Annotated in this window: 55 protein-coding genes and 2 tRNA genes (1 of these 57 running past the window's edge); 32 read left to right on the top strand and 25 right to left on the bottom strand. The window is 43.5% G+C overall.

The annotated features are described in order from the left end of the window. The 4 genes in view from pgaA to pgaD are tightly spaced (each overlapping or abutting the next) and all read left to right on the top strand, a layout consistent with a single transcriptional unit that may run on beyond the window. On the top strand, positions 1–197 hold the 3' portion of the coding sequence (gene pgaA / locus B9T34_RS07285) for a poly-beta-1,6 N-acetyl-D-glucosamine export porin PgaA (RefSeq protein ID WP_086212505.1). The gene continues 2,260 nt to the left of window position 1, outside the view; only the last 197 of its 2,457 coding nucleotides appear in the window; the start codon falls outside the window, past its left edge; it ends in the stop codon at positions 195–197. Further along, entirely contained in the window at positions 197–2,062 is a 1,866-nt protein-coding gene (gene pgaB / locus B9T34_RS07280; protein WP_086212504.1) for a poly-beta-1,6-N-acetyl-D-glucosamine N-deacetylase PgaB, read from the top strand. The genes pgaA and pgaB (B9T34_RS07280) overlap by 1 nt, the downstream gene beginning before the upstream one ends. Then, entirely contained in the window at positions 2,062–3,339 is a 1,278-nt protein-coding gene (pgaC, locus tag B9T34_RS07275; protein ID WP_086212503.1) for a poly-beta-1,6-N-acetyl-D-glucosamine synthase, read from the top strand. The genes pgaB (B9T34_RS07280) and pgaC overlap by 1 nt, the downstream gene beginning before the upstream one ends. Beyond that, entirely contained in the window at positions 3,326–3,865 is a 540-nt protein-coding gene (gene pgaD, locus B9T34_RS07270) for a poly-beta-1,6-N-acetyl-D-glucosamine biosynthesis protein PgaD (RefSeq protein ID WP_086212502.1), read from the top strand. Before pgaC ends, pgaD begins: the two co-directional genes overlap by 14 nt. Before the next feature lie 34 nt (positions 3,866–3,899). On the opposite strand, the gene pgaB (B9T34_RS07265) is transcribed toward pgaD, so the two are convergent. From pgaB (B9T34_RS07265) to B9T34_RS07250, 4 genes are all read right to left on the bottom strand, one after another. Further along, positions 3,900–5,126, bottom strand: a complete 1,227-nt coding sequence (pgaB, locus tag B9T34_RS07265; protein ID WP_171265149.1) for a poly-beta-1,6-N-acetyl-D-glucosamine N-deacetylase PgaB — start codon at positions 5,124–5,126, stop codon at positions 3,900–3,902. Positions 5,127–5,357: 231 nt separating this feature from the next. Then, positions 5,358–7,064 carry a flotillin family protein gene (locus tag B9T34_RS07260; RefSeq protein WP_086212501.1) on the bottom strand — a complete coding sequence of 569 codons (1,707 nt, stop codon included), beginning with the start codon at positions 7,062–7,064 and terminating at the stop codon, positions 5,358–5,360. A 125-nt stretch (positions 7,065–7,189) separates the two neighbouring features. Further along, positions 7,190–7,828 carry a YqiJ family protein gene (locus B9T34_RS07255; RefSeq protein ID WP_086212500.1) on the bottom strand — a complete coding sequence of 213 codons (639 nt, stop codon included), beginning with the start codon at positions 7,826–7,828 and terminating at the stop codon, positions 7,190–7,192. A 400-nt stretch (positions 7,829–8,228) separates the two neighbouring features. Beyond that, positions 8,229–8,771, bottom strand: coding sequence for a hypothetical protein (locus B9T34_RS07250; protein ID WP_086212499.1), 543 nt, complete (start codon positions 8,769–8,771; stop codon positions 8,229–8,231). Positions 8,772–9,091: 320 nt separating this feature from the next. Between B9T34_RS07250 and cysD the strand changes: the two genes are divergently transcribed. Both cysD and cysN read left to right on the top strand, forming a co-directional pair. After that, positions 9,092–10,006, top strand: coding sequence for a sulfate adenylyltransferase subunit CysD (gene cysD / locus B9T34_RS07245; RefSeq protein ID WP_086212498.1), 915 nt, complete (start codon positions 9,092–9,094; stop codon positions 10,004–10,006). A 153-nt stretch (positions 10,007–10,159) separates the two neighbouring features. Continuing rightward, positions 10,160–11,773 (top strand): sulfate adenylyltransferase subunit CysN, encoded by a 1,614-nt coding sequence (gene cysN / locus B9T34_RS07240; RefSeq protein WP_086212497.1) that lies wholly within the window; start codon positions 10,160–10,162, stop codon positions 11,771–11,773. Positions 11,774–11,824: 51 nt separating this feature from the next. Here the strand turns inward: cysN and B9T34_RS07235 are convergent, their stop codons facing one another. Next, positions 11,825–12,703 carry a 5'-methylthioadenosine/S-adenosylhomocysteine nucleosidase gene (locus B9T34_RS07235; protein ID WP_086212496.1) on the bottom strand — a complete coding sequence of 293 codons (879 nt, stop codon included), beginning with the start codon at positions 12,701–12,703 and terminating at the stop codon, positions 11,825–11,827. A 264-nt stretch (positions 12,704–12,967) separates the two neighbouring features. Between B9T34_RS07235 and B9T34_RS07230 the strand changes: the two genes are divergently transcribed. The 6 genes from B9T34_RS07230 (at position 12,968) to B9T34_RS07205 (ending at position 16,884) form a co-directional block, all read left to right on the top strand. After that, the gene (locus B9T34_RS07230) at positions 12,968–13,477 is read left to right on the top strand and encodes a PadR family transcriptional regulator (protein WP_086212495.1); all 510 of its coding nucleotides are present in this window, start codon (positions 12,968–12,970) and stop codon (positions 13,475–13,477) included. Positions 13,478–13,486: 9 nt separating this feature from the next. After that, positions 13,487–13,807: a DUF3861 domain-containing protein gene (locus B9T34_RS07225; protein ID WP_086212494.1), complete on the top strand. Its 321-nt coding sequence runs from the start codon at positions 13,487–13,489 to the stop codon at positions 13,805–13,807. A gap of 12 nt (positions 13,808–13,819) precedes the next feature. Continuing rightward, entirely contained in the window at positions 13,820–14,089 is a 270-nt protein-coding gene (locus tag B9T34_RS07220) for a DUF2798 domain-containing protein (protein WP_086212493.1), read from the top strand. 199 nt (positions 14,090–14,288) lie between these two features. Beyond that, positions 14,289–15,296 carry an NAD(P)H-quinone oxidoreductase gene (locus B9T34_RS07215; RefSeq protein ID WP_086212492.1) on the top strand — a complete coding sequence of 336 codons (1,008 nt, stop codon included), beginning with the start codon at positions 14,289–14,291 and terminating at the stop codon, positions 15,294–15,296. Between the two features lie 245 nt (positions 15,297–15,541). Further along, on the top strand, positions 15,542–15,739 hold the full coding sequence (locus B9T34_RS07210; RefSeq protein WP_086212491.1) for a hypothetical protein: 198 nt from the start codon (positions 15,542–15,544) through the stop codon (positions 15,737–15,739). Between the two features lie 242 nt (positions 15,740–15,981). Continuing rightward, on the top strand, positions 15,982–16,884 hold the full coding sequence (locus B9T34_RS07205) for a helix-turn-helix transcriptional regulator (RefSeq protein WP_086212490.1): 903 nt from the start codon (positions 15,982–15,984) through the stop codon (positions 16,882–16,884). 158 nt (positions 16,885–17,042) lie between these two features. Here B9T34_RS07205 and B9T34_RS07200 read toward each other — a convergent pair. Together B9T34_RS07200 and B9T34_RS07195 are read right to left on the bottom strand one after the other, a co-directional pair. Continuing rightward, positions 17,043–17,128 (bottom strand) — tRNA-Leu (locus tag B9T34_RS07200). Between the two features lie 13 nt (positions 17,129–17,141). After that, positions 17,142–17,215: transfer RNA gene (locus tag B9T34_RS07195), tRNA-Cys, on the bottom strand. Between the two features lie 152 nt (positions 17,216–17,367). On the opposite strand from B9T34_RS07195, the gene folD reads away from it, so the two are divergent. Together folD and B9T34_RS07185 are read left to right on the top strand one after the other, a co-directional pair. Then, positions 17,368–18,216 carry a bifunctional methylenetetrahydrofolate dehydrogenase/methenyltetrahydrofolate cyclohydrolase FolD gene (folD, locus tag B9T34_RS07190; RefSeq protein WP_086212489.1) on the top strand — a complete coding sequence of 283 codons (849 nt, stop codon included), beginning with the start codon at positions 17,368–17,370 and terminating at the stop codon, positions 18,214–18,216. 133 nt (positions 18,217–18,349) lie between these two features. After that, positions 18,350–19,018, top strand: a complete 669-nt coding sequence (locus B9T34_RS07185; RefSeq protein ID WP_086212488.1) for a class I SAM-dependent methyltransferase — start codon at positions 18,350–18,352, stop codon at positions 19,016–19,018. A gap of 106 nt (positions 19,019–19,124) precedes the next feature. Here the strand turns inward: B9T34_RS07185 and B9T34_RS07180 are convergent, their stop codons facing one another. The 3 genes from B9T34_RS07180 to B9T34_RS07170 form a co-directional block, all read right to left on the bottom strand. Beyond that, positions 19,125–19,550 carry a hypothetical protein gene (locus B9T34_RS07180; protein ID WP_416202705.1) on the bottom strand — a complete coding sequence of 142 codons (426 nt, stop codon included), beginning with the start codon at positions 19,548–19,550 and terminating at the stop codon, positions 19,125–19,127. 173 nt (positions 19,551–19,723) lie between these two features. Further along, positions 19,724–21,055: an MFS transporter gene (locus tag B9T34_RS07175; RefSeq protein WP_171265159.1), complete on the bottom strand. Its 1,332-nt coding sequence runs from the start codon at positions 21,053–21,055 to the stop codon at positions 19,724–19,726. 240 nt (positions 21,056–21,295) lie between these two features. Then, entirely contained in the window at positions 21,296–22,615 is a 1,320-nt protein-coding gene (locus B9T34_RS07170) for an MFS transporter (protein WP_086212486.1), read from the bottom strand. Positions 22,616–22,879: 264 nt separating this feature from the next. Between B9T34_RS07170 and glpD the strand changes: the two genes are divergently transcribed. Beyond that, positions 22,880–24,418: a glycerol-3-phosphate dehydrogenase gene (glpD, locus tag B9T34_RS07165; protein WP_086212767.1), complete on the top strand. Its 1,539-nt coding sequence runs from the start codon at positions 22,880–22,882 to the stop codon at positions 24,416–24,418. 67 nt (positions 24,419–24,485) lie between these two features. On the opposite strand, the gene B9T34_RS07160 is transcribed toward glpD, so the two are convergent. Both B9T34_RS07160 and B9T34_RS07155 read right to left on the bottom strand, forming a co-directional pair. Then, positions 24,486–24,866, bottom strand: a complete 381-nt coding sequence (locus B9T34_RS07160; protein WP_086212485.1) for a hypothetical protein — start codon at positions 24,864–24,866, stop codon at positions 24,486–24,488. A 139-nt stretch (positions 24,867–25,005) separates the two neighbouring features. Next, positions 25,006–26,835: a phosphoenolpyruvate carboxykinase (GTP) gene (locus B9T34_RS07155; protein ID WP_086212484.1), complete on the bottom strand. Its 1,830-nt coding sequence runs from the start codon at positions 26,833–26,835 to the stop codon at positions 25,006–25,008. A 412-nt stretch (positions 26,836–27,247) separates the two neighbouring features. On the opposite strand from B9T34_RS07155, the gene B9T34_RS07150 reads away from it, so the two are divergent. The 5 genes from B9T34_RS07150 (at position 27,248) to B9T34_RS07130 (ending at position 32,438) form a co-directional block, all read left to right on the top strand. Further along, on the top strand, positions 27,248–28,186 hold the full coding sequence (locus B9T34_RS07150; protein ID WP_086212483.1) for a diacylglycerol/lipid kinase family protein: 939 nt from the start codon (positions 27,248–27,250) through the stop codon (positions 28,184–28,186). Next, a complete protein-coding gene (locus tag B9T34_RS07145) occupies positions 28,167–28,937 on the top strand; it encodes a metallophosphoesterase family protein (RefSeq protein ID WP_086212482.1) in 771 nt (256 codons plus the stop codon). Before B9T34_RS07150 ends, B9T34_RS07145 begins: the two co-directional genes overlap by 20 nt. 194 nt (positions 28,938–29,131) lie before the next feature. Further along, positions 29,132–29,422, top strand: a complete 291-nt coding sequence (locus B9T34_RS07140) for a co-chaperone GroES (protein ID WP_005008328.1) — start codon at positions 29,132–29,134, stop codon at positions 29,420–29,422. A gap of 79 nt (positions 29,423–29,501) precedes the next feature. Continuing rightward, positions 29,502–31,136 carry a chaperonin GroEL gene (gene groL, locus B9T34_RS07135; RefSeq protein WP_086212481.1) on the top strand — a complete coding sequence of 545 codons (1,635 nt, stop codon included), beginning with the start codon at positions 29,502–29,504 and terminating at the stop codon, positions 31,134–31,136. A 144-nt stretch (positions 31,137–31,280) separates the two neighbouring features. Continuing rightward, on the top strand, positions 31,281–32,438 hold the full coding sequence (locus tag B9T34_RS07130; RefSeq protein WP_086212480.1) for a helix-turn-helix transcriptional regulator: 1,158 nt from the start codon (positions 31,281–31,283) through the stop codon (positions 32,436–32,438). Positions 32,439–32,534: 96 nt separating this feature from the next. Here the strand turns inward: B9T34_RS07130 and B9T34_RS07125 are convergent, their stop codons facing one another. Both B9T34_RS07125 and B9T34_RS07120 read right to left on the bottom strand, forming a co-directional pair. Then, on the bottom strand, positions 32,535–33,764 hold the full coding sequence (locus B9T34_RS07125; protein ID WP_086212479.1) for a hypothetical protein: 1,230 nt from the start codon (positions 33,762–33,764) through the stop codon (positions 32,535–32,537). Positions 33,765–33,956: 192 nt separating this feature from the next. Continuing rightward, positions 33,957–34,448, bottom strand: a complete 492-nt coding sequence (locus B9T34_RS07120) for a copper resistance protein NlpE (protein ID WP_086212478.1) — start codon at positions 34,446–34,448, stop codon at positions 33,957–33,959. A gap of 251 nt (positions 34,449–34,699) precedes the next feature. Here B9T34_RS07120 and B9T34_RS07115 point away from each other — a divergent pair, with 251 nt between their 5' ends. Beyond that, positions 34,700–35,299, top strand: a complete 600-nt coding sequence (locus tag B9T34_RS07115) for a 1-acyl-sn-glycerol-3-phosphate acyltransferase (protein WP_086212477.1) — start codon at positions 34,700–34,702, stop codon at positions 35,297–35,299. Positions 35,300–35,361: 62 nt separating this feature from the next. On the opposite strand, the gene B9T34_RS19210 is transcribed toward B9T34_RS07115, so the two are convergent. Next, positions 35,362–35,565, bottom strand: a complete 204-nt coding sequence (locus tag B9T34_RS19210) for a hypothetical protein (RefSeq protein ID WP_416202704.1) — start codon at positions 35,563–35,565, stop codon at positions 35,362–35,364. 289 nt (positions 35,566–35,854) lie between these two features. Next, positions 35,855–36,595: a sulfite exporter TauE/SafE family protein gene (locus B9T34_RS07105; protein ID WP_086212475.1), complete on the bottom strand. Its 741-nt coding sequence runs from the start codon at positions 36,593–36,595 to the stop codon at positions 35,855–35,857. Positions 36,596–36,921: 326 nt separating this feature from the next. Here B9T34_RS07105 and B9T34_RS07100 point away from each other — a divergent pair, with 326 nt between their 5' ends. After that, positions 36,922–37,170 carry a membrane lipoprotein lipid attachment site-containing protein gene (locus tag B9T34_RS07100; RefSeq protein ID WP_086212474.1) on the top strand — a complete coding sequence of 83 codons (249 nt, stop codon included), beginning with the start codon at positions 36,922–36,924 and terminating at the stop codon, positions 37,168–37,170. Between the two features lie 131 nt (positions 37,171–37,301). Here the strand turns inward: B9T34_RS07100 and rsmD are convergent, their stop codons facing one another. Both rsmD and mrdA read right to left on the bottom strand, forming a co-directional pair. Continuing rightward, positions 37,302–37,856 (bottom strand): 16S rRNA (guanine(966)-N(2))-methyltransferase RsmD, encoded by a 555-nt coding sequence (rsmD, locus tag B9T34_RS07095; protein ID WP_086212473.1) that lies wholly within the window; start codon positions 37,854–37,856, stop codon positions 37,302–37,304. A gap of 6 nt (positions 37,857–37,862) precedes the next feature. Further along, positions 37,863–39,950 (bottom strand): penicillin-binding protein 2, encoded by a 2,088-nt coding sequence (gene mrdA / locus B9T34_RS07090; RefSeq protein ID WP_086212472.1) that lies wholly within the window; start codon positions 39,948–39,950, stop codon positions 37,863–37,865. Between the two features lie 242 nt (positions 39,951–40,192). Here mrdA and B9T34_RS07085 point away from each other — a divergent pair, with 242 nt between their 5' ends. The 4 genes from B9T34_RS07085 (at position 40,193) to B9T34_RS07070 (ending at position 43,138) form a co-directional block, all read left to right on the top strand. Beyond that, on the top strand, positions 40,193–40,711 hold the full coding sequence (locus B9T34_RS07085; RefSeq protein ID WP_086212766.1) for a hypothetical protein: 519 nt from the start codon (positions 40,193–40,195) through the stop codon (positions 40,709–40,711). Between the two features lie 64 nt (positions 40,712–40,775). Beyond that, on the top strand, positions 40,776–42,092 hold the full coding sequence (locus tag B9T34_RS07080; RefSeq protein WP_086212471.1) for a hypothetical protein: 1,317 nt from the start codon (positions 40,776–40,778) through the stop codon (positions 42,090–42,092). A gap of 75 nt (positions 42,093–42,167) precedes the next feature. Then, complete coding sequence (gene adk / locus B9T34_RS07075; protein ID WP_086212470.1) at positions 42,168–42,827, top strand: adenylate kinase; 660 nt, start codon at positions 42,168–42,170, stop codon at positions 42,825–42,827. A gap of 83 nt (positions 42,828–42,910) precedes the next feature. After that, positions 42,911–43,138, top strand: coding sequence for a hypothetical protein (locus tag B9T34_RS07070; protein WP_086212469.1), 228 nt, complete (start codon positions 42,911–42,913; stop codon positions 43,136–43,138). A 70-nt stretch (positions 43,139–43,208) separates the two neighbouring features. Here the strand turns inward: B9T34_RS07070 and nth are convergent, their stop codons facing one another. Both nth and B9T34_RS07060 read right to left on the bottom strand, forming a co-directional pair. Continuing rightward, the gene (gene nth, locus B9T34_RS07065) at positions 43,209–43,898 is read right to left on the bottom strand and encodes an endonuclease III (RefSeq protein ID WP_086212468.1); all 690 of its coding nucleotides are present in this window, start codon (positions 43,896–43,898) and stop codon (positions 43,209–43,211) included. Between the two features lies 1 nt (position 43,899). After that, positions 43,900–44,754 carry an RnfABCDGE type electron transport complex subunit B gene (locus B9T34_RS07060; RefSeq protein ID WP_086212467.1) on the bottom strand — a complete coding sequence of 285 codons (855 nt, stop codon included), beginning with the start codon at positions 44,752–44,754 and terminating at the stop codon, positions 43,900–43,902. 280 nt (positions 44,755–45,034) lie between these two features. Here B9T34_RS07060 and gdhA point away from each other — a divergent pair, with 280 nt between their 5' ends. Then, the gene (gene gdhA / locus B9T34_RS07055) at positions 45,035–46,378 is read left to right on the top strand and encodes an NADP-specific glutamate dehydrogenase (protein WP_086212466.1); all 1,344 of its coding nucleotides are present in this window, start codon (positions 45,035–45,037) and stop codon (positions 46,376–46,378) included. Between the two features lie 106 nt (positions 46,379–46,484). On the opposite strand, the gene B9T34_RS07050 is transcribed toward gdhA, so the two are convergent. From B9T34_RS07050 to rlmH, 3 genes are all read right to left on the bottom strand, one after another. Further along, positions 46,485–47,261: an META and DUF4377 domain-containing protein gene (locus B9T34_RS07050; RefSeq protein WP_086212465.1), complete on the bottom strand. Its 777-nt coding sequence runs from the start codon at positions 47,259–47,261 to the stop codon at positions 46,485–46,487. 152 nt (positions 47,262–47,413) lie between these two features. Beyond that, positions 47,414–48,190, bottom strand: coding sequence for a dioxygenase (locus B9T34_RS07045; protein ID WP_086212464.1), 777 nt, complete (start codon positions 48,188–48,190; stop codon positions 47,414–47,416). Positions 48,191–48,303: 113 nt separating this feature from the next. Further along, positions 48,304–48,786: a 23S rRNA (pseudouridine(1915)-N(3))-methyltransferase RlmH gene (rlmH, locus tag B9T34_RS07040; protein WP_086212463.1), complete on the bottom strand. Its 483-nt coding sequence runs from the start codon at positions 48,784–48,786 to the stop codon at positions 48,304–48,306. A gap of 149 nt (positions 48,787–48,935) precedes the next feature. Between rlmH and B9T34_RS07035 the strand changes: the two genes are divergently transcribed. Further along, positions 48,936–49,892 carry a M28 family peptidase gene (locus tag B9T34_RS07035; protein WP_086212462.1) on the top strand — a complete coding sequence of 319 codons (957 nt, stop codon included), beginning with the start codon at positions 48,936–48,938 and terminating at the stop codon, positions 49,890–49,892. Positions 49,893–50,406: 514 nt separating this feature from the next. On the opposite strand, the gene lon is transcribed toward B9T34_RS07035, so the two are convergent. Both lon and B9T34_RS07025 read right to left on the bottom strand, forming a co-directional pair. Then, the gene (lon, locus tag B9T34_RS07030) at positions 50,407–52,833 is read right to left on the bottom strand and encodes an endopeptidase La (RefSeq protein WP_086212461.1); all 2,427 of its coding nucleotides are present in this window, start codon (positions 52,831–52,833) and stop codon (positions 50,407–50,409) included. Positions 52,834–52,971: 138 nt separating this feature from the next. Then, positions 52,972–53,568: a 5-formyltetrahydrofolate cyclo-ligase gene (locus tag B9T34_RS07025; protein ID WP_086212460.1), complete on the bottom strand. Its 597-nt coding sequence runs from the start codon at positions 53,566–53,568 to the stop codon at positions 52,972–52,974. A 409-nt stretch (positions 53,569–53,977) separates the two neighbouring features. Here B9T34_RS07025 and B9T34_RS07020 point away from each other — a divergent pair, with 409 nt between their 5' ends. From B9T34_RS07020 to B9T34_RS18715, 4 genes are all read left to right on the top strand, one after another. Further along, positions 53,978–55,189 (top strand): YncE family protein, encoded by a 1,212-nt coding sequence (locus B9T34_RS07020; RefSeq protein WP_139841256.1) that lies wholly within the window; start codon positions 53,978–53,980, stop codon positions 55,187–55,189. A 236-nt stretch (positions 55,190–55,425) separates the two neighbouring features. Then, the gene (locus B9T34_RS07015) at positions 55,426–55,713 is read left to right on the top strand and encodes a hypothetical protein (protein ID WP_086212459.1); all 288 of its coding nucleotides are present in this window, start codon (positions 55,426–55,428) and stop codon (positions 55,711–55,713) included. Positions 55,714–55,938: 225 nt separating this feature from the next. Next, positions 55,939–56,295, top strand: coding sequence for a DUF1304 domain-containing protein (locus tag B9T34_RS07010; protein ID WP_086212458.1), 357 nt, complete (start codon positions 55,939–55,941; stop codon positions 56,293–56,295). Between the two features lie 701 nt (positions 56,296–56,996). Then, positions 56,997–57,671 (top strand): BapA/Bap/LapF family prefix-like domain-containing protein (locus tag B9T34_RS18715; protein WP_139841254.1); only part of this gene is annotated, 675 nt, incomplete at its 3' end.

Genomic DNA, 57,671 nt, shown 5'->3' with positions numbered 1-57,671 from the left:
ATTTTGCCGCCACCGTAGGCACGTTTGGTCAAAAAGGCTATTCAAACAAGCCAATTTACAATTTGTATTATCAGCATGATTGGCAGTTGTCACGTACTTGGAAGCTGAACTACGGCATAGGCTGGGGTTCGCATCCTTATGATGGCGAAGATGAAAATAGAAGCTATGCAGTTGTTGGCTTTGAGGGGCGCTTCTAATGAAACTACAATGGAAATCAGCATCGCTATATTCAGGCGCTGCTTTAGGATGCCTTTTTGCATTCAGTTCTGCGGTTCAGGCAAATGATGCCTCGATTCAATCTCAGGTTCAGCCTTTGCCGCTGACAGCAAGCCAAACGGCGCAAAATCAGTTTGTGACTTTAACGTTTCATGATGTGCGTGATGATGTCGAAAAACGCGGTGACCGCGATGTATATGCCATCAGCACACAAAATTTAGGTCAATTCTTTGCATGGATGAAGCGTGAAGGCTGGCAGCCGATCCGCTTGCAGGATGTGATGCAGGCACGTTTAAAAAAACAGCAGCTGCCAGAAAAAGCCGTCATGCTGACTTTTGATGACGGGGCGCTCAGCAGTTATAGCAAAGTTTTTCCTTTGCTCAAGGCTTTTCAATACCCAGCCGTATTTGCGATTCCAACCAGCTGGATAAACGGCAATACCAAAGATGCTTATGAAGCCTATGGTGTGGGCAATTTAATGAATTGGGCTCAAATGCGAGAAATGCAAAAGTCTGGCTTAGCAGAATTTGTATCGCATTCAGACAATTTGCATCACGGGATTTTGTCTAATCCGCAGCAGAATATGGAACCTGCCGCGATTAGCCGTGAATATTTCCCTGCACAGCAGCGCTATGAAAATGACAGCGAGTTTGAACAGCGTATTGTAGCGGATTTAAAAAAATCCAAGCAGGAGCTGGATCATCAGCTGGGCATCAACAGCTTAGCAATCTTTTGGCCTTATGGTGCAGTTACGCCTGAAATTGAAGAGTATGCGCGTAAAGCAGGACTGCCGATGTCTTTTAGTTTAGGCAATGTGGTGAGCTTGGCTGACTCTGCGCAGACCTATCAGCGCGCGCTGATTATGGATAATCCAACTCCTGAACAAATTCATCAGAATATGGATGATTTTATTCATGAAGCGCGTGCGCCCTATAAGCAGCGTAAAAGCTTTATCGGTTTTGACTTGGCCGAGCTGCAAGCTCAAACAGCGCAAGCGTCTGATGTGAAATTAGGCCAGCTCTTGGATCAGGTCAGTTCACTCAAGAGCAATACCTTATTGCTGCAAACCACAGTAGACCGCGATGGCGATGGAAAAATAGATGCATTATTTTTCCCAAATTCAAAATTGCCGATGCAGCAGGATTTACTGAACCGAACTGTGTGGCAAGCCCGAACCCGTATTGCGAATCGCGTCTATGCCGAACTGCCAATGAGTTTGGAGTTAGAGCAGGGTATTAGTCTTGCTGATTTGACTGCCGATCTTTTAAAGAATAACAGTTCATTGGAAGGCTTGGTCTTCAATGCGGGCACGCATTTAGATTGTGCGTTGAGTCAATCGGTCTGGTCTGCGGCTTGTACTGCACAAGTAAAGCAAGTAATGGCTATCAAAGAGCGCAGCAAAGTGCAGGCAAATTACTATTCCAACATCAGTAATGACTCGCAAACTGCATTAAAGATGCAATTGAAAGGCAAACAGTTTGAAGGTCTAAAGCCGCTGCTTGAGCGGGCATTAACCGCCTCAGACTTTTTATATTTAGAGCTGAATTCAGGGCAGCATCCAGAGACCTTTAACGGTTTAGTACAGGCGCTGCAGCATTTGAGCGCTGAGCAGAAACAGCGCTTGATTGTCAGTCTGGATATCAATCCCAATATGAGCAGTAAGGATTGGAAGCGCTACCAGCAAGATTATCAAACGCTTCGCGCAGCTTCAATTCAAAAAATCGGCATCAATAATTATCAGTTGGCGGATGGCGAACGGGTTCATCAGCACCTGTATTCGAGCTTAAGTTTGAATGGCAGTCCATTGACCTATAGAGATCCTTATCCGCAGGGAGGGAAGCCCTAATGCAGCCATGGAGCCTAGATTTCAGTTTTAATGATTTATTTTTTGCCTTTGCTTTTTTATATCCGCTGTTCATGGCTTGGATTTGGATTGCAGGGGGAATTTGGTTTTATTTAAAGCGTGAATGGAAACAGCCTGAACTGCCCGTACCCAGTGGTATTGGATGCAGCATTATTGTGCCTTGCTTTAATGAAGAAGCGCAGGTACATGAAACCATTCGCTATGCCATGCAAAGCCAATATCCAAACTTTGAAGTGATTGCGGTAAATGATGGCAGTAAAGACCGCACCACAGAAATTTTAGATGAATTGGCCCTGCAGTATCCTAAGCTGCGCGTGGTGCATTTGGCGGAAAATCAGGGCAAGGCTTATGCGCTGCGTGCAGGCGCTATGGTCAGCAGATTTGAATATTTGGTGTGTATTGATGGTGATGCTTTACTGCATCCGCATTCGGTATTGTGGATGATGCATCATCTGACCCGTTTTCCGCGTGTAGGAGCAGTGACCGGCAACCCTCGAATTGTGAACCGTTCCAGTGTGCTGGGCAAAATTCAGGTCGGTGAGTTCTCATCCATTATTGGCCTGATTAAACGCGCTCAGCGGACGTACGGCCGAATTTTTACGGTATCAGGCGCAATCGCGGGCTTTCGTAAAACAGCACTGCACCGTATTGGCTATTGGCGTGATGACATGATTACCGAAGACATTGATGTGTCTTGGCGCCTGCAGTTTGACCATTGGGATCTGCACTATGTGCCGCAAGCGCTGTGCTATATCTACATGCCTGAAACCTTTGTTGGTTTATGGAAACAGCGGCTGCGCTGGGCGCAAGGCGGCATTGAGGTGCTGTTTGCCTATCTGCCTAAACTGTTTAAATGGCGCCTAAGACGCATGTGGCCAATTGCCTTTGAATCAGTGATCAGTGTGCTGTGGGCCTATGTGATGTTTAGTATTTTTGCCTTGTATTTCTATGGCCTGTTTTTCTCTTTGCCAGGCGAGTGGGCGATTCAATCCTTGCTGCCCCAGTGGTATGGCGTGATCTTGGGTATGACTTGTCTGGTTCAATTTTTTGTCAGCCTATGGATTGACCGTGCCTATGATCGGAAACGCATGCTGCGCAATTATTTTTGGGTCATTTGGTATCCACTGTTCTTTTGGATATTGGCGATGCTGACCACGGTTTTTGCGCTGCCAAAGACTCTGTTCAAAACACAAAAACGCGCGCGCTGGGTCAGTCCAGACCGAGGGTTTAGAGGGGAGGAGAGCAATGAATCTAAATAACCATGATCTTGAAAAGTTATCTCAGCAGGATGATTTTAAAATTATTCAGGATGTTTCACAGTTAGAGCTGCCTGAATATATCGACCAGCCAGAATATGTGCGCCGTAAAGCGGCAGGCTATGGTTTGATGGCGCTAGGCTGGACGCTGTGGATGTGGCTGTTTATGCCTTTGCTGACTCTGATCTTTTGGTGGTTTGAAGTCACTGTGTTTTATACGCAGGTGGTGGAGCAGACGCAGCCTTTAACCAGTATTTCAGTGCTGAAACTGATGGCGTGTATTGGTATTTTTATCAGCATTCTCTTTGTCTGGGCCAGTTATAATTGGGTGCGTTTTCATGGTGAAGACCGCCGTAAAGCGCCTAACAGTGTCACTGCAGATGATTTAGCACAAAGCTTTCAGCTGCAGTCCGCAGATATTGTAAAGCTGCGTCAAGCTAAAAATATCACCCTGCATTATTCAGATGAAGGCCAGCTGCAGGATTATCAGCTAAATGCTCAGCCGCAGCTTAGTGCAAAAATAGGCTAGCCCTAAACACGGCAGACATTTGCACATGCTGGTTTTATTCCGCTTGTGCAAATGCTGTTTTAAGTTGCTGAGCACTGGGGTGATTTTGCACAAAATCATCGGGATAATAGCCGATATGCCGTACACCATGCTGCTTTAACAGCGAGATGGTATCCTGTAGTTCTGCATCAGAAATTTGTGTCTGATGATGCCAATCGGTCACCTGAAGTTCGAAAATAGTACGGCTCAAATCGGGGTCGTATTTTTTTGCCTGAGCAATCAGCTTTAAATAAAACTCGCGGTGATTTTCGGCTTTTTCCATATAGGGCATAGCCATAATGGCATTATAGTCATAATGCTTATATGTGCTGGCATTGGACTGACTAAACCATTTTTCACTTGCAGGATTCAACACCGCTTCTGCATACATGTTGCGCGCAAAACGTAACTGCGGCTGCTGCTGTTTTAAAATGCTACTCACACTTTGTGCCGCTTGATCTAGATAGGCGGTTTTATGCTGCGACAATGCCAGCTGCTGTGCGTGGTTGGGCTGCGCAATCATCTTTTGCGCTGGAAACCCCCAAGCCTCATAGACTGTCATGGCCTTTGGGTTGCTGTCTTCAAAATCACTCAGGGTAATATCATCATGATACAAAATCCCTTCCAGCCGATGCTGCTGAATCAAATCTAAAAAAATTTCGGTGCTGTATTGCAGATTTGTACGGTCAAACGGCGAGATACGGACATAGCCTTTTTTCTTGGCCTTTGTCTGTACATAAGGAATATTGTATTTGCTTGGAAACTCCCATGCTAAGAGCGGCATCCATGCATAAATATTGGTCACCGCAGTGTGCTTGCGTATGTCCTGCAGTACGCGAGCAAAGATATTCTCCCGCACTGGAATGTGCCGATTTTTAAAATACACCTGATCTGCGGAGCCATTGCCGTCTGGATCGGCAAAAGCTTGTAAAAAAACCGTATTAGGGGCAATGGTCTGAATGCGCTGTATGAGTGCTTGAATATTGCGTTCTTGCTGTTTTTTATCCCGATCAAAAACATAATCTAAATCTATATGCATAATGCGCATATCTTGCTGCTGTGTTTTGACTTGAGGAGCTTTTGATGCGAATGCTGGAGGTGTCTTTGAGTATTGCTCTTTGATGCGTTGCATCGGATGGCTGCGTAGATTCACTGTTTCTGCATGAGTGTAATAAGCGCTGAAACAGCCCATAAAGGCCATGAAGCTTAGAACTGTGCGCTGTTTTTGAAAGGTTGTCTTCATTGTTGGATTTGGCATAAGAGCGTTGGCATTAAATATTTATAAGATGGGCTTGTTTTAAAGTTGAATGGCATGAATTGCTGTGAGTTATAGTGATGCATACACCGCATGAAAAGTAGTATGTTTTGGTGAGCAATGTAGTGTGCTGTGTATAGCGTGCCAACTGTCGCTAAAATGAAAAAAAACCGCAGTTTATCCGCTGCGGTTTTTTTTCAATAAAGTCTGCTTTAAAACTTAGTTGCTCTTAGGTTTCAAACTTTGCGTCAGGCCATTAATGTCTCCGCCTTGGATGCCCAGCTCGCTCATGAGGCTATCAATGAGCGGCGCTTGTGAGCGGTAGCGCAGGGCGCTATTCACCACTTGATCTGACAAAGCCACTTGCCCATGCTCGCTATTGCCATCACCTGCAGTTTGAACGCCGACACCGCCTAAGCCATTCACTTGCAGAATTTTGATGTCATCAATATTCTCCATTGGCTTCACGCTTTCACGGATAATTTCAGGCAGATACTTCAGCATGGCCAAACGGATTTGCATTTCAATCTGCTCAGAAGACAATACATTATTGGCTTCATTCATAGCACGGGTACCTTCGGCATCGACCTGATACTGTTTTTCCATCGCTTGCGCTAACAGAATTTTGGCATCTGCTTCACCTTTGGCTTTTAGACGCGCCTGTTCAGCCGAAGCTTCCGCTGCAATACGGATCGCATCTGCTTCATCAGCCGCAGCCTGTTTGCCAGCTTCTGCCGCTACAGTAATGGCAATGGCATCTTTTTCTGCCGCTTGTTTTGCCGCAACCAGTTCAACCGCTTTTTGACGCTCTGCACGCTGTGTTTCACGCACGGTAATCACTTCTTCTTCAGCTTTTACGGCTTCCGCACGGGCGCGGTCAGCAGAAGCTTTGGCTTCTGATTCTTCACGTGATTTTTCTGCAATGGCAATGGCGCGAATCTGCTCGGCCAACTCAATAGTTTTCTTCTGTTCTACTTGCGCTTGTTCAATAATTTGCGACTTTTGAATATTTTGATTTTCAACATCGCGGGCAGCGGTAATGCGCTTTAAATCCACTTCACGATCTGCGGCAATGCGGGCTTCTTCCGCTTCACGTTTTTTGCCTGCTTCCTGAGCCGCAATTTCTGCCAATTGTTCAGCGCGTCGAATGGCAATTTCCCGTTCCTGCTGCAATTTGGCATATTCTTCTTCGCGCACAATTTGCATGCGCGCTTGTTCAGCTTCTAAATTTTTGGTTCTGATAGCAAGGTCTGCATCTTGTTCTATTTCATTACGCTTACGGCGGCGGTCTTCAATCGTTTCGGTCAGTTTGGTTAAACCCTCGGCATCGAAAGCGTTTTGCGGGTTAAAATATTTAAAGCCCGTTTGGTCTAAACCTGTTAAAGAGACTGTTTCCAATTCCAAACCGTTTTTATGCAAATCTTCAGAGACCACTTGCTGTACTTTCTGCACAAAATCGACACGCTTTTCGTGCAGTTCTTCCATTGCCATTTCGGCAGCAACCGCGCGCAGTGAGTCGACAAATTTGCCTTCGACCAAATTTTTCAATTCATTGGGCGACATGGTTTTTTGACCTAAAGTCTGCGCTGCAGTGGCAATCGATTCCGCCAGCGGCTTAACCCGTACATAAAACTCTGCCATAACGTCTACACGCATTCGGTCGCGGGTAATCAGCGCTTGATCATCAGCGCGGCGCACTTCTAAGCGCAGTGTATTCATGTTGACTGGAATGATTTCATGCAGTACGGGCAATACAATTGCGCCGCCGCCTAAAATTACTTTTTCACCGCCAAAACCTGTGCGCACAAAAGAAATTTCTTTACTTGAGCGGCGGTAGAGGCGAGCCAGAATAAAACCGATAAAAACGATTGCTGCAAAGATGACGCCTGCTGTGAGCAGAATGCCGCTGGGGATAAAGTCGAGCATGTTGTTGATTCTCTATAATTGTCTTTTAGAATTCAAAATGAAAACTGTTTATAAGTAGTTTCGGCTTGGAGCCGAAGTTTTAAATTTTCCTAAGCGCTACAGATTGAAAAAGGCGAATAAGCCAATCAGGACAGATTGGCCTGAAAGCCAATTTTGGTTTTTTGCGTTAAAACTACAGACTGGCCTTGTTCAAAAGTCTCGTCCTGCTCAGGTTCGACCATGACATAATGCATTTGCCCATGCTGATCATAGACTTTGGCTTGTGCTGGAGAGTTAATTTTGGCATGGCCTAAAATAATGATTGCTGTGCGGCCAATCAGCTCATCACTGAAAATAGCGGTGGTTTCATCTTGCGGTAATATTTTGGAGATAAATTGCGTACTAACGCGAACCAGCGGCATGCATAAAAACAGGCAGGCAGGGGAAATTAGCCAAGGGTTAAAGGTCATTAGGGTGTAATGCAGCATAATGCCCTGAATAATGAGCCCAGTCAGGCTATAGACGGTGAGGAAAATAATCAGCCACACAAATAATGGCACACGGCCCCAATACATCCAGTCTAAAACTTTTGAAAAGACAGAAGGATCGGCATCTGTCGGGCTGTCGAGCTGGTAATTGCTGTCATTTGACAAAAATTGCTCCATCACGTTTGACGAATTGCCGCCAATCAATACAAGAGCCATTTCAAAAATGCCAAAAAGAAACATCAGGCACAGGCTGACGCTGAAAACAATATTGGAAGGGTGTGTGATTAATTCCCACATTATATTTATCTCAATCTTTTGCTTATAAATAATACGAAAAATAAAAAATCTGGCTAAAATTTTTACATCTAAACAATAGCATTTAACTGAAATTATGTGTACTAAAAATAGCAGAAACCAGCCAATAAAATGCTGAGAAATTTAACAAATGGTATGTAATATTGTTATTTATTTAGTAATTTTAATGATTAAGGTGACGGGGTGCTCGTCGCTGGAATGCTGATACGTGAATTGTTTCAATGTGTAATTTTAATGTGAAATGTTAGAAACTTCAATTTTTAAGGACGCAAACCGCTAATTTTTTAAATCAACCCAAATCACGTGAAAAATTATGTTATACCAAAAGATATAAACAATTATTTTCATTTTCAATTGTTTATATCTTTAAGTTTGATAAAAATCAAAGCAGCGCAGTTTGTATGCGGACTTTCATATTCAGTGCCTCTTGCACGATATAAGATTTCATCCATTGCACCTGCTGACCCATCGGGTTGGTTTTCAGCGCGCTGTTTAAAAAGCTGAGAGCAGGCTGGCTGAACAGCTGCTGTTCAATGGCGTCTTCCAGCTGCCGTGCATTGCAGGCCAAAGGCATGCTGACCGTATAAAAACCTTTGGGGTAATTATAAAAAGCATAGAGCAGGTTAAATGCGCGCTGATCGACTTTTAAATTGCCCGCGCCAATCTCATAGCCGCGGTCTTGATTGCTGTGCGTCACACCCAGCATAAACTGCCATTGATCATCCAAAAGTCTAAGGCCAAACTGCAGGCCAATTTGGTCTGCGGTCAGTTCATGCTGCGCAAAAATATTCAAAGGTGAGCCATCTTCATTGGCTGCTTCCTGCAGGGTCAGCATATGCTGCTGATGCTGGTACAAGTAGCCTGCGAGCTGTGCTTGCTCTAAACGCGCTTTTAAGGAAAGAATATTAAAGTGGCTGTATGGCATAAGGGGAGACTGCAATAAAAACTGCTGGCACTTTAAGATGGTTTTTTGCTGCAGAGTAGGGCCTGTTTAGAGGATTTATCTATGATCTTATTGCTATCTGTTTTAAACTTTTGAGGATAAGCAGTGGCATAATCAGCTGATTGATTTCTGACTTTTTATTGATTAATTAATTTCAATAAGCTTTATCAGAAAACCTCTATATGACGAATTTGTATATCTATATATTAAAACAAGCAAAAGACCCTGTGACTAAATCTCTATAATGAATATAAATTTTCAAAAGTGTCATAAGTACACGTTTTTCTAAGCTGGTGTTGTCCATGTCGTTAAATGAGGAAAGACTTACTCATCTTAAACAGCTAGAAGCTGAGAGTATTCATATTATCCGTGAAGTTGCTGCTGAGTTTGAAAACCCAGTCATGCTGTATTCAATCGGTAAAGATTCTGCAGTGATGCTGCATCTCGCTTTAAAAGCATTCTATCCTGCCAAACTGCCATTCCCGCTGCTGCATGTAGATACGGGCTGGAAGTTCAAAGACATGATTACCTTCCGTGACAACATGGCCAAAGAACACGGCTTTGATTTGATCGTGCATCAAAATAAAGAAGGGAAAGACGCAAACGTCAATCCATTCGATTACGGCAGTTCAAAATATACTGACATCATGAAAACTCAAGGCTTAAAACAAGCTTTGGACAAATATCAGTTTGATGCTGCTTTTGGCGGTGCGCGCCGTGACGAAGAAAAATCACGTGCGAAAGAACGTGTTTACTCTTTCCGTGACAGCAAGCACCGTTGGGACCCTAAAAACCAGCGTCCTGAACTTTGGAATCTTTACAACGGTAAAGTGAACAAAGGCGAGAGCATCCGTGTGTTCCCATTGTCTAACTGGACTGAGCTGGACATCTGGCAATACATTTACCTCGAAAATATTAAATTGGTTCCTTTGTACTTGGCGGCAGAACGCCCAGTAGTAGAACGCAGCGGCACACTCATTATGGTTGATGATGAGCGTATGCGTTTGAACGAAGGTGAAGTTCCACAAATGAAATCGGTACGTTTCCGTACATTAGGCTGTTACCCGTTAACAGGTGCGGTTGAATCAACTGCGACTACTTTGCCGGAAATTATCCAAGAAATGCTTTTAGCGACCAGCTCAGAGCGTCAAGGCCGTATGATCGACCATGACGAAGCGGGTTCGATGGAAAAGAAAAAGCAGGAAGGTTATTTCTAAGAATCTCGAAATCTCCCCCGAATCTCCCCAAACCCCTATTTTTCAAAGAGGGGCTTAAAAAGCGGAGCCAAGTCTCCCTTTCTTAAAGGGAGATTTAGAGGGATTAAAAAGATTCTGAAACCGATTTCAAAAGAATATGTGGAGTTTTGAGCAATGTCTCATCAATCAGATTTAATTAGCCAAGACATCTTGGCATATTTAAAACAGCACGAAAATAAAGACCTTCTACGTTTCCTGACTTGCGGTAATGTAGACGACGGTAAATCGACTTTAATCGGCCGTTTGCTTTACGATTCAAAATTGATTTATGAAGATCAATTGCAAGCGGTAACGCGTGACTCTAAAAAAGTGGGTACAACGGGTGATGCGCCTGACTTAGCGTTACTTGTAGATGGTTTGCAAGCAGAGCGTGAACAGGGTATTACCATTGATGTGGCTTACCGTTATTTCTCTACAGAAAAACGTAAGTTCATTATTGCCGACACCCCAGGGCACGAACAGTACACACGTAACATGGCTACTGGTGCGTCTACTGCGGATCTTGCGATTATTTTGATTGATGCGCGTTATGGCGTACAAACGCAAACTCGCCGTCACTCATTTATTGCCAGCCTTTTGGGTATTCGCAACATTGTTGTTGCGATTAACAAAATGGACTTGGTTGAATTCTCTGAAGCGCGCTTCAATGAAATTCAAGCGGAATACAACGAGTTTGTAAACCAATTGGGCGACCGTAAGCCTGCCAACATTATCTTCACGCCTATTTCTGCGTTGAATGGTGATAACGTGGTAAATCCATCTCCAAATACACCATGGTACAAAGGTCAAACTTTGATGGCGACTTTGGAAACTGTGGAAATTACACGTGATACCAGCAAGCACGAATTCCGTTTCCCAGTACAGTATGTCAACCGTCCGAACCTCGATTTCCGTGGCTTCTGCGGTACGATTGCTTTGGGTGAAGTAAAAGTTGGCGATGAAATCGTTGCTTTACCATCTGGCAAGAAATCGACTGTTAAAGAAATTGTGACTTTTGACGGCAACTTGGATAATGCTATTGCTGGTCAAGCGGTAACGCTTACGTTAAACGATGAAATTGATATTTCACGCGGAAACGTATTGGTGAAAGCAGGCGAACAGCCTTTAATTTCACGTTCTGCACGTGCATCAGTAGTGTGGATGGCGGATCAGCCGCTGGTTGTGGGCAAACTTTATAATGTGAAGTTCGGTACACAAACCATTCCTGCAAAAGTTGCGAAAATTAATTTCCGTACCAATGTAAATACATTGGAAAAAATGGAAGTTGAACAGCTGGACTTGAATGCAATTGCAGATGTAACGATTGAGTTTGATGCGCCAGTTGTATTTGACCGTTATCACGACAGCCGTTACACAGGTTCGTTCATCTTCATTGACCGTCTAAACAATGTGACTGTTGGTGCGGGTATGGTTGAAGCTGCAGTGGAATATACTGCGCACAGCGAACCTGTAACTGCTGAAGCACGTGCTGCTCGTTTAGGTCAAAAACCTGCTGCGGTTACTGTAACTGTGAAAGCGCTTGAAAATGCGCAAGCGATTGAAAGCTTGCTGATTCAGCAAGGTGTAGTTGCTATTGCTAAAGCTGGTTTAGATGCTGCTCAAGTAGGCTTGCTTCGTGAAACTGGTGTAGTTGTGGTGACTGACCTTGCAGAAGGTACAGACGTAAGCTACACAGAAGAAACAGCTGAAGATTTGGCTGAGAAGATTGTGACTTTGGTTCGTCTGTAATAGATTGAGCTGATTTTAAAAACCCGCCTAATGGCGGGTTTTTTTTAAACTCTACAGCGCGGCTTTCTTCTCTTTCATATATTCCACGGCTACATCTAGCACAAACTCTTGGCAAGCTTCACCTGTACCAGGGTCATAAGCGCCATTATTGGTAATGTTATTAGACAAAATACGAATGCCTAAGAAGGGCACATTAAACTGATAAGCCACTTGCGCCACAGATGCAGCTTCCATTTCCTCTACAGACGTACCATAAGTATTGTGGAAAAAAGCAATACGGTCTAACTCATTAATCCATACATCCGCAGAACCTATTGTGCCTTCCACCACTTGCCCCTTGCTATAACGAACTTTAGCTTTTGCTGCTGCAATTAATAATTCACTGTCGCCCTCAAACTTACGAATCGTAATAGGCTCTGGGTCAGACTCATCATCAGGTAAGACATCAAAAGCTTCTTTCCATTGCAAACTGTCAGAGCCTTGACCAGCCGCTAAACGCGGTGTACGGAACGCGCCAATATTGGTTGCGTATTTGCCTAAAACAATGTCATAGACATTTAAAGCAGGGTCGTGACCGCCCGATGTGCCTTGGTTAATAATGGCAATCGGCTTATAGCGCTCAATCGCAATAGCGGTTGCGGCAGAGGAGTTGGTCATCCCCATGCGGGTTTTGGAAATAATCACGGGATAGCCTTGATACGTGCCTTTCCAATACTTCCAGCCGCCAATGGTTTCTACCGTCACACCATTGAGCTTCGCTGCCATATTTTCAGACTCAATCGGCAGTGCACCTTGAATAATAATCGGCTGCAGCGTCTTTTCTGCAACCTGTTCGGTTTGTGCAGATGAATTGTCACTGGAGTTGTTGCAACCCGAGAGTACAACTGCGCTGCCAATACACACTGCGTAAAATAATTTTTTTAATTGCATGATTTATCCGTTTTTGTTTGTTTGAATCATCATGTGCATAGGCAAGTAATATGCCAAGCTGTGGATAAGGCCGTCAGACAGTTAAAACATGGCTTAATGCACTGCCCCACAATTAAAAGGGCGAAGGAATAGCTGTGTGTGAGTGCGTAAAAATACAGCAAATTAAAAATGCTGCAGTTTGGTGCAAAAAGATAAACGGCACTGGAAATCGTTAAAGAAACCATATAAGATATATCTTAATTAATATTAAGGTATATCTTTACTATGCCAAATATAGACTTGATTGCAGATATTGAAAGCAGTGTAAAGCCGCGTAAACGCTTATTTGAAGCAGGGCATATGAAGCTTTTGGTGCTGCATCTGATCTCCCAAGCGCCCAAATTCAGCTATGACATTATTAAAGATGTCGGCGCTGTTGTGGGTGGCGGTTATACACCTAGCGCAGGCACGATCTACCCAACGCTGAACTATTTGGAAGAGCAGCAATATATTCAAGCTGTGCTGACAGATGATGAACGTAAACAATACAGCGTGACGGCTGCGGGGCAAGCACATCTGCACGCAGAGCAAGAAACGCTAAAAAAGATTCTGTGCCGTTTTGATACCCGCAAGCAAATTCATAACAATGAACAATACGTTGACATTAAGAGGGCGATGGAAAACTTAAAAGCATCGCTGCGTCTTAAAATTCAGCACAGCGAACTGAGCCCAGAACAAATTAGAGACATTGCAGACAAAATTGATCAGGCTGCCGTCGAAATTGGCCGTTTATAGGAGCAGAGTATGAAACAGCATCAATATGAAGTGACTGTAAAACACATTGCCGATGCGCAGGGCAATCCTTCCGCCTATAGTGAAACATTGCAATTTAATGCTTATAACCATGATGATCTGTTTAAGGTTTTAGAGCATCTGCGTCAGGCGAATTTGCTGGACGATGAAAAAACCAAAGCCTTTGCTGTAGGCCTGAAATTGTTTGGTGAGACACTGCTGGAAAATAAAGACATAGCATTATTTAAAGAATTTCTGCCGCAGTTTGCTCAGTTTATGAAAACACTGAAACAGACTGTAAAAACGCAAAATAGCGCAACAGAGACAGATTAATTAAGGTTATTTATGAACAATCTCCCAAAATTCCACCCCAAACATATGACTTGGCTGATGCCTTTAATTTTGTCTGGCATTATGAGCGGATCAATTTCCTGCTTTAACATGCTGATGAATAAAGGTTTAGTTGAGGGTTTTGTCGGCATTTGGCTGCATGCATGGGGCATGTCTTGGCTAGTGGCATTTCCTTTAATTTTAATCATGCTGCCGCTGGTGCGTAAGCTGCTGATGAAGTTTGTGCAAATGCCGCCTCAAAATACTGATGGCGCGGCCAAATAATTACAGTTACTGTTCTTGAGCGAATGAACTGCATCCATAAATAGAACCGCGATACGCTAAAGATGGCGCACATTCACCGCATGATCATGCAGCGAAATACATGCCTCCTCATACATAAGTCCAGTGTTCTTCATTCACTGCAAAATCTATGTTCAAATAAGCACAGACACGTAAAATTTCAATCAATCAGGAAGAAACCATGTCAGATCTAAGCCTACAAAAAACCATGCAGCAGGTCATTATTACAGAGCCGGGCGGTGTAGATAAGCTGGCCTATGAAAGTGTAGCCGTGCCGCAGCCGAAAGCCGATGAAGTGCTGGTGAAAGTGCATGCTTTCGGCATTAACCGTCCAGACATTTTACAGCGTCAAGGTTTATACCCAATGCCGAAAGGGGTTACGACAGTTCCAGGTTTAGAAGTTGCGGGTGAGGTAGTTGCGGTCGGCAGCGATGTGACCTTATTTAAAGCTGGTGATCATGTTTGCGGCCTGACCAATGGCGGCGGCTATGCCGAGTATTGCGTTGTGCCTGAAAGTCAAACCATTCAAATTCCTGCAGGGGTGAGCTATACGCAAGCAGCAGCCATTCCTGAAACCTTCTTTACCGTTTGGGCCAATGTCTTTCAAATGGCGCATGCCAAAGCAGGGGAAACGGTATTGGTGCATGGCGGCGCGAGCGGTATTGGCACTACAGCGCTGATGCTGTGCAAGTCTTTAGGATTGAAAAGTTTTGCGACAGTCGGTTCTGATGAAAAAGTGGCAGCAATTTCAAATCTCACTACAGCCATTAATTACAAAACCCAGGACTTTGAGCAAGTCATTAATGACGCTTCCGATAATGGCGGGGTGGATGTAGTACTGGATATGGTGGGTGCGCCGTATTTGGATAAAAACTTGAATTTGCTGCGCCGTGATGGCCGTTTGGTTTACATTGCATTTTTAGGCGGCGCAAAAGCCAAAGAAGTCAAGCTTGGCCAGATTATGATGAAGCGCCTGACTATTACGGGTTCAACCATGCGAGCCCGCAATACTGCAGAAAAAGCTGAAATTGCCAAAGGGTTGCAGGAGCATGTTGCTCCGTTGTGGGCCAAGGGTGAATGCTTGCCAATGATTTACAAGACGTTCAAATTTAACCAAATTCAGGATGCGCATGCATGTATGGACACTGGTGAGCATATTGGGAAAGTGGTTGTTCAAGTGCTCGAATAACTAGAAAATTAAAGTTAAAAAGCCAGTATTTGAACTGGCTTTTCTTTTGTTTGTAAAATGTGATGTAATTCATATTTATGTTAATAATAATGAAAATATTGTATTAATTATTTAAAATAATGCGTATTGCTCGACACAACCTGTCAAAAGTATTGTGTAAATTACATTAAGATTTAAAAACCGACTAGTTTAATAGGTTTTAAATAAAAAAATTGAAATGAATTAGGGTTAATTAGGGTGGTGTTATGAAAATATTGTCGACAGCGTATACGCAAGCGCATGCCATACGTGCATTGCAGCATTTGAGTAAAGCCGTGATTTGTAACCGTATTGTACCTTCAGAATTTCATAAAATGTATAATGCGCTTATGCATTTAGAGCGTTACAAAGAGCGTTTAAATGGAATTAAGCCTGCCGCTGAATATAGAATTAAAAAATGCTGAATAATTATAAGACAGATTAGTCTATGGTGCTGTAGACCGATTAGTCTATGGTGTTATAGACCGATTAGTCTATAGTGCTATAGACAGCCTTTACTAATACTGTAATAATATTTTTATTAAATATTTAAAAATATGTATTTATATAATGTTTTTAATTGTTTGTTTTAATTAAACAAAGCAAATGGTTTGATGAGTTGTTCTAAATATAGACGAGTTGTTGCTGTGGTTTAGTGAGGGGATTTATGGGGCGAACGGCTTCTACACATGAGCGCCTTGCTGAGCGTTTAGCAAATATATTAACTAAATTGAACGCAGGCCATTCGTTAGGAGTTTTAGAGTTAGCGCAAGAATTCCACGTCAGTACGCGCACTATTGAGCGTGACTTTGATCGGCTCAATTCTTATTTACCGCTCATTCAAGATGAAGCCACAAAAAAATATTCAGTCGATGCCGTTTATCTCGGCCGTTTTAAGCTGCAGGACATCCAAAATTTTGCTCACATTTCCGGTATTGGCCAGCTCTATCCCTCTTTGGAAATGTCATTTTTAAGCGCTTTGCTCGACGAGCGTTCCAGCCAAATCTTTTCTGCTAAAGGCTACCATTTTGAAAATGCGCGTCAATTTTCAGAACATTTCCAAGTGTTTTCAGACGTCATTCATCAGCACAAAAAAATCAGTTTTGTTTATAACAATGTGACTCGCATTGTCGAGCCATACAGATTGATCCATTTTCAAGGAAATTGGTATTTAGTTGCTGTTCAGCGTTCTGAATTGCGTGCATTTAGATTATCAAAAATCGAGCATGTACAGCCGATGCAGGAAAGCTTTTGCCATAACCCGCAAGTGCTTGCGCAGCTGGAAGAGGAAGAGGGGATTTGGTTTGGCGGTGAAAAGCAGGATGTGCTTTTTTCGGTGCATCCAGACGTGGCACATCATTTTAAAGAGCGTAAATTGTTGCCAGAACAGTATATTGAACAAGAGGAAGCCAGTGGTGCTTTAACCATTCGCTGTAAAATTCGCCATGAGAAACAGCTGCTGCCATTGGTGCGCTACTGGATTCCGCATATAAAAATTGTTCAGCCTGCGTATTTGCAAAAAAAATTAGAACAAGACTTGCAGCACTATTTACTCCCAGCAAGCATTTAATGGCTTAGGCATAAAGATAAGAACAATTGATGTGATTTTATGAAGAGCGCGTATAGCTCTTTTTTTTTGTACGCTGGAAATGCTGTGCTAAAAATTAGACATAAAAAAACCAGCTTATCGCTGGGTTCTTTATTGCACCATTTTAAGAAGTATTAAAATGGTGCCCGAGGCCAGACTCGAACTGGCACGCTTTGTGGGCGGGGGATTTTAAATCCCCTGTGTCTACCGATTTCACCACTCGGGCATTTTTAACAAGATGGAGGCGGAGGTCGGAATCGAACCGGCGTACACGGAGTTGCAGTCCGCTGCATGACCACTCTGCCACCCCGCCACGTCTTGTTGATGCGTATATTATCAAGCTCTGAAAAAAAAACAATAGTGGATTCATTCGTATGCGCATAAAAACAGCATATAGCGGAAAATATTTAAAATAATCATGTATTATGTGCAAAATTGATTCATATCAACACTTGGAGATGTGCCGTGGCATTAGTTTTAGATGGTCGTGCATTGGCAAAGCAAATTGAAGCTGATTTGTTAACTCGCGTAGAAGCGTTAAAAGCAAAATCAGGACGTACCCCAATTCTTGCGACTATTTTGGTCGGTGATGATGGTGCATCTGCAACTTATGTGCGTATGAAAGGCAACGCTTGCCGCCGTGTTGGTATGGATTCTATGAAAGTTGAGCTTTCTGCAGAAACCACAACTGAACAATTGCTGGCTGAAATTGAGAAATTGAACGCCAATCCAGATGTGCACGGTATTTTGTTACAGCATCCAGTGCCTGCGCAAATTGATGAGCGTGCTTGTTTTGATGCGATTTCTTTAGCCAAAGACGTAGATGGTGTGACTTGCCTTGGCTATGGCCGTATGGCGATGGGTGAAGCGGCTTATGGTTCTGCAACTCCTGCAGGCATCATGACAATTCTGAAAGAAAACAACATCGAAATTGCGGGTAAACACGCAGTGGTTGTTGGCCGTTCAGCTATTTTGGGTAAACCAATGGCGGCTATGCTGCTTGAAGCCAATGCAACAGTAACCATTTGCCACTCACGTACGCAAGATTTAGCAAGCTTTGTAAAACAAGCAGACATTATTGTGGGTGCGGTTGGTAAAGCTGAATTGATTCAAAAAGATTGGATCAAGCAAGGTGCTGTTGTTGTTGATGCAGGCTTCCACCCGCGTGATGGCGGCGGTGTAGGCGACATTCAATTGGTGGGTATTGAAGAAGTAGCTTCTGCTTATACGCCAGTTCCAGGCGGTGTAGGCCCAATGACCATTACGACTTTGATTCGTCAAACAGTTGAAGCTGCTGAAAAAGCGCTAGGTTAAAAAATCCTCCCTAACCCTCCTTTTTCAAAGGAGGGAAAACTAACCATTAATTTTTAGATGGAAGTTCCCCTCTTTTTAAGGAGGGGTTAGGGGAGATTCATTAAAGATTCAAATAGCAATTAAAAGAAATCCAATGAGCTGTACTTTTCAATTCCCTAAAGCGCCTGAACATCTTCTCAAAGCCCTGCATGATGTGATTCCACACTGTGAATTGCATGCACAGCAGTTGCCTGATACGCCTATCTCTTTGTGGCTGATTCCACCCGTATTTCCAACCGATAAATTGGATGATGAAGTCATTCGCCGAATTTGGAACGATACGCCGTATTGGATCTTCTGCTGGGCGTCGGGCTTAGCAATGGCGCAGTGGCTGCTGGCAGAGCCGCACCACGTAAAAGATAAAGTGGTGCTGGATTTCGGCGCAGGTTCTGGTGTCGTAGCGATTGCGGCAAAAATGGCAGGCGCCAAACGGGTGATTTGCTGTGACATCGATCAAGTCAGTTTAGATGCTTGCCGTGCCAATGCGGAATTGAATGATGTCGAACTAGAGTATTTGGATGATCTGTACAAGGCTGAACAAGTAGATATTTTACTGGCGGCAGATGTGCTGTATGACCAATGCAACCGATTCTTTTTGGATGAGTTTTTAAAGTTTGCGCCAGAAGTTTGGGTGGCAGACAGCCGTGTGAAAAATTTCAGCCATCCCAAGTATGAAAAGCTGGATGAACGCAGCGCAACAACATGGCCAGATTTAGATGAATCTCCAGAGTTTCGCAATGTGAGTTTTTATAAAACATTATAAAAATTGAAAAAAAAATAAGACGCTTTGAGCGTCTTATTTTTTTGCATAAAATTTGCCTATTTAGAACTTTGTTCTATGTTAAGCATGTTTATGCGGAGCAGATGGGTTAAGAGCAGGTGTATCGAACCACACGTAATGTTGCTGGGCGGGCATCCAGCGCCTGCTGCGCGCCTAAATTATCTGAATTGCGTAAATCTGGAGTATTCGATAAGCCAAAGCTGGTGCGGCTATTGCCGATTTGACGGCCAAATTGTTCACTTTGTGAAGATGCTGGGTTGGCAATTTCATTGATGCTTAAAATAGTCAGCTTAAATGTTTTGTTGACGTCTAGTACTTTTTGGCATGCGCGCTGTAATTTATTTTCATCCAGTTGCTGATTTTGACGTCCAGCCAAGGTATAGGCCAATGTTGCAGAATTTGCAGACTGGTTTTCAATTTGATAGCCCGATTGACCGTTATAAGCGCGAGGCGCGCTTTGACAAGCTGTGAGAGTGACGGCTGCAAGACTTAAAGCCAAAAATTTATATGTGATTTTCATGCGCATCTGCCTATGTTGTTATATGAAGAGTATGCCATAAGCATATATTTTTCTCGATGCTAAATTTGATGGAAATATCTACAAATTACGGATCAATTTCCTATCAAAAAAGCCTTCTGCTGAATTTCAGAAGAAGGCTTTAATGTGTTTAATTGAATGCAAAAGCATTAATCATCGGTAATCATGCTGTGCTTTTTAGTATCACGCATAAAGACGTAAGTAATCAGTGACAAGCCAATCATGAAAGTAATGTAGTAGAAGAAGTAATTTTCATGACCTGCATTTTTAAAGCTGAGCGCAACCAGTTCTGCAGTACCGCCAAAAACAGTATTGGCAATGGCATAAGGCAGGGCAACACCTAAAGCGCGGATATGCGGCGGGAACAGTTCTGCTTTGACTACGGCGTTAATTGCGGTATAGCCTGTCACAATGACCATGGCGCTCATGCACAGGAAGAATGCTGTCATTGCATCTGTCGTGCCGCCAAGCGCATTAAAGATCGGCACTGTAAACAGTACACCCAGTACACCAAAGGCAATCATAATCGGCTTGCGGCCAACCTTATCAGACAGCGCGCCGACCGCAGGCTGGATCAGCATGAAGATGAAAATTGCCGCTGTGGTAATTTCAGTTGCAGTGGTTTTTTCAAAGCCTGAAGTATTGACCAGATATTTTTGCAAATACGTGGTGAAAGTGTTGAATGCCAATGTACCGCCGGCAGTCAGCATAATCACTGTAAATGCTTGTTTGGGATATTGGGTAAACAATGCCAAAGCGCCAGATTTTGGACCGCCATTTTTGGCTTGTTCTTGCGCTTGCTTAGATGATTGAGTTTCCACCAAGCCGCGGCGAATCCAGAACACCACAACGGCCAGCAATGCGCCAATAAAGAAGGGAATACGCCAGCCCCATTCGCTTAATGCAGTTTCGTCTAAGTTGCGCTGTAAAATGATCAGGACGCAAAGCGCAAGCAATTGACCTGAGATGAGGGTGACATATTGGAAGCTGGAAAAGAAGCCGCGATGGTTTTTACCTGCCATTTCTGTCAAGTAGGTCGCGCTAGAACCGTATTCACCGCCCACACTTAAACCTTGAATCAAACGGGCAAGCAGTAAAATTGCAGGGGCAAGCATGCCTACAGAATCATAAGTCGGTGCGCAGGCAATCATCAGTGAGCCGACACACATCAGGGATACTGAAACGGTTAAGCCTGCTTTACGGCCTTTACGGTCGGCGTATATGCCCATAACCCATGCGCCAATCGGGCGCATTAAGAAGCCCAGTGCAAATACAGCAGCCGCTTGCAGCAGCTTTACAGTGCTGTCGCCTTCTGGGAAGAATTGCGGGGCAAAATACAAGGTGAACGCGGCATAAACATACCAGTCATACCATTCGACAAGGTTGCCTGCAGAGCCGCCTAGGATGGATTTGACACGAGTTTTTCTATCAAGCTGCTCAGGCGCGGCTTGAGTGGGAGTATTTGACACATCATTCTCCATGGAATGAATGAGGCAAAACATATCCATTTAAGTTCTGGAAGAAAACTTAAATACATATATTTTGTCGAAATGGGAATTTAAAAGGTATTTATTTTATTTATACTCTTCTTAGGTAAGAAAATCATGAGACTTTAGTCTTAAAGCTGTTTTGATTTTAATCAACTGTTTGGTTTTTATTGTTGGAATCATCACATAATAAAAAGCCTCTCCAGTGAGAGGCTTTTAGGTTGTTGCTGTGGTTTAATGTTCTTGGATTTTTGAGTGATGCTTGGTGTCTTTCATAAAAATATAGACCAATAGTGAGATGAAAATCATGATGGTCACATAGACAAAGAACCATGACTCATGGCCTGCCTCTTTAAAACTCAAGGCAAAAAACTCTGCGGTTCCGCCAAAAATAGTATTGGCCAGCGCATAAGGCAGGGCCACACCCAAAGCTCGGATATGCGCAGGGAACATTTCAGCTTTTACCACCGCATTGATAGATGTATAGCCTGTCACGATAATTAATCCAGCCAAACACAGCCAGAACGCAGTCCAGTAGTTTTGCGTTTGCGCTAAGGCATCGAACAGCACATAAGTAAACAGGACGCCAAGTACACCAAAGGCAATCATAATTGGTTTACGGCCTATTCTGTCGGACAATGCGCCGGCAGCGGGCTGTAAGCACATGAAAATAAACAAGGCCAAGGTAGTGATTTGCGTGGCTGCGGGTTTGCTGAAGCCAGAGGTATTGACTAAGAATTTTTGCAGATAAGTGGTGTAAGTATAGAATGCTAAAGTACCGCCTGCAGTTAAGAATAATACGGTAAACGCTTCTTTGGGGTAGTGTTTGAATAGTGCAAACAAGCCGGATTCAGGCTTTGATTTATCTTTCTGCGCATTTTTAAAGGACTGGGTTTCCATCAGGCCGCGCCGAATATAGAAAACTACAATGGCTAAACATGCGCCAATAAAGAAGGGAATACGCCAGCCCCACTCATGCAGCTGTTCTTCGGTCAGTACAACTTGCAGAATGAGCAAGACACACAAAGCGGTCAATTGCCCTGCAATAAGCGTGACATACTGAAAGCTGGAAAAGAACCCGCGCCGGTCGCGTTCAGCCATCTCGCTTAAATATGTGGCGCTGGCGCCATATTCACCGCCCACACTCAGGCCTTGAATCAATCGGGCAACCACCAAAATGAGCGGGGCAAAAACACCAATCTGATCATGGGTAGGGGAAACAGCAATCATTAATGAGCCAATGCACATTAAGGTGACAGACAGCGTCAGTCCTGACTTGCGGCCTTTTCGGTCCGAGTAGACGCCCATAATCCAAGCGCCAATCGGCCGCATTAAAAAACCAACCGCAAAGATGGCCGCCGCCTGCAGCAGCTGTGCAGTTTGACTGCCTTTGGGGAAAAATGCGTGGGCAAAATATAGGGTAAATGCAGCGTATACATACCAGTCGTACCATTCGACTAAATTGCCTGCAGAACCGCCAAGAATGGATTTAACCCGTGTTTTTGTGTCTAAGTTCGATTGAACTACCGTTTCTTCAGTCATTGTGAAATCCATTTTTTATTCTGTTTCTTTATCTTATGCCTTCAGTTTGAATGAAATGTAAACAAAATAAACATTTTGTATGTTAAATGTACTATGTGTATTTGCTGTCATGCAGATAGGTTGAAATAAGGAAAAAATCAAATTTGGATGCTGCAGTTAACAGAATTTATAGTTTGATTGCTGGGTTTTTGCTATGTTTAAGCAAAGACGATAAAAGGGTGCTCTAAGGCAAATGATGAGTTAACAATAATAAAGTGCAGAGTGATGGAGGCGCATATGAATGATAATTACGAATACCTCTATGATATTGCAGTCATTGGCGGAGGCATTAATGGCGCGGGTATCGCGGCGGATGCTGCAGGACGCGGGCTATCGGTATTTTTATGTGAGAAAGATGATCTGGCGTCGCATACATCTTCCGCCAGTTCAAAATTGATCCATGGCGGTTTGCGCTATTTGGAGCACAAAGAATTCCGCCTCGTGAGAGAGGCTTTAGCGGAGCGGGAAGTCCTGCTAAAAAAAGCGCCTCATATTATTCGTCCATTACGCTTTATTATGCCGCATCAGCCGCATTTGCGGCCTGCTTGGCTGATTCGCACAGGATTATTTTTCTACGATCATTTGGGTAAGCGGGAAACTTTGGCAGGATCAAATTCGGTTCAGTTTCCGCTTGCAAACAGTCCGCTTAAAGCAGAGATGACACGGGGTTTTGAATATTCAGACTGTGCTGTGGATGATGCGCGGCTGGTGGTGCTCAATGCGATGCAGGCGCAGGAGAAGGGAGCGAAAATTGTCACGCAAACCCGCTGTGTCGGGGCGCATAGGGTGTTTCAAGATACAGAAGATCAAAGCTGCTGGCGGGTGGAGCTGGAAAATGAGCAGGGCGCATATCAAATTTATGCGAAAGTATTGGTCAATGCTGCAGGCCCTTGGGTCGCGCAGTTTATTCAGCAGGATCTGCAGCTTAAAGCGCCTTATGGTGTCCGCTTGATTCAAGGCAGCCATATCATTGTGCCTAAACTGTATGACGGCGATAAAGCCTTTATTATGCAAAATGATGATCAGCGCATTGTTTTTGCTATTCCGTATCTCGATCTTTACACCTTGATTGGCACCACGGATCAGGAGTTTCATGGCGATCCTGATCAAGTGGATATTACAGAATTGGAAATGGCATATTTGCTGGATGTTTCCAATGATCATTTTAAAACCCAATTAACTGCTCAGGATGTGATTAGCACCTATTCAGGTGTGCGCCCATTGTGTGATGATGAGTCGGATAATCCTTCTGCGGTGACGCGCGATTACACGCTGGCATTGACGGATGAGCAGGAAAGTGCACCTTTGCTTTCTGTATTTGGCGGCAAGTTGACCACTTACCGAAAGTTGGCTGAGTCTGCTATGGCGCAGCTAAAAGCATTTTTTCCTGCAATGCAGAAACCGTGGACAGATAAGGCTTTATTGCCGGGCGCAGAAAATCTGACAACGGTGGAAGAATTGGCTGAGCAGATTCAGGAGAAGGTAAGCGGTATAGATCAGCCGCTGGCGCTGCGCTGGGCACATGCGTACGGTACGCGGGTTTGGTTATGGCTGCAGCAGGTTTCCTCAATTCACGAGCTGGGGCAGCATTTAGGCCATGACCTATATGCACAAGAAGTTGATTATTTGGTGGAGCGGGAGTGGGCTGTCAATGCGGAAGATATTTTGCGGCGCCGTACTAAACTGTATTTGCAATTTACAGAAGATGAAAAGGCAGAGTTGGAGAATTATCTTATTGCCTTGCATCAGCGCCGTGCACAAGGTGATGCGGCCTAGTTCGGGCAGCTGTTTATTATAAAAAAAGCCGCAGATGCGGCTTTTTTTAAAGCTGAAGCTGAAGATATTAGATTTCTACGCCGCCAATTTTTTTGCAGTCAACCGGTGTGTTCCATTTGACTGCAGTGCCCCAAACCACTGGACGGACAACACGCCAAGGCCAAAATCCAAAACGCTGGCTGGCATGGTAATTAATCACGACATTGCCGCCGACTTGATGCGCACGTTCAACAAAACGCGGATAAACTTCCACCACGCTGCCATAAGTGCCTTTAGCCGCTTTAATGTGCTTTTTGATTTGATATTGACTAGAATCTGGAATCCCTTCAATTACACAAACCTTTAATTTAGGTTGTGCAGTTACTTGATTAGCTTCTACTTGCTGATTGGCAGCTGCAATGCTTGTTGCGCCGAGTAATAGAATAGATGCGCCAAGAATTTTAAGCATTTGAATTCCCCCTTAAATTCAACGTTTTGGTTGTAAATTTCAACTTGCAAAAATTGCAAAGTTGAAAAAAAGACCGCATTGAGCGGTCTTTTTAATCTCCCTTAATCCCTCTTTTTTATAGAGGGAAATTAAAGGTCAATTAAGCAGATTGTACAGCAGCAATCAATTCTGCTTGACGCGCTTTTAACGCTTCAGGCATACGATCACCTAATTTTTCGAACAATTCAGTGTGGCTTTTAAGCTCTTTGATCCACTGGTCTTTGTCTTGTGAAGTCACAAGATCAAATTGTTCTTTAGTGAAGTCAGAACCCGTCCAGTTTAGCTGTTCGTAAGTAGGAACTAAGCCAATTGGCGTTTCAACAGCAGTTGCACGGCCTTCACAACGGTCAATGATCCACTCAAGAACACGCATGTTTTGACCGAAACCAGGCCATACGAAGTTGCCTTCAGCATCACGGCGGAACCAGTTCACGTTGTAGATACCAGGAAGCTTGTTGCCAGCCGCCGCAGCTTTAGCACCAACTTGCTCGCCCATTTCTAACCAATGCGTGAAGTAGTCAGCCATGTTATAGCCCGCGAAAGGAAGCATCGCGAATGGGTCACGACGAACAACACCTTGTTGGCCAACAGCAGCGGCAGTTGTTTCAGAGCCCATAGTCGCAGCTTTGTAGACACCGTCAACCCAGTCAAATGCTTCTGAAATTAGAGGAACTGTATCTGCACGACGACCACCGAAGATGAACGCAGAAATTGGAACGCCCGCTGGATTTTCCCAGTCAGCATCAATTGAAGGGCATTGACCTGCAGATACTGTGAAGCGAGCATTTGGATGCGCAGCTTTTTCTTCGCCAGTGTGAGGTTGGCCTTTCCAGTTGGTCAGGTTAGCAGGTACTTCTTTAGAAAGACCTTCCCACCAAACTTCACCGTTGTCAGTTACAGCAACGTTTGTATAGATCACATCTTTAGTCAATGTTGCCATACAGTTCGGGTTAGTCTTGGTATTTGTACCAGGCGCTACACCGAAGAAACCAGCTTCAGGGTTGATTGCGTATAAGCGACCGTCTTCACCTGGTTTGATCCAAGCAATATCGTCACCTACAGTTTCAATCTTCCAGCCTTCGTAGCCCGCTGGTGGAATCAACATTGCGAAGTTTGTTTTACCGCATGCAGAAGGGAATGCCGCTGCGATGTAGTGTTTTTCGCCTTGTGGGTTTGTCACACCAAGGATGAGCATGTGTTCTGCTAACCAACCTTGTTGACGCCCCATGTAAGAAGCAATACGTAAAGCTAGGCATTTTTTACCTAACAATGCGTTACCGCCGTAACCAGAACCGAATGACCAGATTTCACGCGTTTCAGGGTAGTGAACAATCCATTTGTCAGGGTTGCAAGGCCATGCAACGTCTTTTTGACCTGCTTCAAGCGGAGCGCCTACAGTGTGTACGCAAGGAACGTATTCACCGTCAGTACCCAATACGTCATAAACAGCTTTACCCATACGAGCCATTTTAGACATGCTTACTGCTACGTAAGGAGAGTCAGTTAATTCGATACCAATGTGCGCAATATGTGAACCTAAAGGACCCATAGAGAAAGGAACAACGTACAAAGTACGACCTTTCATGCAACCGTCAAACAAACCGTTTAAGCGAGCACGCATTTCAGCTGGAGCTTCCCAGTTGTTTGTCGCGCCAGCATCTTCTTTGTTCTCTGAACAAATATATGTACGACCTTCAACACGAGCAACGTCAGAAGGATCAGAATTTGCAAGGTAAGAACCAGGATGTTTTTCTTGGTTAAGCGCTTGCATAGTGCCGTTAGCGATCATCAAGTCGATATAACGTTGATTTTCTTCTTCGCTGCCGTCACACCATTCAATTTTCGCTGGTTTCGTTAATTTTGCAATTTCTTCAACCCAGGCAATTAGCTTAGGATGACGAACGAATTCTGGTGCGTTCACTTGGGTCATGGTGAGGCCTATCTCAAATATGTACAAACTGTACAAAGTATAATCTGAGCAACGGGGTACATTGATCAGATGAAATATGAAAAAAAGTGGCGCTATTAAAGCATATTTTCATAAAAAAAATAAGACTAAAGATGCAGGAAGTTTTATTTGGTTACTTAGGATGTTTATTAATTAACTTCATTAAAAACATTGAGATATGCGGATTTTGTCTAAAAAATGTATCTATTTATATATTTTATGGGTGTTATTTATTTTATTAATTATTTTAAAAAACAGTTATTTAGTCTTATTTTTTACATGAGAATTATTATTGATTAAATAAATGGTGATCATTTGAATTTTACATAAAGGAACTGTTAATTGGCGATAAATTCGACAAAATTAGAATAATTGCTTTAAAAATGCATAAAAAATGTCAAATCAAACGCAGCCGTTGTCGATTATCTATAATCAAAAATCAGGTTTTCATGCGACTCATAAAGATGATGTTTATGAAGAGCTTATTCGGCTATTTACTGCGCAGGGCTTTGAAATTCAGTCATTTGAAATGGGACATTTCTCGGAATTTGATGTGCTGATGCAGCAAGTCATGCAAAGGCATAAAAACGCTGAAAATTTAGGCATTGTTGTGGCGGCAGGTGGAGACGGCACACTGAATGCGGTTGCAGGCTATTTAATGAGTACGCAGGTGCCGATGGGTATTTTACCCTTGGGTACATTCAATTATGTGGCGCGGGTTTTAAATATTCCGCTCGACCTTTTGGAGGCGGCTCAAGTTATTGCAAATGGCGCGGAGCGCTTAGTTCACACGGCCCTGATTAATGATCAGGTTTATTTAAATAATGCCAGTTTGGGGCTATATCCGCTTTTTATTCAAAAGCGTGAAAAATATAACCGTCATTTAGGGCGCTTTCCTTTAAATGCCTATACTTCTGGTTTAGATGTGCTGCTGCGTGACCGCAAAGAGCTGAAATTGCAGATCGAGGTGGATGGTGTGACCTATCCAGTGAAAACACCGCTGATCTTTTTTGGCAATAATCAGCTGCAGCTGGCGGATTTAAATCTGCAAATTGCAGAATGCGCCGCACGAGGCAGGGTTGCGGGCGTAGTTGTGGCCAAAAGCGATAAAATGACTTTGCTCAAAATGCTTTGGCAGCTGGTCAAAGGCAATATTGAAAAAGCGCCGGATGTGTATAGCTTTGATGCAGATGAAGTCATTATTCATGCGTCAGCCAAAAAGCTGACTGTGGCAGTCGATGGTGAAATTGTGGAATTACGTCCGCCGCTGCATATCCGTGTCAAAAAAAATGCTTTAAAAGTGAAGGTGCCCCATGCTTCTGCATCTATCTGATTTACACTTTGGCACAGAGCGGCAGGGCTGTATCAGCGCTATACAGCAGTTTTGCCGTGAGCATCAGCCAGAAGCCGCAGTAATTAGCGGTGATTTAACTCAGCGGGCGCGTTATCGGCAGTTTTTGGCCTGCAGGCATTTTTTAGACAGTCTGGATTTGCCGTATTTGGTTGTGCCGGGCAACCATGATATTCCGCTGTATCATGTTTGGAACCGTATTTTCAGTCCTTTTGCGCGCTATCAGCTGTTTTTTGGACATACAGAAACAGTGCTGGAGACAGAGCATTTTTATATTTTAGGCCTAAACAGCATCCGCCGCCGTTACCATACCCGCGGGCATATTTCTTTAGAGCAAATTCATGAGACAGATGAAAAGCTGCTTCAGGCGCCTAAGCATAAGCTGAAAATTATTGCTGCGCACCAGCCATTTTACACCCCCCCAGATGATCCGCATGGCGTGAATGATTGCCCAATCTTGGGACGCATGGCTTTAGAAACTTGGAGTAAAAGAGGTTTATATGCTTTGCTGCATGGCCATTTGCATCAATCTGCTGTGTATGATCTGAATCAGATTTATCATTTAGGCGCGCAGCATCCTGTGCTGGATATTCATGCAGGAACGGCAATATCTTATAGGTTGCATGCGGGCTTGCCCAATAGTTTCAACACGATAGATCCTGCTGGCGACGTCGAGCATTATCTTTTTGATCAGGCGCAGCAGCGGTTTGTAACATCCAGGCGGCAGTTCTGAATTTTTACTCAGCCGCGCATGTGGAAATTGAATAAAAAGAAGACGAAATAAAAAATATTTTTACTTTTACCCTTGAAGCCCATGTTTCCATCCCCACAAAAGTGTCATATCAAAAAATTGTCGATGACCTAGGAATAAGAAGTCATCTTCACATCGTAATCAATGACATTATACAAATGTCTATGGAGCTAGAAATGAGCAAGATTCGTCCTTTACATGACAACGTAGTAATCCGCCGTGTAGAAAAGGAAACTAAAACTGCAGGTGGTTTAATCTTGAGTACTTCTGCTGCTGAACAGCCAGCTCAAGGTGAAATCATTGCAGTAGGCAACGGTAAAGTGACTGACAATGGCGTTCGCGCTTTAGACGTTAAAGTAGGCGACAATGTACTGTTTGGCGCATATGCAGGGACTAAAGTGAAAGTAGAAGGCGAAGAGCTTCTAGTCATGAAAGAATCTGATATTTTAGCGGTTCTTGAAGGTTAATTCAGAGCAGCGATCTGATTTAGAACTTGCTATTAACGCAATATAATTGATTAAAATTTAAGAATATTTGGAGTTTAGAATGTCAGCTAAAGACGTAAAATTCGGTGATTCAGCGCGTTCAAAAATGATCGCGGGCGTAAACGTACTTGCCGATGCAGTAAAAGTGACTTTAGGTCCTAAAGGCCGTAACGTTGTAATTGACCGTTCTTTCGGTGCACCGCACATCACTAAAGATGGTGTAACTGTTGCGAAAGAAATTTCTCTAAAAGACAAATTTGAAAACATGGGCGCTCAGCTGGTTCGTGAAGTATCTTCAAAAACCAATGACATCGCGGGTGACGGTACAACAACTGCAACTGTATTGGCTCAAGCAATTCTAAACGAAGGCATCAAGTCAGTGACTGCGGGTATGAACCCAATGGACTTGAAACGCGGTATCGATCTTGCTGTGAAAGCATTAGTTGCAGAAATCAAAGCAACTGCAAAACCAGCATCTGATACGAAAGCAATTGAACAAGTCGGTTCAATTTCTGCAAACTCTGATGAAACTGTCGGCAAGCTGATTGCGCAAGCAATGGAAAAAGTGGGCAAAGAAGGTGTCATCACTGTTGAAGAAGGTTCAGGCTTTGAAGATGCTTTGGACGTAGTAGAAGGTATGCAGTTTGACCGCGGCTATATCTCTCCATATTTCGCAAACAAGCAAGACACATTGACTGCGGAACTTGAAAACCCATTCGTTCTTCTCGTTGATAAAAAAATCAGCAACATCCGTGAATTAATTGCTGTGCTTGAAGCTGTAGCTAAAACAGGCAAGCCGCTTTTAATCATCGCAGAAGATGTTGAAGGCGAAGCGCTGGCTACGCTTGTAGTGAACAACATGCGCGGTATTATCAAAGTATGTGCTGTTAAAGCGCCTGGCTTTGGTGACCGCCGTAAAGCAATGCTTCAAGATATCGCTATTTTGACTGGCGCAACTGTGATTTCTGAAGAAGTCGGCATGACTTTAGAACAGGCTTCACTTCAAGATTTAGGTACTGCGCACAAAATCACTGTGTCTAAAGAAAATACTGTAATTGTTGACGGTGCAGGCGATGCAGCTCAAATTGCTGAGCGCGTCACTCAAATCCGTGCGCAAATTGAAGAATCAACTTCAGAATATGACAAAGAAAAACTTCAAGAACGCGTAGCTAAATTGGCTGGCGGTGTTGCAGTAATCAAAATTGGCGCAGCAACTGAAGTTGAAATGAAAGAGAAGAAAGACCGTGTTGATGATGCGCTTCATGCGACTCGCGCTGCGGTTGAAGAAGGTGTAGTAGCGGGCGGTGGTGTTGCGCTTGTGCGTGCTGCAGCTGCGCTTGATGGCGTAAATGGTGCTAATGATGACCAAAACGTGGGTATCAACATCCTTCGCCGCGCGATCGAAGCGCCGCTTCGTCAAATCGTTGCCAATGCAGGGGATGAGCCATCTGTTGTAATCAATGCAGTTAAAAATGGCGAAGGAAACTTCGGCTATAACGCTGCAACTTCTACTTACGGCGACATGCTGGAAATGGGTATTCTTGATCCTGCAAAAGTAACACGTTCTGCTCTTGAGCATGCAGCATCTGTTGCTGGCTTAATGCTGACGACTGAATGTATGATTACAGACATTCCAGAAGACAAACCAGCAATGCCTGATATGGGCGGCATGGGCGGTATGGGCGGTATGATGTAATTCATACTGATCATCCGATCTGAAAAATCCCCGCTTATTGCGGGGATTTTTTTATCTTAATTATTTAATAAATCATGTATTTTTGACTTTAGTAAAATTAAATATATCATTAAGCTTTACTTAACAATATGCTGGGGACATTCGATGATTCCAGAAATTGAAAATGGAATAATTGGGGCAATTTATGATGCGGGCTTGGATGCTTCGCTGTGGCCTGGGGTGATAGGCCAAATTGTTGATTATACACGCAGTAAAACAGCAATTTTAACAGCAATGGATCAGCTGAATCCGAATTATGATTTTTTGCATACTTGGAATATTTCTCAAGCGGGGGTAGATGCATATCAAAAAGAGCAAATGAAGCTCATGGATATGAAATTTCATTTGCCGATGTGGACACATGTTGCTGTGGGTGAAGCCATACAGCAGGATTTGAGCAGCTATGCGGCGCTGCTGAATCACGATGAAGCCATTTTTTATGAGCAGTGTTTAAAGACCACAGGCATTTGTTATATTGCAGGTGTGCTGTTGGATCAAGGCGAGTACCGTTGGGCAGTACTCGGGGTGCATCGTTCACCAGATGAGCCTGCTTTTCAGCAGGAAGAATTAGACTTTTTACAGCGCATAGGCGTGCATATACGCAGGGCGCTGCAAATTCATAAGCAATTGTGTTTTGCCCGAGCTGAGCATCAGAATCTATTTAAAATGCTGGATGTCATTAAAGTTGGCATTGTATTGGTAGATGATTGCCGGCGATTCTATTATGCAAATCAGCGCGCTCAGCAAATGCTGGAGTACAGTAAAATTTTTGAGTTTGATGCGCAGAATAAAATTTATCCCGCTAAGCAGTTTCAAAAAAAGTTTGATCAGATGATTCATACGGCCAAAATGGATGCGAATACGCAGTATAAGGACATTGGCGGTGTGATTGCGCTGGAAAATGAGCAGGGGCAGCAGTTTATGGTTACGGTCATTCCTTTTAGCAGCGTGAACAGCTTGGCGTATTTGGCCGATCAGAATCAAAATTATGTGGTGTTGGCCATTTCAGATATAGAACAGCGCTATACGCTGGCAACCTCATTTTTGAAAGAGCATTATGGGCTGTCGGTGCGCGAGTGTGAAATTTGTGAGATGTTTGTGAATGGCTGGAATTTGGAAAAAATTGCTCTGCAAAGCAGCTTGTCTATTAATTCAGTCCGCACCTATGTCAAAAATATATATGCCAAAATGCAGTGTAATTCACAGGCAGAATTGCTGTATCGGCTAATGGGGATGACCATCTGTTTTGAACATATTTATTGATGATAAAAAATGAATGGCTCAAATAAAAAAGGCCTTGCCGTTATGGGCAAGGCCAAATGCGAGCAAATTTTAAAAACCAGATTGAAAATTTTGAAATTAAAAACGGGTGAAGCTGACAGGGTCTTCATCTTGATACTGAACCACTGCGCTTAGTCCTTCTAGCGTGTAACTAAATTGATCAAGGTCGGGCGGAGAGTAAGACGAATCGACCAGTCCAGAACATCCATTGGTATCATATTGGAAGCTTGTAGGTCTCAGCACACCGTTTGCAGCGCTATAGGCGCCTGATTCAATGCCGGCAGATCCGCAGTCATTTGCTGTAGTTTCAATGAAAATATACGAACCATCATTAAAGAATGTTGCAAGCTGGTTGTCTGATTTCCACGTGCCGACAAGACTGTTTGCAATATTGGCAACGCGGTTAAAGGTATAGCTCGTATTGCCTTCTTTATAGACCAATGTGTTGGCGGCTGCACCATAGTTCAGGCTGGTTGCTGCAGACGGATTGGAGAAGCCCCATTCTCCATTGGTGTCAATTTGGAAATCTTGGAAGCGGCTTAGTTCTGCGCTGACGGGGTTCCATTTTAACTCTCCGACTTCAATTCCAGATGAGCCAGCGCTATCCTGCGGGCCCACTTGGCCAAAAATAAAATTAAAGCGTTTTTCACTGCCAGCGCCTGAGGTTATCCCATCAATGTAAAGCACCACTTTCGTGTTTTGGGCCTTATCTTCCATGACCCAAGTGCCGGCATTGTCTTCAATGAAGCTGTCGAAAAAGTTTTCCTTCGCTTGTTCAGCGTTAATTAAAGTGCTGTTTGTGCTTTGTAAAACTTGCAGCAAGGTTTGGTCTTGTTCAAATGAAATGCTCGGCAAGCTGAGGTTGATGGTTTTATCTTTAAGCGCCGCAATTGCAGTATCGCTGATGCTGATGCCATTGCTGAGGTCTTGATCAGAATCTAAAGATTGAAGCAAAATCAGCAGATTGGTTCGGAAATTTTCATCTTCAGAAAGCTGAATTGGTGTGATATATGCTTGTGCATCCGTTTTTTCAAGCAGAATATCACCTAAGTAAAAACTGATTTTATCGCCTCCTTGGTATTTAAATTCCCCCTTAGTGTTGGTGCTACCTTTTACACCGCTAGAGGTTTCGTAGCGAATGTTACCAATGGGGCTATCGGTTAAAATGCCTGTTTTTAAATTATCCGCAGGCACTGTGCTTCCGCCATTAGACGATGAGTTGCTGGATGAGGAGCTGTTGTCAGAAGATCCGCCTCCGCAGGCAGTTAAGAAGTAGACGATGCTCATTGCGATAAATGTCTTTTTCATAATTTTCCCCTTGTTATTATCATGGCTTAGCAGGATTTTATGGGGAGTTTTAAGCTGCGGCATATCCTCAAATGAGGAGGAGTAGGTTTAATTATTTGTAACTGATGGCGCAAAGCGCCAAATGCCCAAATCGTCCAATATATAGATCTGAGTTGAGCGTTTGGCTAGCAGTTTAATAAAGGATACAGCAGCTTAATGATTTTCTTTGGTCAGTTTATAATTCAGCTTGCTGTCAATTGCTTCACCCGTTTGAATATCCCGCGCTTCTGCAAAATTTTCACCGATAAAGAATTTACGTTGTTGATCAGCTTTGCCTAAAGTAATGATGGAGGGATTTTTACTGTCAAAACTGAAAGATCCTTCAGTTTTAAATTCGTTGCCGTCACCTTTGCCTAAATACTTTTCTTTAAGTTCATAGGTTTTATCAGCCTTTAATTCGAGCTCCATTTGAATACCTTCACAATCTGCACAAGGAAAAATCCCTTTATATTCACCCGCCCAGTCCAGCGACGTTTCTGCAGTATCATTTAATGATGGCGCTGTATTATTTTCTGAAGCGTTGGCTTCTGAAGGTGTTTGTGCGCTGTTCGCACCCGTATTTTGCCCTTCTGCGCTTGAGTTGGGTTTCGAGCAGGCTGTGAATATCAGTGCACTTGATAATGCCAGTAAAATCATTTTATTCATGAGAATATTCCATTTTTTATAATCAATCTTTCTAATTTAAACAGCTGCTGCCGCAAGAAAAGTGCTTTCTTGTAAGCCTATGTCAAGATATGAAAATCTAATCTGGTTTTTTAGCGCATAATTCATTCAAGTTTCGAAATCAATACGGCGATAATACATAGACTTAAATGCATTAATTGGTTAATAAGTGATCTTTTTAAGCTGTTTTAATTATCAATAGCCGTTAGAATCTGCGCCTTATTTATGAGTGTATGGGGCCAAGCGTGTTTGAGAAATTTGCAGAAAAAAGTCTGAATATGCTGGGCTGGGAAATTGATAACCATTGGCCTTTAGACTTAGCGCAGTGTGTGATGATAGCCGCGCCGCATACCAGCAATTGGGATGCGCTGTATGCGCGTTTAGCATTAAAAGCCCTAGGGGTGAATGTTCGGATTACTATTAAAGACAGTTATATGAAACTGCCTTTTGGCCCCTTTGTCCGAGCTATGGGCGGAATTGGCATTGACCGCAGCCCAAAAGCTGATGGGCAAGCGCGCCTGAGCATGGTAGAGGTGATGACCAATTTATTTAAAGAGCATGCGGAGCTGGTTATGCTGGTCACACCGGAAGGCACGCGCGCGAAGCAGGAAAAATGGAAAACGGGTTTTTACCATGTGGCATGCAATGCTGGTGTGCCGATTGCGCTGGCCTATATGGATTATGAAAAGAAAAAAACCGGTGTAGGAAAAATTGTCTATCCAACAGGGGATTATGAAAAAGATATGGCGGAGATTATGCAATTTTATGCGCAAATCAGCCCGAAATTCCCTGAAGATTTTAGCGTGGACAGCCGCTATTATTCCGTTGAATAAAATTTTAAGCCAAGTACAAAATACAAAAGCCGGAATCTAACCAGCTTTTTTTATGGGCGAATTTATGACTGTTCAGTGGTTTGAGAAATGCCGCCTAGGTTTTGGCACGCTTCTTTGTAGAGATGGTATTGCTGCTCTATCACGCTGCTGAGTGGAATGCTGAAAAGTTTATCGCCATCTTTATAGCTTTGAATATAGCTTTCGGCTTTTTGTCTTGAACTGCTTAAAGACTGTTCGTGATAGCTGGTAATGGGGCTATGCGCCATTTGTGAGCTTTCAATATTGCCGCATTGAAAATTTGCGAGTAGTTTTTCAGCTTTTTTTATATCGCGGGAAGAGCTTGTCGAGCAGCCAGCCAAGAGAATGATCAAGGCAAATATGGCAAGCGGTTTCATAATTTTAATTTATTGAGTGTTGGGTGGCATATTGTATAAATTTTTGTGATTAATATTGGAATATTCCAGTATTATTTGGTTGTATTTTAATCTGTTGTGGTGCTTTTTACTGTAGATTGTCCCAATTTAAAAAATGTGTTTGACGTCTGTGTTCAATTGCTTAGCGCATTTGAAGAAGGACAGTCAGCATGAGAAAACAGCCTGAAGCAAAGAGCAGGCCGAGCACTGTACGTTTAAACTGCTGCTCAGAAATTTTATAAAATAGTTTTGCGCCCAGCATTGCAGGCAGGCTTACGCTAAGTATTAAAACGGCCATATAAGGCAAATGCATGCTTTGAATTGTGCCTTGCAGCAGATAAGCAAGCAGTGCAAAAACCTGAATAGCAAAATTGAAATGTCTCAAAATATAGCGCTGTTCGGATTTCGACAGGTTTTTAAGCATGACCCACGCTGATGGCAAGGAGCCGCAGAATCCGCCTAACCCGCCTAAAATGCCGCCAATAAACCCTATGCTGCCGTCAGCTAATTTTCCAGATCGCTGAATGCTTTTTATTTTAGGATTTAGCAGCATGATTGGACACCAAATCACTAAAAATAGCCCCAATACCAATTTAAAGGTTTGCGGGTTGATCATTGTCAGTAAATATGTCCCAATCGGCACGCCGATGAGTCCCGCAAGGATATAAGGGAGCACCAGCTTTTTAGAGAAGCGGTGGCTTTGTTCATTAAAAATGGAAATGAGATGGCTCCAAATCGAAGCGAAAACCACCAAAGGCGCTGCCAGTTGCGGAGGCAATACCCAGACCCAAAAAGACATGGCAATGAGTGCAAATGCAAAGCCTGTTAGCCCCTGTACAAAGCCGGCCACAATTGCGCCGAAAATAAATAAAAGCCAAGTCATTTGATGCTATACGTCATTTGAAATTGTATCGAGCACAGAGTTTGTAGTGTAAGCCTGAAGTGAAGCTGGAATGAAATCATTCTTTTCACTATCTAATGCAGGTATTTGTACTTGAACATTGGGAAAATACAGCGCAGCCGAAATTGCTGCAAAAGATGAATGCATTAATACAAGATAATTACACTAAATCCGCTTCTTCTCCACAGCAATAGAGAACACTGTATATCAGCAAGACAGATTTTAATGACTGCCATTACAGATGGACTAGATGGCGCAGAGAATGACATTCAGTTGGATAGCTGCATATCGAAGAATGAGGTGTGAAGATGATGAAAAAAGTGATTTTACTTGCGGTCTTTACAACAGCTTTGACTGGCTGTGTGGTCGCACCTTATGACGATCATTATCCGCGGGATGGCCGAAATCATTCAGGGCAATATGATCATCGTGACCGTGATCACCGCTGGGAGAATGACCGCAATGGCCGCCCAGACTGGCGTCAGCAAAACCGCCAAGGCGATAACCGCCATTCAGATGGCAGACATTCTAATTGGAACAATGAAAATAGACAGTAAGCGATTTATAAGGATTCCTTCGGGAGTGGTCTAGGCAAAAGCGGCGTTTCTGCTGCAAGACCTAAAATAACTGCCTGCATTTGACACGAAAAGGACGCGATTATCGCGTCCTTTTTTATCTTTGAGATATTTTATATGGCTTTCTTAAAGAGGCCTGCGCGGACGCTTCCTGCTTTGGTCTCTTTAATCATATGCCAGCTGCTTGGTAGCTTAAGCTGGCTTAAGTTGCAATCTGCTTCTACATAAATCAGGCCATCTGCTTTAATCAGCGGATCTGCCAAGGCGGCTAATGATTCCCATAAATCCAGACTATAAGGCGGATCTAAAAAGACCAGATCAAATTGATCTTTAAGGCTTGGCAACGTTTGCTGTGCCGTTGAAATCTTGAGTTTGGCATGCTGTGACGTGACTTTGAGCAGCTGCAAATTGTCCGTTAAAAATTTAGCCTGTGTGCGGTCAGGCTCAATCATGACCACCTGCGCTGCACCGCGGGATAAGGCTTCAAAACTCAGCGCGCCTGAACCTGCGCATATATCTAAAACCTGCGCATTTTGAATATCCCACATGAGCCAATTGAAGAGGGTTTCTCGTACACGGTCAGGTGTGGGGCGCAGGCCATCAATACTGGCAAAAGGCAGCTGACGGCGTTTCCAGTCTCCGCCAATGATACGCAACTGATTTTTCATTAATACTTACTCTTCATCCGATGGCGGATTGGCTGGGGCTGAACTTGGCGCTGCTGGAGCTGTGTTGCTTTGAACAGGATTTGACGCTGTACGCTGCGCAGCTGAACCATTTGAAGCTGCTGGTGCTGATGGGGCTATATTTTGCTGTGCAGTACTATTGGCTGTGCTTTGCAGCGGATTTTCACCGCTTGGCAATTCACTTGGTTTAATGCCGGCAGTCATCAATCCGCCACTGACTTGTGCGCTAGATGGACGAATTGGAGACTTTTTACGCTTTAACAGCCAATAATCAAAAATTGGACGGGCCAGCTGGGCAGCCGAGCCGCCGTGCTTGCCGTTTTCCCAAACGACAGCAATGGCTATTTCAGGATTGTCTGCAGGAGCAAAGCCGACAAAAAGACCATGGTCCAGCTGGCGCTCAGTCAGCAGGGCTTCATTATAGCGTTTGCCTTGAGCGATACTTTTAACCTGAGCGGTACCAGTTTTGCCGGCAATTTTATACATTGGGGTGCGAATGCCGCGGCCAGTACCTGTTTCGATTACATCAACCATTGCATCGCGCATTTTGATCCAATCTTCAGGCTTGCCGTTAAACTCAATTTTGCCGTCCGGCGCATTATGCACAGTGTGCGGTTTTGGCCCTTTGCTTTCGCGCAGGACATGCGGCACAACATGATGGCCTTCATTGGAAGTGATTGCGGTTGCCATAGCTAACTGAAGCGGTGTTGCGGTAAATGCGCCTTGACCAATACTGACTGAAATGGTCTCACCTTTCAGCCATTTGGTTTTGCGGGTACGCATTTTCCATTCAGGGCTTGGGTAGAGTCCCGAGCTTTCACTTGGCAAATCCACGCCCGTTTTTTCGCCGTAGCCAAATTGACGCATCCATGAATTCATGCGGTCTATACCCATGCGGTAAGCAAGAATATAGAAGTAGGTATCACATGAAACAGCTTGCGCTTTGTGCAGATTAACGACGCCATGACCCGTTTTGCGCCAGTCACGGAAGCGGTGAGAGTCGCCAGGCAAAGAGAAATAGCCAGGGTCATTAATGGCCGTACTCCAGTCCACCAAATTATAATGGATGCCGCCTAAGCCAAACATGGGCTTAATGGTCGATCCGGGCGGATAAGAGCCTTGTACTGCACGGTTATACAGCGGCTGATCCAGATCATCACGCAAAGCTGAATAGTCTTTGCTGCTGATGCCTGTCACAAATAAATTTGGATTGAAGCTCGGGCTGGACACTAGTGCTAAAATTTCGCCAGTACGCGGGTCCATTGCAACAATTGCGCCGCGGCGGTCAGCAAGCTGTTCAGAGGCAACGGCCTGCAAGCCATAGTCCAAAGACAGATAAAGGTCATTGCCGCGGACAGGATCTTTACGGCCCAGATGGCGCAGCACATTGCCATGCGCATCGGCTTCCACAGACTCATTGCCCGGCAAGCCATGCAATAAATCTTCATAGTATTTTTCGACGCCGATTTTCCCAATCAGGTTGGTGCCGGCATATAAATCTTTATCAATTTCTTTTAATTCTTTGTCATTGATACGGCCTACATAGCCAATGACGTGCGCAAACAGTTCACCATGCGGGTAGTAGCGGGTCATCTGCGTTTCTATATTGACACCGGGGAACTGGAATTTCACTTCACTGAAACGCGCAATTTCAGTTTCATTTAAATTCAGTTTCAGCGCAACGCGTTCTGTTTTCTTAGAGGTTTTAATCCGGCTTTTAAAACGGTCTATATCTTCTTGCGTCAGATTGATAATTGGAATTAAGCGCTTAACAGTATCATCTATATCTTCAATGTCCGCACGGCTCATGGTGGCTGAGAAAACAGGGTAGTTGTCAGCAAGTAAGACGCCGTTGCGGTCGTAAATATAGCCGCGCGCAGGCGGCAGGGGCTGCAGCCGTACGCGGTTTTTATCTGAGTCTGTTGCGAATTTGTCGTAATTGAAAATTTGCAGATAGGAATACCGCGCAACCAAGAGCAGTAAAAAGAAGATCACAATACCCAGTGAGAAATAAATGCGATTGCGGAAAATGCGCTTTTCTTGCTGTACATTTTTTAAAGGAAAGTGCTGCTTCATATGCAATCGGCTTGAGATACACAAAGGGAAAATTAAGGGTCACCATTCTATCGCAAGTTCCCAAAATTTGATAAGCCAATTCAGCACTGTATTGTAAGTTTTGCCTAAACTTTGACTTTGCAGACATTAAAAAAGTACGGTGCTGTATATAAGAGTACATATTATTCTGCTAAAGTCGGAAAGCATAAAAATAGGACTGATTACAACTAAAAAGCCTGAAATTAAGGACGATGGTGAAAATAATGAACAAAGCATATTCTTTGTTAGCATTGGCATTTATTGCGAATGCAGCGGCAGCGCAAGACAGCGGTTTTCTGCCGGAAGCAAATTTAGCGGGAGCAGATGTTGCTACGTGGAATGTTGGGGCCGGATTTACACAAAAATTAATACATCTAAATGGTGAATGGGTTAATCCATACGGTATTGCGTATGCAAAAGCAGGTATTTTTTTAAATGGCGATAAGGATTACGGCGCGCAAGTCGGTTTCCGCCATCCTATTCATTTTACCGGTAAAGACAAAAATGGCTATTACCTTGGCGTATATGCAGGCCATTTAGAAAGCAAAGAAGTTGATGGCGAATATGAAAGCCGTTTAGGCGGCGGTGTTGATTTATCCTATGTTATGCTGAGCAAAGAACGTATCAGCACATTCAGTGTCGGTATTGGCGCTGGTGAGGAATTAGCAGATCGAACTGGCCGTGTCATTGAAGAAACAGAACCGAAAATACAATTCTCCTATACTCTAAGTATCGGTTTATAGTGAGAATATTCAACTTTATTTGAATTAAAAATTCTCTGAATACAATTAAATATGGAAGTTATGCATGCTTGAGTTCGTCAATGAGTTGTGGCAAACCTTTTTGAAACGGCCAGATTTCTGGGCTGTACTCAGCATTATTCCTGTTACTGCTTTTGTTACTTGGGCGCATGTCTGGATGGCGCTGAAAATGGTGTTTTACCCAATTAATTTCTGGGGATTCCACCTTGGCCCGCTGCCAGTAGGCTGGCAGGGGATTGTGCCGCGTAAAGCGGGGCGCATTTCAGGCATTATCACCGATAACACCTTGTCTAAATTGGGTTCTTTGCGTGAGTTTTTGGATGCTATGGACCCGGAAGACATGGCGCGTATTATTGGCGAACAAGTCGGTTTTGAGCTGGAGCATTTAATTGATGAAGTCATGATTGACCGCAATGCTGTGCTGTGGGAAAACTTGCCGTATTCGATTAAGCGCCGTATTTATGCTCAAGCCAATAAACAAATGCCGGGTATCTTAAGAGAACTTGTGACCGAGCTGACCATGAACGTCGAGTCACTTGTGGATATGCGTGAAATGGTGGTCAGCCAAATGGAGGGTGACCGCCGTCTTATGGTGCGCATGTTCCTTAAAGTCGGTCAAAAAGAAATCAACTTTATTTGGCATATCAGCGCGCTGATCGGGATGTTCTTCGGGGTGTTCCAGATGATCGTTTGGTTCGTAGTGCCATGGCATTGGACTGTGCCATTTTGGGCATCTGTCTGGGGCTTTTTAACCAACTGGATCGCCATCTGGATGGTCTTTAATCCAATCGAGCCGCATTACATCCGTTATCCGCAATTCTTTGAATTAACGAAGAATCGTAAGTTTCCTTGGATCAAGCCAGTCATTCCACGCTTAGGCACTTACAATATTCAGGGCGCGTTTATGAAGCGTCAGGAAGAGGTCTCTGATGTATTTGCCAGCGTAGTGACTGAAGACCTGATTACATTGAAATCGATCATGACTGAAATGATGTATGGCGCTAAAAAAGACAAGACCCGCCGGATTGTGAAGCGCCATATTAATGAAATTATGGAAACTCCGCTGGTTAGGACGTCTTTACAGCTGTCTTTAGGGCCAAGAGAGTACGCAAAACTCAAGACAGACTTGATTGATCGCTCAATTGAAATTACGATGGTGCCTGTATGCGACCCTGCGTTTAATGCGAGCCGTGCACAGAAAATCTTTCAAATGTTCAAAGACCGTATCCGTGAGCTGACACCGAAGGAGTTTCAAAATCTATTACGTCCTGCATTTCAGGAAGACGAATGGATTTTAATTGTTTTGGGTGGGGTAACTGGCTTTATTGCAGGTACAATACATTTGTTTGTGGCTTTCTTATAATTAGATGCTGAACCGTGTCAGATGTCTGGCAGGCACACGGCGTCAAATACATTGTTTAAATGAGGATGTTTTTTTATGCGCATTATATTACTCGGACCTCCTGGAGCAGGTAAAGGTACTCAAGCTCAGTTGATCTGTAAGCGCTACAATGTCCCACAAATTTCAACCGGTGATATGCTCCGTGCTGCGATTCGTGAAGGTACTGAATTAGGTCTTAAAGCTAAAAGCGTCATGGAAAGCGGCGGTCTAGTTTCAGATGAATTGATCATCGGACTGGTAAAAGAGCGTATTGCTCAGCCTGACTGTGCAAACGGCTGCATCTTTGATGGTTTCCCACGCACAATTCCACAAGCAGAAGCTTTGGAAAAAGTAGGCATTAACATTGATCACGTGATCGAAATTGATGTTCCGGATGAAGAGATCGTTCAGCGTTTGTCTGGCCGCCGTCAGCATCCTGCTTCTGGCCGTGTATACCATATTGTATACAACCCGCCTAAAGTGGAAGGGAAAGACGACGAAACTGGTGAAGAGCTGGTTCAGCGTCCAGATGACCAAGAAGCGACAATCCGTAAGCGTTTAGGCTCTTACCACACAGAAACTGAACAGTTGGTCGGCTTCTATCAAGGCCGTGCAGCGTCTGGCGAAAATGCGCCAACGTATGACAAGCTGAATGGCTTGCGTCCAATTGATGAAGTTCAAACGGATCTTTTTGCAATTCTAGACAAGTCAAAATAATCTGCCCGTTCAGATTTTGACTTTCAAAGAGTCCTAAGTCATATTAGGGCTCTTTTTTTATTGTGCGGTAGTGGAGATAGGCTGTGGAGCAAATTGCGGTAGTTTTGGTATTGATTTTGGCTGCAGCAGTTATTTTGGGCCTACTGTTTTTCAGTTTTAAACTTTTAAGAAAAACCCAAGAACAAGAAATTCAAGAACGCAGATTACAGCCCCAAAAAACCAAAGAATATCAGCTGCATCCTAAGCTGAAAAAAGAGCTGCAAATGAAAGAAGAGCAGGAAAAAGCCCAGCAACAAAAAAAGCAAGACTGAATTTGGCCTGCCATGTATGGAGCACATTTTAGCGGCAGCATGTGATCTGCCGCGTGGCTGCTCAGATGTTTTAAGCGTCTATATTTTTTACAGCAATTTCACGGCTGGCGCCAAACTCGAAACGGTCGGGCCAGTTGCAGACATCTGACACAATACATTCACCGCATTTTGGCTTACGTGCGATGCAGCAATAGCGTCCATGTAAAATCATCCAGTGATGCGAGTCGACGATAAATTCTTTAGAAATCACTTTAACTAAACGGTGTTCGACTTCCAGCACGTTCTTGCCGACTGCTAAGCCTGTGCGGTTGCCTAAGCGGAAGATGTGCGTATCTACAGCCATGGTCGGCTGTCCAAAGGCAGTATTGAGCACAACGTTCGCTGTTTTACGGCCAACGCCCGGCAAGGCTTCTAAATCCGCGCGGTTATCCGGTACCACACTGTGATGTTTTTCGATCAGCATCTTGCAGGCTTTGATCACATTTTCAGCTTTGGAATTATATAAACCAATGGTTTTAATATATTCCTTTAAACCGTCAATACCCAATGCATAAATGGCTTCTGGCGTATTGGCGACTGGAAAAAGTTTATCTGTGGCTTTATTGACGCTGACGTCAGTCGCTTGCGCAGACAAAGTGACTGCAACCAGCAGTTCAAATGGGCTTGAATAATTCAGTTCGGTTTTGGGGTTAGGGCGCTGCTCACGAAGCCGTTCAAAAAAAGTTTGAATCTGCTTTTTGGTCATGTTTTTAACGGCCATCTTATTCCCCTTGCAGTAAGGTCAGCTGCTGAGTCAGATCATTCAGCAAAACACGTTTTTTCTCATCATCACGCACGCTGAGCTGCTTTTCCAGTTTTTTAATTTGGGTACGCAGCTTGGCCAGTTCAATCGTGGTTTTGGCATCTTGAGTGACAGAGTTTTTATCTGATTTTTCAGCAACTTCAATGCTTGGCACATTGTCTGAGCGCATTGAGAAACGGGCAAAAAGCGCGGTATCAATTTCTGCGCGAACGACTGGGCCTTTACGCTGTGCACTGCGCTGTTCTTCACGCTGTATATGTGCGTAGTAGCGCTGGCGCAGATTATCCTGTTCAGCAGTGCGTGCAGTTTTAGACGGCAGAAGCTGCATATCTTCGACCAGATCAATACAGTCCACTGGGCAGGGTGGAATGCACAATTCACAGCCGGTACAGAGGTCAGTGAGCACAGTATGCATCAATTTTCCGGAACCAATAATCGCGTCCACTGGACAGGCGCTGATGCATTTGGTGCAGCCAATACATTCGTCTTCGCGAATAACGGCTTTCATACGCTGCGGGCGCCCGTCTTGCTGGATTGGCCAGACGCTTGCTTCAGCGGGTAATACTGCTCGTTTTAATAATGCGGCAAGTGCATCTGCAACAGGCTGTCCGCCCGGTACACATTTATTGGCGTCTTCACCTTCAGCAATGGATTTTGCATAAGGCAAACAGCCATCTCGATGGCCGCAAAGTCCGCATTGGGTTTGCGGAAGCAGCGCATCAATGTTTTGAATGAGGGAAATTTGAGTATTCATGTGTAACCGAAATATTGTGCAGACAGCGTGAAGCAGGTTGCCGAGGCGCAATACTAGCATGTTTTTACATAGAATTCGCTTGTTCTAAAATGGTGATATAACCGAATTAAAACAGTGCAGATGAGGTATTTTTATATTCTTTAAAGTTATTTGTTTTATAAGAAAAAAGACTGATAAAATTGTGCAATGCATTGTTTTAGATAGGTAAATGATAAAAAAAATAAAAATATATTGCTGAAATGTTAATAAGAGTATTTAATGATTTGCGCCAAAATGTATCAGTTAAATGTTTAATGGTGCATTTTGATTCGTTTTTAATTTATTTGCTGAGGATGAAGCGTTGAAATACAACAGCCTTAACGATTTTCTTGACTATGTAAAAACACGTGATTCATACCAGCCTGAATTTCTTCAAGCTGTGGAAGAAGTCATGACGAGTCTATGGCCGTTTATTGAAAAGAATCCGCAATATGCTGAACATGGTTTGCTAGAGCGCCTGGTTGAACCAGAACGCGCTATCCAATTCCGCGTTTCATGGGTAGATGACAAAGGTCAAACTCAAGTAAACCGCGCATTCCGTGTGCAATACAACTCTGCGATCGGTCCTTTTAAAGGCGGTATGCGTTTTCATCCATCAGTAAACTTATCAATTCTTAAATTTTTAGGTTTTGAACAAACATTTAAAAATGCTTTGACAACACTGCCTATGGGCGGCGGTAAAGGCGGTTCAGACTTTGACCCTAAAGGCAAATCTGAAGGCGAAATCATGCGTTTCTGCCAAGCGCTGATCATTGAATTATACCGTCACTTAGGTTCTAACACAGACATCCCTGCGGGCGATATCGGTGTAGGCGGCCGTGAAGTGGGCTATATGGCCGGCATGATGAAGAAACTCAGCAATGACACTTCATGTGTATTTACGGGTAAAGGCATGTCTTTTGGCGGTTCATTGGCGCGTCCTGAAGCGACTGGCTACGGTACTGTGTACTTCGCTGAAGAAATGCTGAAAACTCGCGGTGACAGCTTTAACGATAAAGTTGTAACGATTTCTGGTTCAGGCAACGTTGCGCAGTATGCAGCTGAAAAAGCAATGTTCTTGGGTGCTAAGGTTGTGTCACTTTCTGACTCAGCAGGTACTGTATACGTTAAAGACGGTTTCACTGATGAGCTTCTTTTAGAAGTTATGGAACTTAAAAACGTTAAACGCGGCCGTATTTCTGAATTTGCATCTAAGCACGGTTTTGAATACCTTGAAGGCAAACGCCCTTGGTCAATCAAGTGTGATATCGCACTGCCATGCGCAACGCAAAACGAATTAGATGCTGATGATGCAGCAGTGCTTCTTGCAAATGGCGCAATCTGTGTAGCTGAAGGCGCGAACATGCCGTCTACATTGGCTGCGGTTGAGAAATTTGTTGAAGCGAAAATTTTGTATGCACCAGGTAAAGCATCAAATGCTGGCGGTGTAGCGACTTCTGGTTTAGAAATGTCTCAAAACGCGATTCGTTTGGGCTGGACTTTTGAAGAAGTTGACGAACGTCTGCATGCCATCATGAAAGAAATTCACCGCAACTGTGTGAAATTCGGTACTGAAGCAGATGGTACTGTGAACTATGTAAACGGCGCAAACATTGCAGGCTTCGTAAAAGTTGCTGATGCGATGCTGGCGCAAGGCGTTTACTAAGCTAAACGGTCTGTCATAGACAGGTGCTGTAAAAGCAGCATGCAAAAAAACCGAGGCCATTGCCTCGGTTTTTTATGCTTTGAGCATTTGAAGGGCTAGAGCAAAATTACAATGCGCCTTTGACCGTTTCGCGCTCAATGATCATATCCTGAACATAGGCGTATTTTGATTGATCTGCTGCTGGGTGCTTAATTTCATAGCGTTTAATTCGAACCACTTGACGCTCTTTAGATGTGTGCGTAAAGCCTTCAATTTGATCGTAGAACAATGTCCAGTCTTTATCGACCTGAGTTTTTACGCCATTTTCAGCGTATTTAATTTCACGCACTTGCAGACAGTTCTGTTTTGCAACACCTGTACATTCTTTCGTTTCTGGGCTGATTTCCAAAAAGATGGTTTCGCCTTGTGTTTGATATTTCGTTTCAGGCGTCATTTTTCCTGTAAATACCAGCGGTTCACCCTGAGTATTCACAATGGATAATGTTGGATTCTGAGCATCTTTCAGATTTAATACAAACGGCGCTTTGCGATCTTGGAATAGCTGGGCCGCCACGCCTTCCTGCTTCATGGCGTTATCTGGGCAAGCCATTTGTGTTGACATCAGAGCGCCAGTCACAATTTGGTTGTTTTCAATTTTCCAACTGCCCGCCATCGAGTTGCAGCTGGTCGAAATACTTAAGCGATTGTCATCCGAAAATCTTAAAACCAGCGGTTTTGGCGCATTTGGAGTATTCGCGCTCCATTCGTATGCAGCCAATGTTTTATCTGCATTTTGCTGATGAAGAACGGACACGGCCAAATCTCCTGCCTTTTGGATGTCGCTGGATTGACATGCTGCGAGTGCAAGTGGGAAGAGTGCAATTGCTAAGTATTTTAATTTCATTGTCTGCTCAACGAGTTTGTTAAAAAGTAATTTATTTAAAAACAAGATGAAGCATAACGTATTCATGATTAAAAAGAATGAATACATTCTGATCGATTAGGTGTCAAAATGTATCCATTCTTTTAAGTTTGTAATTGTTAAACTTTTAATTATTAATCGAAGCGGTAGATATCCATGCCTAAAGATCCCATGCTGAAGCTGCTGTGCACAATGTTAAAGCGGGGACCAGTACCCATTGAAAAGAACAGGGGTGAAAAATGCTCTAAGCTCGGATGATTACGCTCGACATAGGGAATCGATTGCCAGTCCAGCACCGCATCAAAATCATTGTGCGCCAGTTTGCCCGTCACATAATTACGGAATGTAGACGCCCATTCAGGAACAGGCGCTGGCTGTCGGTCCCAAGATAGTTCACGCAAATTATGGGTAATGCTGCCAGAACCGATCAGCAAAATCTGCTTTTCACGCAGCGGCGCAAGCGCTTGTCCAATGGCATAGATCTCTTTAGAAGACAGATGCATGGGCAAGGCAATTTCTACAACAGGAATATCTGCCTCGGGGTACATGTGCAGCAGCGGCATCCATACGCCGTGATCACGCGGGCGTGTGCTGTTGGCATGCGCAGAAAAACCCGCTTCGGCTAAAAGTTGCAGGATATCTTCAGCCAAATCAGGCTGACCTGGTGCAGGGTAGCGGATTTCATACAGTTCAGGCGGGAATCCGCGGAAATCATGCCATGTGTCTGGACGAATACCCGTGCTGACTTCCAGCGAATTGCTTTCCCAATGTGCAGACATCACGATGATTGCTTCAGGTTTTGGCAGGTTCAGGCTGAGGCGTTCCAGCGCTGGCCCCACTTGCTCAGGATTAATGGCAAGCATCGGGGAGCCATGGGAAATAAATAAACCGGGGAGAGTTTGCAGATTCATCGCGGTACGCCTAATAAACTGTTCTGTAAGAATTTTGCCAAAATGCACTGTTGAAATAAATACTTGATTAATCAACAAAACGTTGCATTAATGCAACGCTCATCATGAATGCATTAGCCTGCACGGTGGTATGGGTGATTGTTGTTGATGCTCATTGCTCGGTACAGCTGCTCAATCAGCATCACACGTACCATAGGATGCGGCAATGTCAGCTTAGATAAAGACCAGTGCCAAGCCGCTGCTTTACGTACAGCTTCTGAATGGCCGTCTGGCCCGCCAATGGCGAGGACAATATCATTGCCTTCAAGCATCCAGCCTTTCATGGTTTCTGCCAGTTTTTCTGTGCTGAATTCACGGCCGCCCACTTCCAGCGCAATCAAGGTTTCATTTTGCTTGATGGCATTTAAAATACTGTCGCCTTCAATTTGACGGTATTTTAAAATATCGGCTTCAGAATCATTTTTACCGCGCTTCGCCATCGGCAGTTCAATAATTTGAGTTTGCACAAAGGGCTGAATACGCTTGAAGTAGTCTTCAAAGCCAGTCAGCACCCATGCAGGCATTTTTTGACCAATGGTGATAATGCGGATTTTCATAGCGGGCTGCAATCTATAGAAAGGCGCATTATAGCGTGAAAATACGCTTTGCTAATGTCCGAAACAATTTGCAATTGAATTGTGGCGCTTGTTGTTGTTTTAATATTCATTAAGATATTTTCGTCTGTCATGTGCATGGAATAATAACAATGATTCAATGGCTGCATCGATATGCACTGCAAAAAAACGTACAGCGGCTTGTCTTCGGCCTAGTGGCATTTAGCTTAAGCCCCTTGCTGCATGCCAATAACGCTAATAATGCAGAGCCGAAAAACCTGACAGTCTATATGGAACAGCTGCTGGCAGGCGGAGATTACCGCACTTTTAAAGAAGTCAAAGAGCTGAACCGGGTTTCCGCATGGATCCGCGAGCAAATGCGGCTGTTTGGTGTGCCATGCCAGTATCAAACCTATAAAGTGAATGATGAAGCTTACCGCAACGTGGTCTGCACTTTAAAAGGCAAGTCTGCAGATAAAGTGATTGTTGGCGCGCATTATGATGTTTTTGAAGAAAAACCGGGTGCAGATGATAATGCTTCAGGTGTGGCAGGCGTGATAGAAACAGCTCGAATTTTGGCTGCGGAGAAATCGCAGTTAAAAAATACCGTGGAATTTGTATTTTATACATTAAATGAAGCGCCATTTTCAGGCACAGAAGACATGGGCAGCTACATTCATGCTAAAGCTGCAGCGAAGCAGCCGGAGCAGATTCAAAGTATTTATATTTTAGAAAATATTGGTTATTACGACAGCAGTTTTGTACAGGAATATCCCATTGGCTTGAAATGGATTTATCCGAGTCATGGCAATTTTATTGCAGCGGTAGGGAATTTACAGTCACGCGCAATGACCGGAGATTTTTGCGGCGCCATGAAAAATTTAAATCAGCTGCAATGTGAGCGCCTGATTGCGCCATCTTTTGTGCAGGCGATGGATTTTTCAGATCATAATAATTATTGGGCGTTTGATTTGCCCGCGATTGTGATTACAGATACAGGCATTTACCGCAATAAGAATATTCATACCGATCAAGATATCATTGATAAATTGGATGTTGAAAAAATGGGGCAGGTGGTCAATGGCTTGGTGCAGGCAATATTAAAATAATCAGCAGGCACTTGCTTGAAATGCTTTGCAAGCAATTCAGTTTAAGAATCTGCAGCCATAAAAAACGCAGTCCTGAAAGCCTTTGGACTGCGATAAAAGATCATCTGCCTGGAGATGCAGATGACCATTTTAGGACTCGTACTTTGAGAAAGTGCAGAGCCCAACCGGAACATACAGCGCAGTATGCCTTTAAAATAAACATGGGGGTGAAACTGTATTTTTCAAGTATCTAAATTGGTTTAGATATAGAGTAAAACTGCAGTTTTATACAAAACAAGCCAGCGATAAAATGAAACGAGATTCTGTCTGTACAAATTAATAATTTGTGCAGAACGGTGCACAGCTTAAAGTAATACTGTACGACAAAAATATGGTTTTGAAAATATTTGTTTAAAATTTAAACAATTCTGAGTTGGTCGCCGACCTATTACGGAAGCATAAAGAGGCAAGGCATAGGCTGATATACAGCAAAAAAAAAGAGCGCCGAGGCGCTCTTTTTTGTACAGAAACCAGATTAATGACGGGCAGCTTTACCTTCACCTGCTGCTTTGACAATTGGTGCTTTCACTAAAGGTTTTGGAGTTTCAATTAAAGCGAGTTTCAAAATTTCATCGATGCTTTTCACTGCTTTAATTTCCAAGCCTTCTTTAACATTGGCTGGGATTTCAGCCAAGTCTCGCACGTTGTCTTGCGGGATGAAGACCAGTTTAATACCGCCGCGGTGAGCCGCTAAGAGTTTCTCTTTTAACCCGCCGATGCGCATTGCACGGCCGCTTAAGCTCGTTTCACCTGTCATTGCTACGTCAGGACGAATGGCAATTTTGGTGAAAGCTGAAACCAGCGCCAATGTTAATGCTAAACCTGCAGAAGGACCGTCTTTTGGTGTTGCGCCTTCAGGCAAATGCACATGCACATCGGTTTCTTCAAAGCGGGAAGCTTCAATGCCCAGTTCATCTGCACGGGTACGTACTACAGTCATTGCTGCTGTAATTGACTCTTTCATCACATCGCCAAGCGAACCTGTCGTAATGAATTTACCTTTGCCCGGTACAGCAGCAACTTCAATGGTCAGCAATTCACCGCCAACTGAAGTCCAAGCCAAACCATTGACACGGCCGACTTGCGCTTCGTCTTCAGCCATGCCGAAGTCGAACTTGTGCGGGCCTAAGTAGTCAGGCAAGTTGCTTGAAGTCACTTCAAGCTGAAGATTCTTCACTTTTTTGCTAACCGCTTCTTTTACCACTTTACGCGCAATTTTAGACACTTCACGCTCAAGGCTACGTACACCAGCTTCGCGGGTATAGCGCTGCACGATGTCGCGAATGGCTTCTTCATGCACAGTGAGTTCTTTGGCACGCAGGCCATTGTTCTTAATTGCTTTTGGAACAAGGTAGCGTTCTGCAATATTCACTTTTTCGTCTTCGGTATAACCCGGCAGGCGAATCACTTCCATACGGTCTAACAGCGCTTCTGGAATATTCATGCTGTTTGCAGTACAGATGAACATCACTTCAGATAAATCCAGATCAAGATCTAAATAGTGATCGTTGAATTTATTGTTCTGTGATGGATCAAGCACTTCAAGCAGCGCAGATGCTGGGTCGCCGCGGTAGTCTTGCGCCATCTTGTCAATTTCATCGAGCAAGAACAGCGGATTCTTCACACCGACTTTCGTCAATGACTGCACAATTTTACCCGGCATAGCGCCAATGTATGTACGGCGGTGACCGCGGATTTCCGCTTCATCACGCACGCCGCCTAAGGCCATGCGGACAAATTCACGGCCTGTCGCTTTTGCTACAGACTCACCCAGTGAGGTTTTACCTACACCTGGAGGACCAACCAAACATAAAATTGGGCCTTTGAGTTTTTTCACACGAGACTGCACAGCAAGGTATTCTACAATGCGGTCTTTCACGTCATCTAAGCCGTAATGATCCGCATCTAAAATTTCCTGCGCTTTCGCCAAGTTAATGCTGACTTTGCTCGCTTTATTCCAAGGCGTATCTAAAATCACCTCTAAATAGTTGCGAACAACAGCTGCTTCACTAGAAGCAGGCTGCATCGCTTTAAGCTTGCGGAACTCCGCTTCAGCTTTTTTACGCACATGCTCTGGCAAGTCTGCTTCTGCAAGGCGTTTTTCAATTTCCGCAACGTCATCTTCTGCGCCGCCATTCATGTCGGAAAGTTCGCGCTGAATCACCTTCATCTTTTCATTGAGGAAGTATTCGCGCTGGTTTTTCTCCATTTGGCGTTTCACAGAATCATGCAACGTCTGTTCAATTTGCTGTTCTTCAGACTGCTGCAATAGGTAAGTCATCAGCTCTTGCAGATGCGCTTCGAATTCATCGTGCTCGAGGAATTTTTGCTTCACGTCAATATTCAAAGGCACACGTGTCGCAACGAAGAACAATAATTGCAATAGGTCATCAATTTTGTTGGCTGCTGCAATCAGTTCACGCGCATTGCGCAGTTTCGCTTCCGCATATTGAGCGAACATGGTGCGCAGCTCTTCAATGCGAGACTGCTGAGCATCAGTTTCTGCTGCAATGGTCATCGGGCTTAAGTCATGTTCTGCAGAGAGGTATTCATCATTGTCGATGATTTTAACCAGCTTAGAACGATGCAGGCCTTCGATTAATACTTTAATACAGTTTTCATCATTTTCGTGATTCACCACTTGCACAATCTTCGCGACAGTACCGTACTGATATAAATTGTCGTGATCAATTTCTTCTGTCAGCGAATCTTTTTGCGCAACTACAAATACTAGGTTGTCACTGTTACGAGCCACGTCCACTGCATTGATCGATTTTTCACGACCCACAAATAACGCAATTTGCATATGCGGATAAACCACCACATCACGCAGCGCTAATAGCGGTAATACACCTGGAACCTGCGGCTCTAAGTTTTCTTCATTCATAATAATTTCAGACATGGGCACTCCTAATGAGTGACAAAGTAATTTGTCATGTTTTTTATAGTGATGGGTATTTTAAAAATTACAAGGGCAGGTCTGAATAAATTGTATGAAAAATGAGTAAATATGTGATTTTAAAACAGTCTCAATCTGGAATTAGCCCATTTTTCGCTTAAACAGAATGTGCATTTCCGGTGTAAGCAAAGCATCTAAGGGTTGATCCCAAGGCTCACGCGCGAGCGGTTGCCGAATCAGCTGAAAAGAATGGGCCAGACCTAGGCGGAACGGTTTGCGATAAGCTGAGGCCAGTGTTTTATCGTAGTAGCCGCCGCCCATGCCTATGCGGGTGCCGTGAATATCACAGGCCAGTAATGGCATGAGCAGCAAATCCAAATTTGATACATGCATACCGCGTGCAGCCATAGGCTCTTTCATACCCAGTGGATGGTGTGAAAAGCGTTTATTGCGGTATTGATCATTTGAAATCTGAACCCAGACCAGACGCTGATTCATATTGCAGATCATGGGTAAATAGACAGCTTTGCCATGCACAAAACAGTATTCCATGATTTTACCTGTATGAATTTCACCAAAAGCGTGCAGATAGACACCGATTTTTTGAGCGCGCTGAAATTCAGGCTGGCGAATAATCCGATTGAATACGCTTTGTTCAGCTTGCTTTTGCTGAAAAGAATTGAGAGCGCGGCGCTGCTTGCGAAGCGTTTTACGGAGTGTATTCAGTGAATTTGGCATGCAGATTGGGCTAAGTTTTTTTAAAGTTTAATCGTTTAGCTTTGGACTGCAAGTATTTATATGGCAAAACAAATCGCGTGATGATCATATTGAGGTTTAAAAGCAAAGTTTGAATCTAGATTTTCCGTTTATCTAAATTATTCGACAGCATGGATATTTCATCGGAATAGCTGCACATGAATATATTTACACTTGTATATTTATTCAAGCTTAACTTATATGCAAAGGGAAAAGCATCTAAATGACACAGGCCAATACAATGTATGGCTAGTTTGTCATTGAATAAAACAAAAATAAAACATCAGGCTAAATGCAAAATAAATCAAAGCAATGTGTCCAAAATGCATATTTGGCAGATTGCTGGAGAATAAAAATGAAAGCTAAAACAAGCTTAAAGTTAAAAACAAAAATGATTACTGGATTCGCTGCATTAACGGCAGCGGCATTTGGTGCAAGCGCCGTATTTGCTGCAGCGCCGCCCAATACCCAGCAGGTCTTTTTTGTTGGCAATAACTGGGATGGGACGGCCACAGTCATTCGTTCAGCAGGTGATTACGGAAAAATTGGCGTTATTAATATGATTCCTGACCGTAAGGATCGGCTGCTGGAAATTCATGTAAATCCTGTGAAATTGATTGCATATACCTATATTCAATCCACAGCTGGTGAAGGGCATGATCAGCTGGTAGATGATATGTATTCCACACCAGACGGCAAATCCGTAGTAGCTTCCCGTCCAAGTTTTGCAGATGTGGTCTCGATTAATATTGCAAGCGGCAAAATCAATTGGCGTACCCCAGTGCAAGGTTTTCGCGCGGACCATATGGCCGTGTTACCAGACGGACAGCAGGTCGCGGTTTCAGCGTCTTCAGGCAATGTGGTGCAGGTGCTGGATATTCATACAGGCAAAGAATTAGGCCGCTTTGATACAGGGGATAAACCGCATGAAAATATCTATTTTGACGGCGGCAGCAAGATTTTGAACTCTGCGATCGGCAATGTCGAAACATCAATGGATGCGGCATGGCAAGATTTTACCAAAGGTAAACGCTTTTTTACTATTGCAGATGCCAGTAATTATAAAGTGCTGAAAAAAATTGACTTCCGCCCAGCACTGGATGCGTTTGGACGTAAGGATTTGTCAAATGCAGTCAGGCCAATGGTGCTGAGTAAAGATGAAAGCAAAATATATGCACAGGTTTCATTTTTTAATGGCTTGGTTGAATATGATTTAAATCAAGACAAAGTCACACGTATTGGTCAGTTGCCGGGCAGTTCAACTATTCCATCTGACCGAACGAAGTGGGTGAATGATTCTCGGCATCATGGCCTATCTATAAGTGCCGATGGAGAAAAACTCTGTGTGGCTGGAACTATGGATGATTATGCCACCATTGTAGATCGGCAAACATTAAAGGCGGGGAAGCTTATTGCCGCGGGGAAACCGTATTGGGCCACCCGCAGCCCAGATGGCAAAAATTGTGTCATATCTGAAAGCGCCAATGATGCAGTCACGGTGATCAATTTTGATACGGGTGAGAAAGTGCTTAGCGTGCCTGTGGGCAATCATCCGCAGCGGGTAAGAATAGGCTATGCGCCTGCAGACTGGTCTACGCCCTGATTTCAAGCATTGAAAACGAAAAGCTTAAGGTTTGAATTAAACCGCCGAGATGATGCAGGCATTTTTGTATGCCTGCATCATTATTCAAGACTGCAGTAAATAGGGCTTTGAAATATGAATGGGTTTAAATTATCAGTAATGACTGCGGCTGGGGTTATTGTCCTGTTTTTTATGCTTATTGCAATTGAACCTGAGGTGAAACCACAATACTGAAACAATCCGCGCCTTCAAAAACGATGCTCAATTCGGATGCAAAAATTGTGCAAGACATGCTGCAGCATTCGAATGTTCAGGGGCCGATACTAAAAGAACAGTCTGCGAATCAAAAGGACCTTTTGCGGCAGCGTGATCAGCTTTATGCAGAATTTGAAGCCATTAACCAAAAATTAAGCCAAGGTCAAAAGCCAGAAGAGCGAACTGTAGATACCTTGCTGCAACAGCAAATGCAGCTGGTACATGCAGGTGTGCTTTCTTCACAAGATGCGTTGAATTATTGCCAATTTTTTGAGAAAAGTCATGCCTGAAATGGACAGACAATTGAATGGGTATATTCTTGAGCTGGAAAAAATGTGAAGTGTGGCGGTAAATATTTAAGATGCTTCGATTGAATTTTATAGAGTGTGCATTTAGAAAATTCTAGTCACATTATTTGTACAGTTATTGCCATCTCCACATGGATATTGTTTTTGATAAAGGAATACGCTATCAATAGAAAATAAATGATTTATATATTCAAAATAAGGAACAATATGATTTCGATGATCCTGATTGTAATAATTGGACTATTACATATTTATTTTCTTATTTTGGAAATGTTTTTATGGGAAAAGCCCATTGGTTTGAAGGCCTTTGGAAATACGCGTGAAAAGGCGAAATTGACGAAAGTTTTAGCGCAAAATCAAGGGCTTTATAATGGGTTTCTCGCGGCAGGTTTGCTTTGGTCTGTATGGGTTTCTATGCCATTTTCTCAGATGCTGACCAATTTTTTTCTGTCCTGCGTGTTAATTGCCGGTATTTACGGAAGTGTGACAGCAAGCCGTAAAATTCTTTATATTCAAGCAATTCCTGCTTTAATTGCATTAATTTTGCTGAACGCAGGGTATTAAGATTATTTAAGCAAGATGTACTATATCTTGTTAATGCGCGCTTTCTAAAAAAGATCAGGAACATTGTCTGATTTCAATACCTTTTACTTTTAGCGCAAATAAATATTTAATTTTGTAAACAGGAAGATTTCACCTCAAGTATTTTTAAATTTTAAAAGTGTAAGTTATTAAAGATAAAAGGTTTAAATATTTTTTTTAAGTCAACTGGCAAAATATACCAAAAAGAAATCGGGCTAAAAAAAATATTTCTCTGTCATTATTAAGTTAAATTTCAATTATTTAAATCTTTGATTAAATATAATTCACAATGCGGGGGGTAGTGTGAATTTTTGTTTATATTTTATCATATTGTGATAATTTGTTAATAGATGTTGGTTTGGGTTGCGGATTCTATCATGTGAGATAAAAAAAGGTTTTAAAGTAAAAAAAAGAAACATAAAAAATACTATAAAAAACAGTTTAATTTGTGAACCAATACGCATTAACATTTTTTTACACGGCTGTTTTTATTAAAAAAACATTTTATTTCAAATATTTAATAGAGTTTATAATATTTTGTCACTTTTGATAAGGTTGAATGTCGGCTACTTATTTTTTTGCAATTCCCTGTTCTTTTAGAAGCATATAAACATAGAACGTTACATCTTTATAAAGCATAACTCATACAAATAACGGTCAAAAAAATCAGAGGGAGTATTTTTATGGCTAACGTCCAAGTGGTGTCCAAGCAAAGCCATCAGGTTTTGGAGCAGACACTCGACAACTCAGTTCTGTTAAAAGAGAACTCGGTTGTCAAAATCGATGTGGATAAAGAACTGGTAGAGAGCATCACGCGTGATGGTAATTCTGCTGTAGTCAAATTGAAAAATGGTGAAACCATTGTTATAGAAGATTTCTTTACTGGCGAGGCAAATGCCAACACTATCGTTTTTAATGGTGATGAGGGCTTGTATTGGGCACAGTTCACTGATGCCGCAGGTAATGTAAGTTCTTCAATTGTTTATAATCCTATACAAGATATCACCCCGCTGCTTTATGGGGAAACAGTATCATCTGCAATGCCTTGGCTAATTGGTGCAGGTTTGGCAGGTGCTGTTGCAGGCATTGCCGCAGCTATGTCAGATGATGATAACTCAAACAACAATGACTCAGACAGCGATTCTGATTCTGACTCGGATTCTGACTCTGACTCTGACTCTGACAGTGACTCGGATTCTGACTCTGACTCGGATTCTGACAGCGATTCTGACTCTGACAGCGACTCGGATTCTGACTCTGACTCTGACTCGGATTCTGATTCTGACTCTGACAGCGACTCGGATTCTGACTCTGACAGCGACTCGGATTCTGACTCTGACAGTGACTCGGATTCTGAC

It is taken from the genome of Acinetobacter sp. ANC 3813 (assembly GCF_002135435.1).
Classification (GTDB): Bacteria; Pseudomonadota; Gammaproteobacteria; order Pseudomonadales; family Moraxellaceae; genus Acinetobacter.
Note: the sequence above shows the minus strand (reverse complement) of the source record. Positions and strands in the feature narration are given on the sequence as shown.

Bases quoted from the DNA above. Each gene is read 5' to 3' on its own strand.
- rsmD (WP_086212473.1), bottom strand. From the start codon at position 37,856: ATGAAAAATCAGTTGCGTATCATTGGCGGAGACTGGAAACGCCGTCAG.
- B9T34_RS07255 (WP_086212500.1), bottom strand. From the start codon at position 7,828: ATGTGGGAATTAATCACACACCCTTCCAATATTGTTTTCAGCGTCAGC.
- groL (WP_086212481.1), top strand. From the start codon at position 29,502: ATGTCAGCTAAAGACGTAAAATTCGGTGATTCAGCGCGTTCAAAAATG.
- pgaB (WP_171265149.1), bottom strand. From the start codon at position 5,126: ATGAAGACAACCTTTCAAAAACAGCGCACAGTTCTAAGCTTCATGGCC.
- B9T34_RS07250 (WP_086212499.1), bottom strand. From the start codon at position 8,771: ATGCCATACAGCCACTTTAATATTCTTTCCTTAAAAGCGCGTTTAGAG.
- B9T34_RS07085 (WP_086212766.1), top strand. From the start codon at position 40,193: ATGAACAAAGCATATTCTTTGTTAGCATTGGCATTTATTGCGAATGCA.
- B9T34_RS07025 (WP_086212460.1), bottom strand. From the start codon at position 53,568: ATGCCAAATTCACTGAATACACTCCGTAAAACGCTTCGCAAGCAGCGC.
- B9T34_RS07210 (WP_086212491.1), top strand. From the start codon at position 15,542: ATGAAAATATTGTCGACAGCGTATACGCAAGCGCATGCCATACGTGCA.
- B9T34_RS07260 (WP_086212501.1), bottom strand. From the start codon at position 7,064: ATGCTCGACTTTATCCCCAGCGGCATTCTGCTCACAGCAGGCGTCATC.
- B9T34_RS07060 (WP_086212467.1), bottom strand. From the start codon at position 44,754: ATGCTAGTATTGCGCCTCGGCAACCTGCTTCACGCTGTCTGCACAATA.
- mrdA (WP_086212472.1), bottom strand. From the start codon at position 39,950: ATGAAGCAGCACTTTCCTTTAAAAAATGTACAGCAAGAAAAGCGCATT.
- B9T34_RS07145 (WP_086212482.1), top strand. From the start codon at position 28,167: ATGCTTCTGCATCTATCTGATTTACACTTTGGCACAGAGCGGCAGGGC.
- B9T34_RS07140 (WP_005008328.1), top strand. From the start codon at position 29,132: ATGAGCAAGATTCGTCCTTTACATGACAACGTAGTAATCCGCCGTGTA.
- nth (WP_086212468.1), bottom strand. From the start codon at position 43,898: ATGGCCGTTAAAAACATGACCAAAAAGCAGATTCAAACTTTTTTTGAA.
- cysD (WP_086212498.1), top strand. From the start codon at position 9,092: ATGTCGTTAAATGAGGAAAGACTTACTCATCTTAAACAGCTAGAAGCT.
- pgaC (WP_086212503.1), top strand. From the start codon at position 2,062: ATGCAGCCATGGAGCCTAGATTTCAGTTTTAATGATTTATTTTTTGCC.
- B9T34_RS07230 (WP_086212495.1), top strand. From the start codon at position 12,968: ATGCCAAATATAGACTTGATTGCAGATATTGAAAGCAGTGTAAAGCCG.
- B9T34_RS07045 (WP_086212464.1), bottom strand. From the start codon at position 48,190: ATGAATCTGCAAACTCTCCCCGGTTTATTTATTTCCCATGGCTCCCCG.
- B9T34_RS07120 (WP_086212478.1), bottom strand. From the start codon at position 34,448: ATGAATAAAATGATTTTACTGGCATTATCAAGTGCACTGATATTCACA.
- B9T34_RS07010 (WP_086212458.1), top strand. From the start codon at position 55,939: ATGATTTCGATGATCCTGATTGTAATAATTGGACTATTACATATTTAT.
- B9T34_RS07225 (WP_086212494.1), top strand. From the start codon at position 13,487: ATGAAACAGCATCAATATGAAGTGACTGTAAAACACATTGCCGATGCG.
- cysN (WP_086212497.1), top strand. From the start codon at position 10,160: ATGTCTCATCAATCAGATTTAATTAGCCAAGACATCTTGGCATATTTA.
- B9T34_RS07155 (WP_086212484.1), bottom strand. From the start codon at position 26,835: ATGACCCAAGTGAACGCACCAGAATTCGTTCGTCATCCTAAGCTAATT.
- B9T34_RS07125 (WP_086212479.1), bottom strand. From the start codon at position 33,764: ATGAAAAAGACATTTATCGCAATGAGCATCGTCTACTTCTTAACTGCC.
- B9T34_RS07235 (WP_086212496.1), bottom strand. From the start codon at position 12,703: ATGCAATTAAAAAAATTATTTTACGCAGTGTGTATTGGCAGCGCAGTT.
- B9T34_RS07035 (WP_086212462.1), top strand. From the start codon at position 48,936: ATGATTCAATGGCTGCATCGATATGCACTGCAAAAAAACGTACAGCGG.
- B9T34_RS07175 (WP_171265159.1), bottom strand. From the start codon at position 21,055: ATGGAGAATGATGTGTCAAATACTCCCACTCAAGCCGCGCCTGAGCAG.
- glpD (WP_086212767.1), top strand. From the start codon at position 22,880: ATGAATGATAATTACGAATACCTCTATGATATTGCAGTCATTGGCGGA.
- B9T34_RS07020 (WP_139841256.1), top strand. From the start codon at position 53,978: ATGATTACTGGATTCGCTGCATTAACGGCAGCGGCATTTGGTGCAAGC.
- B9T34_RS07100 (WP_086212474.1), top strand. From the start codon at position 36,922: ATGATGAAAAAAGTGATTTTACTTGCGGTCTTTACAACAGCTTTGACT.
- B9T34_RS07050 (WP_086212465.1), bottom strand. From the start codon at position 47,261: ATGAAATTAAAATACTTAGCAATTGCACTCTTCCCACTTGCACTCGCA.
- B9T34_RS07115 (WP_086212477.1), top strand. From the start codon at position 34,700: ATGGGGCCAAGCGTGTTTGAGAAATTTGCAGAAAAAAGTCTGAATATG.
- pgaB (WP_086212504.1), top strand. From the start codon at position 197: ATGAAACTACAATGGAAATCAGCATCGCTATATTCAGGCGCTGCTTTA.
- adk (WP_086212470.1), top strand. From the start codon at position 42,168: ATGCGCATTATATTACTCGGACCTCCTGGAGCAGGTAAAGGTACTCAA.
- B9T34_RS07170 (WP_086212486.1), bottom strand. From the start codon at position 22,615: ATGGATTTCACAATGACTGAAGAAACGGTAGTTCAATCGAACTTAGAC.
- B9T34_RS07185 (WP_086212488.1), top strand. From the start codon at position 18,350: ATGAGCTGTACTTTTCAATTCCCTAAAGCGCCTGAACATCTTCTCAAA.
- B9T34_RS07160 (WP_086212485.1), bottom strand. From the start codon at position 24,866: ATGCTTAAAATTCTTGGCGCATCTATTCTATTACTCGGCGCAACAAGC.
- B9T34_RS07080 (WP_086212471.1), top strand. From the start codon at position 40,776: ATGCTTGAGTTCGTCAATGAGTTGTGGCAAACCTTTTTGAAACGGCCA.
- B9T34_RS07215 (WP_086212492.1), top strand. From the start codon at position 14,289: ATGTCAGATCTAAGCCTACAAAAAACCATGCAGCAGGTCATTATTACA.
- pgaD (WP_086212502.1), top strand. From the start codon at position 3,326: ATGAATCTAAATAACCATGATCTTGAAAAGTTATCTCAGCAGGATGAT.
- B9T34_RS19210 (WP_416202704.1), bottom strand. From the start codon at position 35,565: ATGGCGCATAGCCCCATTACCAGCTATCACGAACAGTCTTTAAGCAGT.
- B9T34_RS07205 (WP_086212490.1), top strand. From the start codon at position 15,982: ATGGGGCGAACGGCTTCTACACATGAGCGCCTTGCTGAGCGTTTAGCA.
- B9T34_RS07220 (WP_086212493.1), top strand. From the start codon at position 13,820: ATGAACAATCTCCCAAAATTCCACCCCAAACATATGACTTGGCTGATG.
- B9T34_RS07015 (WP_086212459.1), top strand. From the start codon at position 55,426: ATGCTCAATTCGGATGCAAAAATTGTGCAAGACATGCTGCAGCATTCG.
- rlmH (WP_086212463.1), bottom strand. From the start codon at position 48,786: ATGAAAATCCGCATTATCACCATTGGTCAAAAAATGCCTGCATGGGTG.
- B9T34_RS07130 (WP_086212480.1), top strand. From the start codon at position 31,281: ATGATTCCAGAAATTGAAAATGGAATAATTGGGGCAATTTATGATGCG.
- B9T34_RS07150 (WP_086212483.1), top strand. From the start codon at position 27,248: ATGTCAAATCAAACGCAGCCGTTGTCGATTATCTATAATCAAAAATCA.
- lon (WP_086212461.1), bottom strand. From the start codon at position 52,833: ATGTCTGAAATTATTATGAATGAAGAAAACTTAGAGCCGCAGGTTCCA.
- B9T34_RS07105 (WP_086212475.1), bottom strand. From the start codon at position 36,595: ATGACTTGGCTTTTATTTATTTTCGGCGCAATTGTGGCCGGCTTTGTA.